This window comes from Fictibacillus sp. FJAT-27399, from assembly GCF_001510655.1.
GTDB lineage: Bacteria > Bacillota > Bacilli > Bacillales > Fictibacillaceae > Fictibacillus_C > Fictibacillus_C marinisediminis.
This window is the reverse complement of the sequence record NZ_LMVC01000008.1, coordinates 1-55,957: the sequence shown is the minus strand read 5'-3', so window position 1 is coordinate 55,957 and position 55,957 is coordinate 1. Positions and strand designations below refer to the sequence as shown.

Genomic DNA, 55,957 nt, shown 5'->3' with positions numbered 1-55,957 from the left:
AAAATAGGAATCCTCATTTTCCCCACTCCCTATTTATCCTTAACGATTTGTTGGTTTGTAATTTCCAGAGCTCTTTCCATCCCTTTTTGCAGTGTGCTTTTCGTAGGAAAAAGGCTTAAATCAATGCCAAGACTAACAATGGTCTGGGCGATTTCCGGCCTGATTCCGACCAGAATACAAGTGGAGCCCAGCAGCCTGACTGCATCAGCAGCCTGGATAATATGGTGAGCAACCATTGTATCGACAACGGGAACACCTGTAATATCAATAAGAACGACTTGAGAACGGTATTGAATCACTCCCTCGAGCAGGTTCTCCATAATCAACTTTGCGCGTTCTGTATCGATGGTTCCAATCAGCGGCATAACACTAATATGCTGAAATACCGGAATAAGCGGTGCTGATAATTCAAGCAACGCTGACTTTTGAATAGAAACGGTACGTTCCCATATCTGAGAAGAATTTTGAACTACTGAATTTAAAATAGGATCCATCCAGCGGTCTACTTCCCTGTATATATCTATTGCTGTATCCTTTTGAATATCTTCCTCAATAATAATCTCCAGAACAATCCTTCGAAACGTCTGAAGACCTTGTGTTAAATATTCAAGCGGCATGTTCGTCCGCAATACTTTATCGAAAAAACGTTCCAATGTTCCATCAGCTGAAATATCGCCCTGGCTGATATGATGAATCAGCAATGATAAAAATTCCTTGTTCAGCTGATTGTACATGTGGGGTGTCATAACGCTTGTCTCATTTTTGAAAGCATTAAGCTCCCTGGACCAAAGCTCATCTATTTCGTTGCGTTTACTTAAGATAATATTGATGATGGCCGCGTTCATTCTATACCCCCTTACGATCGGTACACTATATTTATTATTCCATTTCTCACTCATTCTTGCAATCTTTTGCTATATAGTTCGCCGGCAATTCCCAAAAGCTGTGCTTATTTACATTAGTAAAGATTTTCCAATTAAAAAAAACTGCCATTCCCAGGGAGAAACGGCAGTTTGTTTAAAAGTCTATAAGACCGAGACTGATTTGTAACGCTTCATCAACGCGACGCATCATCTCATCATCAAGATGCGTGATTTTGTCGGTCAGCCTTTGTTTATCAATCGTACGTATTTGCTCCAGCAAGATAACAGAATCCCGTTCGAATCCATATTTCTTCGCATTGATCTCAACATGCGTCGGCAGTTTTGCCTTTTGGATTTGAGCGGTTATGGCTGCGACAATAACAGTAGGACTAAATCGGTTACCGATATCATTTTGAATAATCAAAACCGGTCTGATTCCCCCTTGTTCCGATCCAACTACAGGGGAAAGGTCTGCAAAGTAAACGTCTCCGCGTTTTACGATCAAAGGGCTACACCCCGCTAACTAAGCGGTCTAAGGTAATTTCAGCTTCCTCCTCTAAAAGAAAGGCTTCTGATGCAATGTTCAAATTGATTTTTGCCATTTCCATATAACCCTGTCTCATAGATTCACGAATGTGACGTTTCTTCTTCTCGCGGATATACATCTTAGTCGCCTGATGTATAAATTCGCTGCGGTCCAAATTCTCATTCTTAATCATCCGGTCTACCTCATTGATAATCTGTTGAGGAAGACTAATTACGATCCTCTTTGTGTTAGCCAATTCGGACACACCTACACCTCCAGAGCAAAGCTTATCTACGATTTGCTACGATCATTCTTAACCAAATATAATCTTATCACTTAAGATAAGGGTTTGCAAAACGATTTCAAAGTAAATATTCTTCAAGATTTTTAATAGTCCTGCTAATATTCTGCTAAAAATTTAAAATTACATTCATTTTTTCTAAAATTCGACCTTACTTTTTGTAAACACGGGGGACACGAGATGTAATTAAACACGGAATTTCGTAGTTTATCGTACCGATTTGAGCGGCAAGATCATCAATAGAGATCTTTTCGTCCCCCTGGCAGCCGATTAACGTAACAAGATCACCGACCTTCATCTCATGGGGAAGGCGAATCATGCATTGGTCCATGCAGATCCTTCCTGCGAACGGAACTTTCCTGCCCCCAGCCAGTGCATGACCTTTTTCAGCATAGCGTCTCATCCAGCCGTCGGCATAGCCGATCGGAAGCGTGCCGATCCACTCTTCCTCCTTGGCGGTATAGGTGGCGCCATAGCTTACCGTATCTCCCCGTTGAACTTTTTTTACATGAACAAGCCGGGTATGCAGAGAAAAGGCTTCTTTTAACGGAATAGGAAGTACGCTTTTCACTTCCTCTGAAGGAGCGAGTCCATACATCGAGATTCCGATTCTTGCAATATTAAAGACTCTGTCAGGGAACCTTAGAGAGGCCGCACTGTTTCCGCAATGGATAAAGAGCGGTGCTGCACCCGTTTCACGGATCCATTCCAAGCTTCGCGCAAACCTTTCAAATTGTTTGTCCACCAGATCAGATTCCAGTTCATCCGCCGTGGCAAAGTGGGTAAACACGCCCTCCAGGCAAAATTGGGGAACTTCCTCTATTTTCAAGGCCAGATTCTTCGTTTCCTCTGCTTCTCTCGTTCCAATCCGTCCCATACCTGTGTCAATTTTAAGGTGGAGGTTGACCCTCTTCTCTCCTTGAAGATAAACTGAAGCCTCATCGACCCAGTTTGCTTGAAAAACGGTAAGTGAAATATCGTTTTCCGCTGCAAGTGCCGCATCTTCCGGCCTGGTCCGGCCCAGTACAAGAATGGGTGCCTGTATGCCTTGTTTTCGAAGAGACAGTGCTTCATCCAATAATGCAACTGCAAGATAGGTTGCCCCTGCTTCAAGTGCCGTTTTTGCGACAGGCAGCGCTCCGTGTCCGTATCCATCCGCTTTCACTACGGCCATAATTTCCGTTCGGTCTGGAAGCAGGCCGCGGAATGAGCGAATATTCTCTTTGATGCTGGACAAATCAACCTCTGCCCAAGTGTCTCTGTAAAACTCCCGAGTATCCAAACTTATCCGTCCCATCTATCTATATCTTCTTCTTATAGAAATTCGTCTATTCGTTATTCTACAACATTCATCCTATTTCCGTAAGGGCAAATACAGAATAAAAAAGGCTGATTCACAAAATGCGAAATCAGCCAAATCCTTTTAACTTTATTATTTTGAGCCTTGAGCGGAAACCGAACGCGCAATGGCCATCAGTTCTTCCTGATCAAGCGAATTGGATGCAAGGAAAAAATCCACTCCCTTATACGTCCATGATATCGACTTATCATTCATCGCTCCAACGGTGTAGCCCAGATCAACGGGTTCTCCGCCAGGCATGGTCAGCCTTTCTGGTTTTCCGGCAGTTGTCTGAACGGCTTCATTTTTTCTTTCAATCAATGTAAATGTTTTTTTATTATTTTCATCCGAGAAACTGAGAACAACTTGTTTGCCGTCATGCACGCTAACTTCCTTTTCATTGGTCAATTCGATATTCCCAGGGCCGCTGTACTTCGGATACAATACTTCCATCGCCTTTTGGTCACTTTTCTGGCTCATCGCCGGCAGTTCCAGCTGTGCTCCTGTCATGTTAGTCTCCATGTCAAAAGCGCCCTTATCAAATTTAGCATCGAACTTCACATTGGAGAATTGCAGCTTCACCAGTTCCTTTGCATCCTTATCCATAACTCTTACTGTTTTCGGAGCCAGATCTTTATTCAGCGTTATCTCCTGCTGATACAGGTTTTTATTTTGATAGTTGGTTTTCGTATGGAAAACATACGAATTCTCCTTCGCTTTAAATCCTCGGTCCGTATCATTCAGTATGTCTGCTGCCAGAGACTCGAACAAATAGACCTGACTATTATTTTCCGGCCAGTCGCTTTGGAATCTGAAGCTTTTATTCAGAGCAGGCGTTAAAACAAAAACACCTTCTTTATTCCTTAGGATCATCTGGCTTTGATCCTTCTTGGCGTTTTTTAGATTCACACGATAAAAGTTTGGTTTCTTATGCCACACTTCCAGCTGATACTGAATTGGTTTCTCGCCCGTATTCAGTGTCATGACGGCATCTGCTTTGTATCCCGTCATTTCCTCCATCTTCTTATCCAGCGACGTTACTACATCTTCCTGGCTTTTCGCTCCGCAGCCCGCCAATCCGAATATGAATAGAAACGCCATCAAGGTTATTGACAGTGTCTTCTTCATGTTCTTATCCCCTTTGCCCTTTATTTTACAAAGGAAGGGCACCCTGTATTTACGCTCTCAACCACGCAAACAGGATGTCCTTCCTGACCGCATTACAATATATGTGGGCAAATGGGACAATATGCAGACTAGCATGACGAGCTCTGAAAATCGAAGCTTATTCCGGAGCAGTTTCCAGCACGACTTGTGCCACAGCAAATTCTTTGGAATGTGAAATGGAAAGATGGGCGATCTTATCCGTTCCGCCGAATATGACAGGCTTCCCGTTATCATTTTTCGCAATCTCGATATCCTGCCACGACAGATGCTTCCCGATTCCCGTTCCCACTGCCTTTGCATAGGCTTCCTTGGCAGCAAAGCGCCCCGCCAGAAATTCAGCCTGCCTTCTTCCCTTTAAAACGCCATACGCCTCAAGCTCTTTTTTAGTGAGGATCCGATTGGGAAAACGAACTTGCTTCTGGCAGACCTCTTCTATCCTTGCAATCTCCACAATGTCAATTCCCGTGCCAATAATCATCATTGCTTCCTTTCTACGGCTTTCGTATTTCTTATTTGTATTGCCGTTGTGCTAAGATAAATATACTACATACAGGTGGTGATGCTGGTTGTTTGTAAGGGAGGAAAATTTCAAGACTTTTATCAGGCTTTACCCTGTCATTTCAATCCTGACAGCTCTTCATTTGATCGTTTTTCTCCTGCTTAATATTGGACCGCAGGCGGACTTTCTTTATTATTATTTTGCCGGCTCTAACTATTACATCTCCCAGGGAGAATATTGGAGGCTCGCCACACCGATCATTACACACGTCAGCCTTACGCACGTGCTCTTCAATTCATTTTCACTCGTTATTTTCGGGCCTGCCCTTGAGAGAATTCTTGGCAAAGGCAAATTTCTGATCGGATATTTTGGTGCCGGCATTATTGCAGATATCGCAACCTATTTTATTCTCCCCATTAACTTTGCCCATATCGGAGCATCAGGTGCTATTTTCGGGCTGTTCGGCATCTATCTTTATTTGATGTATGCACGCAAAGAATATTTAGTAGGGGCAGGCAACAAACAGATATTGCTTGTCGTTCTGGTCTTCAGTTTAATCACCACGTTTACCAGCGAAGGAATTAATATTTACGGCCATTTATTCGGCCTCATTGCCGGCGCTGCCCTGGCACCCGTCTTAATGGCGTTTGTGCCAAGGCAAAAATTCCGGTAAAACAGCGAAAAGGGGCTGTCCAAGTAGTCTGTAAGCTGTTGATTTCCGTTCCAGGCTGCTCGCTTTTACCGGCGCGAGCTCCTACTTTCGCGGGGCGTGCGGTGAGCCTTACCGGCGTGAACGCCTACTTTTTGGTGCAAGCACCGGCGGGAGTCTCACCTGTCACGCTAGTCCCGCAGGACAAGGAAGGCTCCGGCAGCTTTTTATCGCACGAAGAAAATGTGAAGTTCATTTTCGAGGAGTCTCGCATCTTCCACTTCAATTAACTTTTCATTGAAGATTTTTCAAGCCAAAAAGGGGCTGCCTGAAGGTCAATTTTCGACTTTCTGGACAGCCCCTTTTTATAGGTGCTTTTTCATGGCCTCCTGCAGCGTCGATAAAAAGGAGAATTCCTCATCTGCATTCAGCGCGTTCATTTGTTTCGCATGTTCAGGCTTTACTCCGACGATGACTGCTTCAATCCCGCCTATATAGGATAAGGCAGTGAACAATCTTTCCATCTGCTGCAGCCCTTCACGTGTAATAGAGCCTGCACCGGTAAAATCGAACAGCATCGTATCCAGGTCATGCTTATACGCGCTTTTCAGCGTATTTGTCTGACAGTAGGAATGATTGCTGCAAGCTCCTGAAGTATAACAAAACACTGCAGCTTCATTTAGTAATTTCCATTAGTTGGATATTAAGGGGAAACTATGTGAGTACTGCGGCATAAAAAAAGAGAGGAGATCCTCTCTTTACGTATAAATACACTTTTTTAATTGGTCAGCGACATGATCGCGGTCATCATCATTAAAATAAACACCGTCACTACAAGTATCCTGATTTTCGTATTAATATCCATAAAAACCCACCTATCAGCACCCTTATTTATACTTCTACTATATTTCTTTCGATTCAACTGCCGAATTTATGATGATTTCAGAAGAAAACACCCTCCAAAGAAGGTGTTATTTAATAAACGTATAGTTCTTCTCCAGCCTTTTCATCCGCTGTTCTTTTCTCTTTTTCTTTTTCATGCGGACGATCACCATGCAGGAGACAAGCAGTAGAAACAGGCTGTAGAAGAAGACTGCCGTCTTTGTGGTTAACTGCAGCGGCGTTATTTCTTTTACCTTTTCTGCCGTGCTTGAAGCCATTTTGCTGGCTGCTTTTTTGGGGCTTGGATGAAACAGCTGAACTGCGGCCAGCTCATTTCCTTTGCTGTCCTGCACCGTTAATTCCCCGTTTGAAGAAACATTCTTTGTATAATTCTCCCCCATAGGGAGTGTAAATTCAAGGTCCCTTTTCAAGGCATGTTCTTTTCCGGCAGAATCCTCAATCATGGTTCCTTTGGAAAGTTTCTGCCTCTGAAAATGGTTAAACCCGTATTCGAAAAGTGAAATGGTATCTCTGTAAGACGCCTTAGCCGTCGGAGCTTTTAAGAGCACCGCAATAAAATCCATTCCATTTCTGGACACCGAGGTGACAAGCGTATGTTTCGCCTGACTGACATAGCCGTTTTTGACCCCTGTCGTGCCCGGGTAGTCCCAAAGCAGACGATGATGATTCACAAGGGTTGTATCCCAGCCCTTTACGTGCCAAGGGAGATCTTTTATACTCACAATTCTTTGGAACTCCTTATTTTTCATGGCGACTTGAGTGATCTTGGCCATATCTTCTGCTGTTGTATAATGATCAGGATTAAATAATCCGTTCGGCGTCACAAAATGGGTATGCGTGGCTCCTGCCTTTTTCGCAAATTCATTCATTTTATCGGCAAATGAAGGCACATCTCCTGCAAGATATTCCGCAATTGCTACAGCTGCGTCATTTCCGGAGTTCACGATCATTCCCTCAACAAGCTTCTTTAAAGGAAGCTGTTCTCCCTCAGATAAATAGACCCTTGTTCCATCTGTCAGGGTCGCATTTTTACTAATGGTTACCATTTCATCCATTTTACCGGACTCGATGGCAAGGATTGCCGTTACAATTTTAGTGATACTTGCAGGATACATCTTCTTGCTGCCCTTTTTATTATAAAGAACGTTCCCGGTTTTCTGATCAATCAGGATGGCACTCTGGCTTTTTACTTTCGGTGCTTCGCTTGTGCTGGCGTGCGCCGGTACCGTTGGTGCCAGAATTCCAGATAATAAACATAAGGACATGATGGTTTGAAAAATTTTCTTCATTCGCCGCTGACAACTCCCGTCTACATACTCCCTATAACATTTCGAACGAAATATCCTACTATTAATGGTAAGTTGGTTGGTTTTTAATTAAAATTTTTTTCCAATAGTTTTGGATTCGACAAAAGTAGTCAAATCTTTTTTTCTATCGGATTTTTGCGGCAAATGTTTATATTTATTTTTATGGGAGTGTGTATTTATTTAAACGGGTGTTTTTTTCTGCGGCTTTTTAAAAGGTCTCCTGTCCACCCTTTCATCCTGAGCCATATGTAGATACTGATGATAGATAAACCGATGAGACCGAGTGCCCAAGCATAACCCGTTTTCCAATCGAGCTCGGGCATGTTCTTGAAATTCATACCCCAGATTGAGCCGAGCATCATACCCGGAGTGAAGATAACGGTCATAACCGTGAGTGTCTTCATAATTTCGTTTCCTCGATGTGAAGAAAGAACTTCTTCAAGGTTGATCATTGTATCTATATCTTGTTTGTAATGGCTGATCAGATTCAGTGTACGTTCGATCCTGACGCACGTCCTCCTGTATTCTCTCGTTTCTGTAATGTCATCTAAAAATGCTTCTTCCGCTGCCAGCTTAATTTCCTCAACTGGTATGGTCAGGTCTGTCCAAATTAATAATTCCTGGCGCAGATCATAAATGCGTTCCAGCAGGTTTTGATTATTATTTTTCTTCATATCATGCTGAAGGGTTTTCAGCCTGTGCTCGAACTCATCGATTCCGTCGAGATAGTTGTTCAGCACTTCGCCAAGCAGGATAAAAAAGCCTTCTGCCGCTGTTTCGCATCGATGCATCTGTTCAAGCATGCCTTTTTTCTCTGTCCGGATCAGCTTCGTAACATCCAGCCCTACTGTAACAAAATAATTTTTTGTTACGTAGAAATGAAAGAAATCATTGTTATATTCATCTTCTCCCAGATCATCTTTTTCATAGATAAGGCAGCCGTTCAGGACGGGATTGCCGTCGTGCTCTATTCGTAAATAATTGCTTGTTTCTTCTTTTATATTGTTGATCCAGTGAGAACTATCCGGCAGCTCGTGAACCATGTTCTTGAGGTATTGTGCCTTTTGTCCTGCTGACTCTATTTCATACCATTTCCACTTCGCTAAAAATTGATGGTTCACAAGATCTCTTCCTTTCCTGACCGCTGCTACATCTCAAAATCTCCGGCTCCTTTTTTCCTCGCCCAGGCCAAACAATGCTGCACAAGCATTTGGCGCAACTGGCCCTCCCCGGACATGGTACATAAATGGGTGATGAGAGCCCTCGGCTTTTCAGTTAAGGAAACGGGATCCTTCTTGTTGAGCCGGACAACCGCATAACCATGAAGAACTCCCTCTTCTTCCGCAGCAAACACCCCGACATCTTCACGTTCCAACGCGGAGACCCATTGTTCTTTTGACCATTCATCCATTAAATTATCCGGATTTCCTACTAATTCTTTCATATTTTGAAAATCAGCAGCCGTGCCCTTTCGAATAGATCTGCTCATTTTTCTCCTCCCTAACATTTTTTCTAAACAGAGACCGGTTCAGCCATTTCAATTAAAACAGGCCGGTCTTCCGGAAAAGAGAGAATTAACCGGCCAATTTCTTCTGCCGTTTTCCAGGAGATTTCATGGATCAGCTGGTCGGGGTCCTGTATAGCCGGAACACCCGAAAGAATAGTTGCCTCAAAGTAATGTACATCAACTTCAATGCCATATGTTATGCACTTTTTAATGAAAAGACGGCTGCCCACTTTTACCCGATAACCTGTTTCCTCCCAAAATTCCCGGGCACAGCATTCTTGAAACGTTTCCCCGGGTTCAACCTGCCCTGATGGAACGCTCCATCTCTTTTCTTCCCCAATCTGACCCTGCAGCACCATGACGATTTTGTTTTCTTCGTTTCTGCAAATTCCCGCCGCTCCATACCAGACTGCGTCCATCCTTTATCATTTCTCCTTTATTAGAGCTTCATGTGAGGAGTATGTGCAACTTCCAGCACATATCCGTCAGGATCTCTGAAGTCTACCGTATAATATCCCTTTGAATAGCGGGGTACTTCAACAGGGCCCCTGATCATCTCTGCACCGGCTTCCTGCAGATAGCTGCCGACACGATCAACCACATCGCGTGAGACTGCCTGAAAGCAAATGTGCCTTGGCCCTGCAGAATCAGTCCGCGGAACGTCGGCCTCCTTTAAATAGATCTCGATATGTCCAGAGCTGAACATGCCTTTCCCGATCTCTTTCCACCCAATCAAAGCAAACAGCGTTTCATAAAATTTCAGAGATTCTTCCATCGAGTTCACCCAGAATTCAATATGGTTGATTCCAGGGATCCATTCTCTTTCTTTCACGTATCTCCATCCTTTCCAAAGCATGTTCATTCATTAGATAACCTCTTCTTCCGAATAAGAAAAAATCCTGCAGTATCACCACCGCAGGATTGAACATTATGTGTATTTGATTTAAGAAATCTTTCGGCTTTCAACGATTTTACGATTCGTATGGTCCCAAGTAAACAAGGTTTTGCTGTCTTGCTGCAAGAGAGAAAGCGAGCGGCTCGTACATTCCACCACTTGCGAGTTTGGAATTGCATGTGTGAACTGTTCACCGGTATGCAGATTAACATACACAATCTTTTCCGTTTTCCCTGTGGCAAGATCCAATTCATACACCATGATCTCATCCTCTACATGATAGAGTGTTCTCGGCGATATACTCAGCGGATATTCTCTTACCACTTTCTCATTACTGTTCAAGACAATGATTTTCTTTGGATCGCCGTTTAGAATGGGAGCCGCTGAAATGTAAACCTCATCCTTAATGCAAAGGATATCGGTAGGTGCCATATTCTTTCCCAGGTTCACCCTTTTTTTCTTATTGTCTTTAATGACGTAGAGGACAGCTTGATCTTCCTCTACAATATAACAAGAAACATAAATGGCTCCTTGGTTCTTCTCGACTTCCCACAGGTAACCGTTCACTTTCCATTCTTTTATAAGCTTCGGCTGTTCCTTTGAGAAAATAAGAAGCGAGCCTTTAGACCCATCACCTTCACAAGCGATGACAACACTGTCATCAAACTCATAAAAATTCGGTCGGCCGTTGACTTTATGTGAGATGAGCCTGCCATTTTCATGGTCAAAGATATAGATGGTGTGCCGTTTGTTTTTTGTATCCTGGGCTTTGGCAAACCAGTAATTTTTTTTATTATCCATGAACACATCAGTATATGGAGTAGAGTCATCAAGTTCGCTGGCTGAAGGCTTTCCGGCTGAACCTGGATCATTTGAGACATATAGCAGCTCCTGGATGTCCGATTCTTGCGCTGATAATGTATACATTTTCGCCATTATGTTCTCCTCCATTTCTTTATGGCCGGTTATAACTTTCTTACCATCCGGACAAGTCTTTGAAATTATTTTAATTGTGTAATTCTAGCAAAAACTGATTATTTTCTGTTATATTTATCTTAACAGACTATTCTGTAGGTATGTATTGGGAAAAGTAGTAGTATTGGTACTTGATGAGTAGGGGGTTAGTATGACAATTTTCCCAAGTTCGGAAAGGGGGATTTTATGGTCGGTCAGAGAATAAGATATTATAGAAAAACCAAAGGCCTAACCCAGGAAGAACTGGCTCAGGGAATCTGTTCTGTTTCCTACTTGAGTAAGATTGAGAAAGGGGATGCGAAGTCCAGCGAGGAAGTCATTAATCTCCTATGTGAACGTTTAGGTATTTCGCCCGAGGAAGTCGACAGCAACGAGATCCTCGAACTGCTCAATGAGTGGAATATGATGATGGTGAATCGTCGGTTTGAGGAAGCGGATGATTTTTTTGAGAAAGTTCAGGAAAAAATGCAAATCGTAAATGAGCCTGAGCTTATTTTGAGATATGAGTTGTTTTTGGCGAGGTATTATATTGTTACGGCAAACCCAAACATAAATGCAGCCAGCAATCTTTTATTAAAAGTTAATAATCTAAAAGAGCAACTTACGCCTGAACTTATATTCTATTTTAATATTGTATCGGGCAGCCTTAATATTAATCAAAATAATCATAAACTTTCAATACAATTTTTCAAAAAAGCTGAAGACATTTACAATACAACAAACAGTAATATTAACGAGAGTGATGTTGCAGTATTATACTATTTAACCGCTCTTGCCTATGGTTACTTGATGCGTATAAGCGCAGTCAATTCTTATGCCTTTAAAGCGATAGGAATTTTTGATAAAGAATATAATTATAGTAGAAGTGCGGATTGTCAAATATTGCTAGCTATTAGCTACAGAAGAGTTCAAAATTACGATCAAGCAGAATATCACCTTAATCAAGCTTTAAAATATTCTAGATCGTTTCATGATAATTTCACCTCAGGTGTTATTTATCATAACCTCGGCTATGTTTTTTCTTGTAAAAAAGAACATCTTAAAGCTGTAGAATTTTTTAAAAAAAGTCTTTTTTATAAAGAGAAAGATGGGGACCCTGAACGTATAGCTGGAACCAGTTATATGCTGGCTCAAGAATTTTTTGAACTTCAGGATTTTGAACAGGCCCGACAGTGGATAAAAAAAAGCTTTGATAACTTGGGTAATAATACGACTAGTGATTTTTATTACCATTTGCAAATATTAAATTATAGAGTTGAAGGTTCGGAATATACCTGGTCAGAGTTTGAAACATTTGTTAGTAAAGAAGCTATACCTCATTTTGAAAAAAGAAATATGTGGGAATATGTTTCGCTTTATTCTGAACTGCTTGCTGATTCATATTTTGATCAAAGCCAATATAAAAAGGCAAGTTTGTTCTATAGAATATCAAATAATAGTAGAAAAAAGATATTTTAATGGAGGAATTTTTCATGAAAAGAGTTATTACTGGTTTTTTGATACTAACATTTATGTTGGCTTTAGCTTTCCCTATTTTTAAAAACAGCGCATTTGATGAGCTTCCTAAAACAATCGTGAAGCTTACTGCCTTTGATGAACTTCCTAAAACCTTTAAGCTTACTGCCTTTGATGAACTTCCTAAAACAAGCCCTAAACTTGTAGCTTTTGATGAGTTACCTGACTTGGGTTCTAGCAGTTGCTGAGTATATATTTTGAGCCGCTTAGGCTCTTTTTTTATCTCCCAATATAAACTTTCGTACCAACCGGAAGAATTTTGGACAATTCGAGCACATCTCTGTTAAACATTCTGATGCATCCTTTTGATACCCTTTTTCCGATGGATGACGGGTTGTTGGTCCCATGAATCCCATAGTGGGGCGCTGAGAGGCCCATCCACATGGCTCCATAGGGACCGCCTGGATTAGGCTGTTTATTAATAATTCGATACGTACCCACTGGGGTCGGGCTCAGCATTTTACCCACTGCTATAGGATATCGCTTGACTGTCCTTCCGTTTTGCATTAAAGCAAGTCTCTTGCGGCCAACCGATATTAAAATTTCATACGCCAATTTAGCCACCTCCACTCTTACAGTATGTAAGTGGAGGTGGTTCTGTTATCTGGCCTTTTCCTTTATCGCCTGTGAATGGAGATGGCAGCCTTCCTCATGCTGCGGCTGCATCATTCCCGTTGCCATTAAAAAGCTTTCCGCAGTTGTCAGTCCAATATGTTTGAATGTCTGCTTGATGGCCTTTTGCTTCTCCAGATGATCTGCTGGCAGCTGCTCAAAAAAAGTAATAAGGCTCCCCTGCTCATTAATCAGCACATCACATCTTCTCGCATTCTCAATGGTTGCTTCAATCTTTCTTCGGTGCCTGACAATACCTTCATTACTTAACAGCCGTACAATATCATCCTCAGTGAAATTCATTACCTCTTTGATATCAAACTGACAGAATGCTTCTCTGAAATTCTCACGTTTGTGCAGGATCGTCCTCCAGCTGAGGCCCGCCTGGAACATCTCTAAAGTTAGACACTCAAATAATTTAGTGTCGTCTTTAACCTGTTTCCCCCACTCCTCATCGTGATATGCCATCAGCAGTTCACTGTCACGGCTCCACTTGCATCTCACTGTCTCTTCCATTTCTTTAACCTCCTTGGTGCCAGGCACCGCCAATTACATACTTGTGTAAAACCTGTGCCTGGCACTTCTAAATAGCATCTCTAAAATAAAAACCTGGCCAGTGTGGTCAGGTTTTTTAGCTTACTTTGTTTGTCGGATGTCTTTGAACGGATAGATGACCACTTCGGAGCGGCCTTCCACTGAGCTGATGTTAATGAGGCCCAGGCCGTTTCTTGAATCCATACTGTTCAATCGGTTGTCACCCATTACGAAGATTTTTCCTTTAGGAATTTTAATCGGCCCGAAGTCTTCTGTTAAATAAACACCGAGGCTTCGCGCCTGCTTTTTGTTTTTAGATAAATAGGGTTCTTTTATCGGCTTGCCGTTTACCAAAAGCTTGTCACTGTGAACTTGGATGGTGTCACCTTCCACTCCAATTACACGTTTAACATACCGTTTGTCCGTGCCTTTGATAATCACGATATCCCCTATTTTCGGTTCAGATACCGAATAGATAATTTTATTTACATATAATTTATCATGGTTATGCAAGGTTGGAGACATGGATGCTCCTTCTACCATGTATGGTGCGAAGAAAAAGGTTTTAATAATATATACAAGGACGAGAGCAAATACGATAGACTTGATCCAGCTGAAGAGTTCATTCCCTTTTTTAGCTTTTTGCTCCATAATGTTCACACCTTTCTTGGTCAGGTGAACTAGTCACCCATTTTCTCTTTTTATTGTACCGTATGTATATCTCTGCGGTCACGAAAATTATTGGCTGTCCCGCTCCGGGCTGTCAAGTATACGGTTTGGCGCGTATTTTGCGAGAATCGGCGCGTATTCCGGGCAGATTGGCGCGTAAACCAGCTTAAGCCGCGCGTATTTCGCTAATTACGAAGATTTCTCTATCGGATCAAGAGCTTTACCTCGGGTATTTTAGCCCGCTGTCTTTTATTGTAGCAAAAACAGCAACCGCCAAAACACTTTTGAAAAAATTTACAAAGTTATTTAAAAGTGTTACTTGATAATTTTTTATAATGCCAGGAAACACTCATTAAAAAAGCCAGAGGTACCTTGACCTCCAGCCATTCTCCACCTATTGTTCTTCCACAAACTCTATCATTTCACCTGATGGCCCTTCATAAAAAACAGTACGCCAGCCGTTTTCCAAAACATATGGTCCTTCTGACGGAACAATTCCTTCCTGCTGAAGTCTGCCAGCCAAATATTCTAAATCGTCCGTTTGATAAGCAACATGGGTTGCTTCACCTACCGTACCCGTTTGTGCAATCAGTTCGATCTTCATGCTTCCGCTCTCTAAGAACAAGAGCTCCTCCCCCATCCAGCGGGTACGAAACAGTTCCTTCATGTTTAATCCTTTTATATAAAATTCCGCTGCCGCATCCAAGTCTTTCACTGCAATCCCGTAATGATGGACCCTCATGTTTTCCATCCTTATAGGATCAGGTTCATGTCACCGAACTCATGCCAAAAGTACTTTTGGGTGATCGCCTCTTCGTATGATACTTTTAAAAGTTCTGGAGAAACAAAAGCTGACAGCAGATCGAGGTGGCTTGCTTCGGGCTCATGCAGACCTGTGATCAATCCGTCTGCGATTTGAAGTTTGGTTTCAGCGGTAATATATAAATTCGTCCACCCGCTAGCCGCCTTTAAGCGGCCATCGTGATCGGCGCCTGACTCAAGGGCACGGACGACTGTCGTTCCAACCGCAATCACTTTATTGCCGTTCTTCTTCGCTTGGTGAACCGCCTGCACAGTTTCTTCAGGTATCGTGTATTCTTCCATATTTTCGCGCGGCTCTACATGCCATTTATCATCCATTAAATAACTTAAGCCCGTATGCAGCTGGATATAGGCAATCTTTACTCCTTTTTTCTGAAGGCGGAAAAGCAGTTCCCAGCTAAATGCCCGCCCGGCTGACGGCATTTCAACAGAGCCTGGAGAGGTCGCAAAAACAGTCTGATAGTAATCAAGTTCCCACGGTGTCTTAATATATTCATAACGTACAGGCTGTCCGATCTGATAGATTTGATCATACAGTGCCGAGCAGCAGAGATTAAACTCAAGTACAGCAAATGGATTGGCTGTTTCCGTTGTTAAGATAGAAGCGGTTAAGAGTGGGGAAAACATGATTTTGTCCCCTGCTTTCACGGTATTGGAAAGGATCAAGGCCTCCCAGATCCCTTCACTTTTCCGGTGAGCCAGCCTGACTTCTACCACGGTTCCATCCTCAAGCTGTCCCTGCAGCACCGCAGGAATCGTTCTGCTTGCGTTCAACACGAGAACATCTCCCGCTTTCAAAAAGTGGTCCAGCTGATAAAACTGCGTATGAGAAGTATGGCCGTTTACTCTGTCAATGACCATCATTTTTACATAATCTCTGCGCAATCCTCTCCGTTCAGGAGGCATGCTGGCATTTAACTCTTCTGGAAGGAAAAAGGAAATGGCTTCTGCACTCATCAGCTTTCTCTCTCTTCCATCGTAAATTCCTGCGCACTGAACCGTTTACCGTTCTCTTCAGAAGAATCTTCGGAAGCAAGGTATCCGAAGACATGAACAAGATCATTCGGATCAGCCAGTTCATAATCACAATCCGGTACAGCAAGGGCATGCATTTCGGTATCCATTTCCCCAGGGTCCACCATGTTCACCCTTACACCAGTCTCTGCCACTTCGTCTGCCCACGTTTCAGTCAGCCCTTCAAGTGCAAACTTCGAAATTCCATATGCTCCCCAGCCTGCGTAACCTACGTTTCCAGCCTCGGACGTTACATTGATGATGCTTCCTTTGTTCCGCTGCAGCATGGCCGGCAGTACTCTGCGTGTCACCAGGAACGGTCCGATGGAATTGACGCGGATCACCTCAGCAAAATCCTCTTCCGGATAATCCAGCAAATAAGGCATCGGGCTTGGTCCGAGCATGGAGGCATTGTTAATGAGTACATCAATATGTCCGAAATAGTCTTCTGTCAGCGCAACGAAACGTTCCACATCTCTCGCCTGGGAGGCATCCGCTGTTACCGCCAGAACGTCAGCACCATATGCTTCTGTTTCCTCCTTTACGTTGAGCAGTTCACCTTCTGTTCGGGCACAGATCGCTAGGTTAAATCCTTCCTTTGCAAAGTAAAGAGCGAGTGCCTTTCCTAATCCTCTTGAGGCTCCGGTAATCATCACTACTTTCTTCATTTTTTATTCCTCCTTATTTTTATACTTTTTATACATTTTTGTTTAGTAAGTATCTTTATTATAATTGTATGAAATTTCAAACGTCAATGTCTTTCGCCCGATAATTTTCGACAAATGAAAAAAACCCCTTGCAGCAAGAGGTTTTTGGCTGGTTATTTTAAATAAAAAGAAGCTCCGTTTATGATCTCTATATCGTTTCTTTTCTTTATGTCCTCCATCAGCTGAAACAGCGCGTCATCCTTTCGCTTGGCTTCAATCATGCAATCGACCTGCCCCACGCTTCCTTTTATGCCCTGAAGGAAACGGAAGAACATTTCAGGATCCACAAAATCAGCATGATGCCGGTATTCTTTCTCGCTTTTCGGACTGGAAATATGAATCTTCAGCGGAAGGGGCGAATATTCCCATGACTGAACGACACGATCCCAGTTCTCTTCCCAATGGATGTTCTGATGATGGGCCAAGTGATGATGGTAATCAAAAACGAGCGGTATACCCAGCTTCTCACACAGATAAAGGGTATCATCCATCGTAAATGAGGAATCATCATTTTCAAGCATCATCATTTGCTGAATATGATGCGGAACATACATCCAGTTATGTATGAAACGTTCAAGTGCGACATCGGTTTCTTTGTAATTGCCTCCAACATGCATGACACATCGGTGGACAGGATCAATCTCCATCCCTCGTAAGATCTTATAATGAAGATTCAGCGTTTGTATGGAATTCTTAAGTATCTCATCTTTGGTCGAATTGATCAGTACAAAATGATCCGGATGGAAGTCCAGTCTCATCTGATGTTTTTTTGCAAAAGATCCGATTGCTTGCAGCGCCTCTTTTAGTGGAAGCATGTACTTCCAATCCAGCAGTTCTTTATGGTTGGCCAGTGGAATAAGCCTTGATGTCATCCGGTAAAATTGGATATCGTTGGCTGCATTGTGCATAAGTAGCCTTAGCGTGTTTTTCAGGTTGGAGTTTGCAATCCGCTCCAGTTTTCTTAACGCTGCTGCCCTGTCCTCAATCTGCGAAAAACGGGCATAAGTCATCGTTTGCGACGGAGAGGAATTTTGAAGCTTCATGCTCATCGCCACATACCCGAGACGTATAATGGTCATACCGTTCACCTCAATTCTACTAACAGTATTCCCAAAAAATATTTCTTCGATCATCTCCCAGGTTATAGACAAATATTTGAAATGGGTTTATATTCGGTTAGCAGCTCACTAACCAACACAGAGGGATTTGACTATGGAGAAAAAACGATATTATCTGTTGCTTGTTTTATTAAGTCTAGTTACGGTTATTTGGGGATTAAATGTCATTATGATCAAGTATCTGTCGGGTATTTTCCCTGTGGTACAGCTTTCTGCCTGGAGGATCTCCATGGCAGCTTTGGGTCTTATGCTCTTTACATACGGGAAGTGGAAACTCGGGATTAAACAGCTTTCTAAATCTGCCTGGTTCCTCATTTTCCTTGTAGGGTTTACGTCGATCTTTTTGCATCAGCTATTAATCTCCCAGGGCCTGCGCTATACTACTGGCTCTGCCGGGTCGCTCATTTTGGGGCTTAATCCTCTTACAACCGCTCTTCTTGCTATGCTGTTTCTCGGTGATAAGTTCGAACTCAAGCGGTTCATCGGGATCGGTATGGGGTTTATTGGCGTCATTCTTGTCGTTGGCCATCCAGGGGCAACAGGTACAGATGCGATAAAAGGAAACCTATTCGTATTCCTATCCATGCTCGCCTACGTGGCGGGAGGCTTGCTGATCAAACAGGCGGTCAAACAAGCCAGTGTTTATCAGGTTACAGCATTCAGCCATTTGTTTGGTGCCGTGCTGCTGATGATCATGTGGGCCGTTCATCCTGTTCAGCCTGCCGTCTATCACGTTCACTGGTTCTCATTTGGTGTCATGGCCTTCTCAGGATGTATCGCAACGGCTCTATGTACATCATGGTGGAACATGGCCATCTCAGAAATTGGTCCAAGTAAAACCACCCTGTTCTTAAACGTCATGCCGATCAGCTCCCTATTTTTCGCTTCACTCTTTTTGAATGAAAAGATTCACTGGTACCACTCGCTTGCCCTTCTCCTGATCGTGGCAGGCATTTACCTCGGTCTTGCGCGAAAAAAAGAAAGTACTCGTTCCAAGAAAGTGAACATGAATAAAGCAATCTAGCACTAAAAGGCTCCAGACCCGGTCTGGAGCCTTTTTTATGTTACTTTAGGTAAATATCCCCCGTATCCGTTTTTACAGAAACGCTGAATCCTCCCTGACCCGCTTTTCCTTTAGCCTTGTGATCGCTTTTTTCTTCATAGTTCACTTTCCAGTCCGGGGAAACTTCAACATCGCCAGTGTCAGAGGATGCACGCAGCTTAAAATCAGATGGAGACTGATCCATTTGCAGTTCAACATTTCCTGTATCCGATTCAATGTGAACATCCTTGCTGGCACTTTCCATCGAAAGGTCTTGAATATCTCCGGTAGAGGTCCTGATCATCACCATCGCATTCTTTGAAATGCGGCCGGCTTGTATATCACCTGTGTCAGTTGATAGATCTATAGATGTTCCACGATAGTCATTGAACGACAAATCTCCGGTGTCGCTCTCTGCATTCAGCTTGCTTACTGTAAATTTTCCTGAAGCATCAATGTCACCTGTATCCGTCTCGATGTTTGCACTATCGGACTTCAAATCTTTAATACTTACATCTCCTGTGTCAGCTGAAATATTAAAATGGCCATAATTTTTATCAGGCACATACACCGTCAGCTTTGGACTCCAGTGAAAACCCATGTTAAAGAACTTATTTTTCCCGATAACCTCTACATCCAGCACGCCGCCATTCTGCTCAGCCTGAATGGTGTAGTCTTTCTTGTCGCCCTTTTGGCCTTCAAGAACCACTCTGGTTTCCGGTCCGTTAGATTTCTTCACGGTAATATCAGCCGTATCTGAGGTGAGCTTTACCGATTTAAGTGAATCGCTGCTGAAGGTTTTTTCAGTATAAAGCACGGTTTCTTTGCTTTTGTTGAAGGAAGAGAAAACAGAATGGCTGGTTGAAGCATAAATGCTGTAGGTTCCAATCAACCCAGCTGCCAAACCGATTGCTGCAATGACCGTAATTTTTTTCAACACTGAATTCATCCCTACCGCCCCTTAATAATATTGACATTGAATTGCAGATACTTAATAAGAACTTTCACAAACCATCGTGTCAGGACAATGGATGCTACTCCTAACAAAACCCCTGCACTAAGCAAGGTTACGATGGAGAACAACCCCATCAGCCAATTCGCAGAACTTCCTAGTTGCTCCCATCCAAATAAGACGGCGATTGGGGACAGCAGCAGTCCGATGGATATGGCATAAATGGAAAGAAGTACACCCACAACCGCAAAGAACGGCCCCAATATAAAGATAAGATTAAAGAAACCAAGACTGACGGTAGATAGAAACGCTTTTAATACGGATTCAAACGATGGCTTAGATTTTGCTTCCTTCACACGAAATTCTGCTCTCACTTCTTTCGCAATCGCTTTTGGCTGGCCGAGTGAAACAGCAATTTCCTCTTCTGTTTTTCCTTCTTCCAAGCCCAACCTGAAATGCTCCTCATAGTCATATAAAATGTCCTGGCGGTCTGCTTCAGGCAATTCCTTCAATTGATCCTTCAGCTGTGACAAAAATTCATTTTGCACCATCCGCTAACCCCTCCTCAATAATTTGATTAACCCCTTCATAAAACATCTTCCATTCGCCTACCAAGGACTCCATATAACGGTTTCCTTCTACTGTCAGCGTGTAATATTTACGTGGAGGACCGCCTGAAGATTCCTTTAAATAGGTGGAAAAGTAACCTTCTTTCGTCAGTCTCCTAAGAAGGGGATAGACCGTTCCTTCGGCAATATGAAATTTCTCAGAGATCATCTGTACGAGTTCATATCCATATTTGTCGCTATTGGCAGTAAGCACTAAAACACATAACTCTAATATTCCTTTTTTAAACTGGGCATTCATTTGTTTCCCGCCGCCTTCCAATCTGTCTCCATCTTTTTCTGTTTTCTATCCATGGAAGATAATTGGCTTATTTTCCAATTACTTGCTTTACTCACTATAGAGTATCATCCACTACTGTACATTGCAAGGTACTAAACAAAAAAATAATCAGGACTGTTTTTCAGCCTGATTATTTATCCGTTTTATTTTAATACCCGTTTAGCTCCTGCATAAGCGGCTTTCCAGTACTTTGTTTTAAGAGACTGGATCCTTACTCCTTTGGAGGTTGCCCCTACAAATTCACTGTTTCCAAGGTATATGCCTGAAAAGGATACTTTTTTGCCATCTGTTTTAAAGAAAACAATGTCTCCTTGTTTTAAATTTTCTTTTTTTACTGCTGTACCTGTTTTATACTGCTCAGCAGAAGTCCTTGGCAAATTCATGTTAACTGCAGAATGCTTATAAACATATTGAGTATACCCAGACGCATCAAAGCCTTTTGGTGTCGTACCTCCCCATTTATAAGGAGTTCCCACAAAGTGTTTTGCTGTTGCGGTTACCTCCTGATCATAGGAAGGCGAAGCATTGGCAATATGGGTTCCTCCCAATAAAATTCCTATAGCCGTTCCCAACGATACAAGTGACATTACTACTCGTTTCATCATCATTTACCCCCTGAAATGGATTGGAAGACGAAGCCATGTTTTCTTTTCCTCGTTCCAACCTATTAGTCGCCTTGCCGATCAAAAGGTTACATATATTGGAAAAATTATTTAACGTTCATAAAATTAACAACAGCCACATGATCAATTGGCTGTTCAAGGTCATAGGGTCCAACAGCTTCAAGGTCGGTATTGGTCACCGAAACAGACTGGCTTCCATAGTTCTTAGCCGTCACTAAGATGGCATCCATCATTTTTCTTGTTTCCTCATCATTTTTCAAATCATTTCCATCCACCCGGATCGCGGTCATTGTTCCCGACCTGGACGCTGTAAGCTTAATACCATCGGGAACTGCCGGCATAAGTTTCTGATCCTTATAACCCTTGCTCAGCTGCTCCAATGCTCCCTGCAGGCTTCCGGCAGAATCTGCAAAGCTCGTCGCATTGCTTTCCACCAGAAACTCATCACCTGATGGAGAAGTATAGAGATAGCTGGCTCCTCCAATGCTCCTATTAATGTCCATATCCTCTTTTGGTCCAAGATTGGAAAATTCATAGCCTGGCTTATCGTCTGTCATAAATTTCACGTTGGAGTATTCCTTGTTGTACGCAAAGGTATAGTTTAAAATTTTTGGAAGCAGTGCTTCTTCTGCAGAAGAAACCGAACCTGGGGGCAGATCCACTACTACCGATCCCTCTTTTTCAGTAAGCTTCGCCTTGTTCAGAAAGGTCGGCTGAAGCCCCACTCTCTCTGGGTTAAAGCTTCCTAGCACATTCTCCACCTTATCCACGTATGTTCCCTTCCCATTTACGAGGAAAGATACCGGCACAACGAACTGCGCCTGTTCGTCACTATAGGCTACCGTCACCACCGATTTTCCTGAAGACAGCTGCTGATTGAGAGCTTTCATTGTCATCGGAGGATGGTATTTTCCGCTTTCAACAGCAGCCGTAATGGAAACGGTTGGAGGTGCAACAACCTTAACCTTGCTTCGCTGTACAGGAGTATCAGCACTTGTTTCAGGCTTTGCTGGGCCTGATGGCTTCACCCGTTCCTGAGGAGCCGCAGGTTTCTTTTGTTCTTCCAAACGGGCTGTTTTCACTGACTGCTTCGGCTGGGCCGCCGGACTGGGTTCTTTGACCTGATCTTTTGCTTTTCCGGCCATTTTGTTATCCATGGAATTCTCATGCAATGATGGCGCCGAGACTTCTTTTTTAAACAAGGTGCCTGGCACCAGGATCATGATGATGGCCAGCAAGCAGGCGGCAGCGAGCCCCGGCATAATCCAGGTTCTTGTGATCTTCTTACTATGCTTGGATTCTTCCAGTCTTCCTTCTATCTCGTGAAATATTAATTCACGGGAGCGCTTGTCTTTAACAGGGGGCATCTTTTCAAGCTGCTTTTGTATTTCTTCTTCCGTCCATTTAGACGATTCCATCTTTCCGTTCCTCCTCCTGGCCTGACGTCTGATCCAAAAGACCTTTTAGTCCCTTGATCGCCCGGTGTTGTGTTGTTTTCACTTTGCTTTCTGTCCAACCGAGCACTGCAGCAGTTTCCGTGATGGAGAGCGATTGGATATAGCGGAGGATTAGCACTTGCTGCTGCTGTATGGTACATTTTTTTAACGCGTGATATAACTCTTTGACCGATTCCTTCTGGGTGACAAATTCATCCGGCAGGGGCTGGAGATCAGCAAGCTGGTTCTCGTTCTCCGATAAAGTAAAAAACAGGAGTTTCTTCTTCCGGCGGTTCTGCTTGCGGATCCAGTCAATGGTGACATGCCTTGCTATTGAATAAAGCCATGTCTTTTCAGAGCTTTTACCTTCAAATGTTTCATAGGCTTTGAGAACTTTTATATACACTTCCTGTACAATATCTTCTGCCGCCTCCCTGTTTCTGACCATGTAGAAAACAAACTGAAACAAGGAATGATGGTATTCCTCATATAGCCGGTCAAACGAGTCTTTCACTGCGTTGCCCCCCTATCTATCTATTTTTTTAGTCGTTGTTTTGAAGTAAAAGGTTTCAAAAAAACCCAAACTTAAGTGTACTCCAATTTTTGTAAATTACAATGCATAACCAGTCGCTATTAATATAGAAATATCGGGGTATCTTGACATGCTCTCCGTTCTGGTCTATCCTCGCGGGTTGACCCTGCCTCCATTCGACAAAATCTTTTATATCCCGGGAAATTATTCTCTTTTTCTCCACAAAAAAAAATCGGGATTCTACTCCCGATTCTTTGGTGTGGTTAAGCAGCCAATAAAAAACCCCTCAATCATTTCCCACGTTTTTTTATACTGTTCTTCTTCTCCAAGCAGAGAGTAATGAAGAACGTTGCCGTCCCTGAGCGCCCAAAAAATTTGAGAAATAAACTCAGAATCGACGTGTTCGTTGAACTCTCCGGTCTCTTGTCCTTCTTTAATAATGTCTTTTATAAACCCAGTAAATTGCAGGTACCTTTCTTCCATCAGTTTCTTTAGATCTTCCTGACGGGCGCTGTACAGCCAGAATTCCGTATATAACCTCATGGATTTCCTGCGCTCATCAATTAACGGCTGATTCTGGAACCTTTCAAATAAAAAACGCAGTTTATCTGTTGCACTTGATCGCTTATGATATTCACTCTCTACCTCTGAGAAGAAATCCTTCGTTTGCCCCTGAAGGAGCTGAAGATAAATTTCTTCCTTGCTGTTAAAGTAATTGTAGATGGCGCCCTTGCTCAAATTGGATTCTCTCACTATATCATCAATAATGGTCGCTTCGTACCCTTTTTCGCCAAAACAGCGAAGGGCACTCTCCAGAATCCTGTTCTTCTTCTCTTCTTTGTATTCTTCTGAAACCTTTGGCATGCTCTTTCCCCCAATGTTTTGATCTCGTGGTTGTATGCACACCTTTTTCTGCATGAAAATTACGAAACCCTTTATTTATGTTTGTACTGCTTTTGTTTCTGTTTCGCTGCTGGAGGGTGTACGTACCGCTTTGGACATATGGACTTGCTCGATCATCACTGTAAAACCTTCTTTAGAAAGGGCATCACAAACCTGCTTATTGCTCTTTGAAAAGTTTACGGTCATGCGGCGGCAGGCAGGTTCAGCAGGACTATAAACGGAACGAAGCATAAATTGAATAACATCATACGCTTTCTCATATCCTGGTTTTGCTTCACACTGATAAAGTGCGATGCCCTCAATCTTTCCTTCCGCATTTTTCGTACGTTTGAACACAGCATAGCCAACCGTTTCCTGGCCACATTTTACAATGAGCGATTCACTGTCTTTAAGGCTCTGATACTGTGTCTGCCATGGTGTCATATGCTGATAAAATTCAATATCCCTTACATCCTGCGGAATTCCGTGAATCAAGTCATAATCACCTTCAAAGTAAAAGGCGCCCTCAGAGAGAGGCTCATTATTTACGAGGAAAGTAAGTTCATCAAATATGCTGTAACCCATGCTCTCATACAACTTGATGGCTCTTGTATTTTCAGAAATCGCTTCAAGAAGCAGCAGTTCTACTCCTTCTTCTTCATAAATATCCATACAAGCGGTTATCATCTCTTTGCCTATACCCTTGCCCCGGTATTCAGGTATGATGCCCGTTCCGCCATTCCAGGAAATCTTTTGGCCATTTACAGTTCTGAATCCGTTGATGACAAAGCCAATCGGTTTTTCCTGATCAAAAGCGACCACTGATTTTTCAGGAGAGAGATCTTCATTGGCCAGTTTTTTAATCAGCGAATCGACAGTTAACGTGATATCTGTAAAATAATGCTTGAAACCTTCATTAAATAAATCAGCAGCCTCTTGAAAATTGAGTGTATTCAACCTTTTAATGGAAACCATAATCTTATACCTCCAATAAAAATGACTAGTCGTTTTATTTTATTTTTACATAACTTCCCATCCTCTTCAACTATTATCCTTCGACAAATAGACCGATGAACAAACAAAAAGAAGCTAAAGCATTCCAGCTTTAGCTCCAACCTAAACTTTTTATACTGTTGCCTTACCGCGTGCCACTTGTTAATAGATTCTACCGCTGTCTCCTCCAGGCAAGTTTCTTTCATAATAGCGGGAGTTCAGCGTATTGTTGTTCCGGAATGTGTCGTACACATGCTCCCGGCGCTCAGCATCAGCATCCACCATAACTAAAATTTTCCCATTTTCTACGTAGTTCCGGTATTCTTCTGCTTCCTCTTCAGGAATACCCATACCAACCAATGCACCCACAAGTCCACCTGCACCTGCACCGATGGCTGCTCCGCCAAGGGTAGCTGCGATCGGACCGGCAGCCACAATCGGACCAATCCCAGGAATAGCCAGTGCACCAATACCTGCGAGCAAGCCTCCTACACCGCCTAGCACACCGCCGGTCGCAGCACCCGCTGCTGCTCCTTCACCAGCTTTTGTTCCTGTTTCGTCTTCAATGTGTCTCCGTTCTTCTTTATCCTGGGCGATTACTGAGATATCCCCTTCATCATAGCCTCTTTCCCGTAAAGAATTAATCGCTGATACGGCTTCTTCTTCTGTCGAAAAAACACCAATGACTTTTTTCTGATCCATCGTAATCCCTCCAAAGTTTTAATAAAGTTCTATTAAAGCATGTACCCCTGTTCAATGCATCTAAAACATTACTGCTCCTCCAACAGTTTTTTGAGATGCTCGTAATACTCGTTTAACTCTTTTTCCTTTGAATGAAGGAAACTTTTTTTATCCCCTTGGGTTTCGAGAGCATCCTGCCCAACGGCCACAATGTCATTAAAAACTTCAGAAGTTTGTTCGCCAACTTCAACGTCTTCCTTTAACAGCTGGCAAAGTTCGGTTATTTTTTGCAGACGATCTTTGTTATATTCCTTCTCTTCAAGCTGCTGCCCTAATAGTGAATACAGTATATTTACGCGTTCGGCTGTTTGTGTTTTTAACATTTTTTGGCACCTTCCTTTTTGTCTGTTACGCATGTCTTATTTAATTTACCCGTCTGACAAAATACTAACCTTGCGTTTATCAAAAGCTAAGAGCTCCGTCACCTGATGAAGTGACGAAGCTCTTATTAAAGGAAAAACCTAACCTATACCGAAGTACATAAAGAAAAGATGATTAGGAGGCTGATTTTTATGCAACCAGGTATTCTACAGGATAACAAACTAAAAACATTTGATGAATTTTGGGTATTCTATTTAACTCAGCATTCCAAGAAAAGCACAAGGGCCTGGCATTTTCTTGGAACCTCCTTTGTATTTATCTTCTTGGCACTTGGTGCTTCGGTCAATGCCTGGTTTTTACTGGCGGCCCCCGTTACAGCCTATGGGCTTGCGTGGTATAGTCATTTCTTTATCGAAGGCAACAAGCCGGCTACATTCGGGCATCCCCTTTGGTCATTACGCGCAGACTTTAAGATGTTTTTCTTTATCCTGGCAGGAAGGCTCGATCAAGAATTGAAAAGGTTGTCCCTTTAGCACCCTGTTTCTCTAAAGCAGGGTGTTTCGTTTTCTCATTCCTCCTGATTCTGTCGATCATTTCCGGGGAAATTCGATCTCCTGCGCCATCTTTCCCCATCATGGCAATCCACTACCCTGCATGATTTGCTGTCTTTTGCAGAAAGAGGCTGATCTGATTCTGATGGTGCTTGTCATGCTCTGACAATCCTTCAATATAAGCGGCGAGCGTCAGTGTCTTGTTTTTATAGTAAAAAGACTGAATCCACCATTCTTCCGGAATCATTTGTAGCTGCTGGACCAGATTGGCCCTTGTTTCAATCGCTTCCTGCAGCAGTTGGAATTTGGAAACACCAAATTTGGCATAGCGAGAGGCATCCTGATTCATCCTTTCCGAATCCACCTCGTTCTCCGGGAAGGCTTGATGTTCCAGAAAATAAGGAAGACGGTGGTGGATCACGAACAAGTCCCATGCTTTAAAATGAGAAACCACTTCACCTATTGACCATTTCCCGCTTGAAATAGGCTCAAGCCACAATTCCTCTTTCACCGTCCTTAGTTCCTCAAGCCAGTCCACTTGTTCAGCAAATGACTTCAAAAGACTCATCGTACGCCTACTTTATCCCTTACTTCATAGTTTTCGAGCAGTTCAAGGACCAGCATGAGCCGTTCTTTCACCTCGTTCAGATTACCCATCCGGATCTGCTGTTCCCTGCTCAGTGTATTGCTGGCTGTCTTTTGATAATGAACATGGGCCATTGATAATAGCTTCAGCATCCGCTCAATTTCCAGGGCTAACCCCATCTCTTCTGATTGTTCCACATATCCCTCTCTGAATCCTTGGCTGTTTGCCGACAGCTGATCTTTATATAAATGAAACTGATGTCTCTTGTACCTTGGTGCATTCCTATAAAGAGGAAAAGTAACTTCATAGTTATGTATATGATTAGCAGCAAGGCTGACCCCACTGTAGATAATAGGGACCGGATCAATCAGCTTAGCCCGTTGGCCATTTATGATGAGGTTCTCTGGCGACGTATCCTGATTGGATAGTGTAACCCCGAATTTTTCGATCTGTCTTAAATTTAGAAGTTCTTCTACTTTTTGTTTTAAGAGATTCTTACGAAAAGGAAGATTAGATCTCAACAGATTATCAAGCTCCTGCTGATATTCCGCCTTTTCATGAATCAGATATTGAATAGGGTCTTCCTCCAGTTCACCCGACGCTTCTGTTCCATTCCATTTTAAATACCCAAAGCCTTGGCGCTCTAAAGGAAGACTGTCCATCTTTTTATAAAATAAGCCTAACTGAAACCCGTAGTATACATCTGCTGTTTTGTTGCTGCTGAAAGGTTAAGAGTTTCTCCCATGTAACTTTCAATCGTGTAAGTCAGTTCCCGGGATACATGATAATGGTAGAATTCCGGGCAGATTCCCTTTACTGCCCTGTTGGCTGTTCTGTAATACCACTCTGCCCCATCATATTCAGCCAGTAAGCTCTCTTCATGATATTCCACCATTCGATCATAGGCGACAGGCTTAGGTATCCGTATTACATAATCCCCTTCAGAAAGAACGGCACGATAAGCGGCGTGCCAGGCACCCTCACCCAGAAAGTAATAATCCGAAGAATCTTTTAACGCAGGAAGGCCGCTATGCCGCAGAATTCGGTTGACCTTTTCAAGCATGATCTCACCTCGTCCAAATTTTCAAAAAACTTACAGTTCCCTAATTATATAACAAATTCCACCATTGTCACGACAATTGTCCAAACCCTTCCCGTGTTTCTACATACTCTATATGGCAAGTAACTTTTAATTGTTGGAAGAAAGGAGATCTACACATTGTCTGGAATTAGAAATCAGCGTCAAGGATTTGGTTATGGATACGGGTATGGCGGTGGTGCCCCTGGCTACGGATATGGCCCAGTTGGTGGATTCGGAGGCGGATATGGCGGTGTTGGTGGATTCGGAGGCGGATTCGGAGGCGGATATGGCTACGGTTATCCTGGCTTCGGCGGCTGCGGTTATGGCGGCGGACGCGGATTTGCCATCATTGTTGTCCTGTTTATCCTCTTGATCATCATCGGCTGCAGCACATCGTGCTTTGGCGGCGGGCACTTTCTTGGTGGCTTCGGCGAAAGTAGCGTTAAAGGCTGCTGCTAACCCTCTGGAGACAAGATCTGTATCTTGTCTCTTTTTTTTTGGCGTCAAAAAAGCAGCGCACATTTCGTACGCTGCTTTAATCAATATTTCTATTCTTTTTTTGAATCCATAAATGGCCACCAGTTTGCTTTTCCGAACGTTCTCACCATAACCGGGACAAACAGCGGCAAAATGACAAACGCATAAAGCAATAGACCACTTAAAATAATCGTCGCGATTTGCAGCAGCGACAATACCCCTGAAGGATACATCGCCGCGAATGTTCCTCCGAGAATGACAACCGCTGAGATAATGACGGTCCCCATATTCTTCATGGAGGAAAGCATCGCTTCTTTTACGGACAGTGACTTGTATTCGTTAAACCGGTCCATAAGGAAGATACTATAATCTACTCCCAGCGCTACCAAGATAACAAAGGCAAAAAACGGTACCGCCCAGTTGATGCCGGAATAACCGAGTACATTGACAAAAATGGTTTCTGTAAAAGCCATCGCTGTATAATACGTTAAGACCAGGGAAGCGATAATATAAAGCGGCATAATAAGGGATCGCAGCATGATGATGAGAATAATCGCAATTCCTACTAACATTAAAACAACCGTTCTTGAATAATCAGAAGCCGAGATATCATTCAGATCAGAGTAGATGCTTGTTACTCCGCTGATCCCAACCTGTGCATTCTCAAGGTTGGTACCGGCTGTTGCACGCTTAACCGCTTGCTTGATTTCATCCACCTGTCCGAGCGCTTGCTGTGAATAAGGGTTTTCTTTAAAAATGACATCAAGCGTTGTCAGTTTGCGGTCACCCGGCATATAGTTATCGAACACCTGCTGAAAATCCTTGTTGTTCAGTACATCTTCAGGCAGGAACCAGCCCGCCATCTCCGGGTCAGGTGATGAAGACAGAGAGTGAAGGTAATCGTTGGCAGAATCGATTCCGCCTGAAACCTTTTTAATGCCTGCCGCGCTTTGCCCAAGCCCGTCAGAAAGCTCTGAAAGCTGGCGGTCCATCTGTGAAAAACCGCTCTTCAGCTGCTCCTGTCCACCGGCGATTTTAGCTAAACCGCCCTGTACTTCTGGCAGCTTTCCGATAACTTGCTTCTGTCCGTCTGCAGCCTTATTGATTCCTGTTTCTAACTGGCCAAGCCCCGCTGAAATCGAGCCGAGTCCGTCAGCCAGCTGTTTTTGGCCGCCGACTACTTTACTCAAGCCGTCATTGGCTTTCCCCATGTTGGTTTTTACCTTATTCAAATTTCCATTCAACTGGTCCAGACCCGCTGCCAGCTGGCCTAGGCCGTCTTGAAGCTGAGTAAACGTGCCTTTGATGGCCTGGTAATCAGAATCGCTGTTAATGTCTTTGCTTTTATCTGTACTCGTGTATTTTTTTTCTAAATGAGTGAAGCTTCCCTTTAGTTGGGCAAGACTTTTTGAGGTGGTACTCAGCTGCTTTGCCGTTTTGGCATAGCCGCCTTGCAGCTGTCCCAGACCGCTTTCCATTTCTTTATAGCCGGAAAGAAGCTTCTGATTACTTTGGTATAGCAGGTCTGCACTCGACTTCGCTTGCTGCACGCCCTTTTTCAGGTCTCCTGCGCCTTTGGAGCCGTCACGCATTCCTTTTTCGATCTGGGAAAGCGCGCCGGACAGGTCACCGATTCCTGTTTTAAGTTTGTTGGTGCCTGTCACCAGCTCACTGATTCCGTCTGTCGTCTGCTTCATCTTGGGCTGGGAATTGCTAAGCTGCGTGCTTGCTTCGGCTAATCCTCCGCTGATTTTTTTCAATCCGTTGTTGCCTTTTTCTAATCCATTATCCAGAGAATCTGCCTGATTAGCAACCTGGAGATCTTTCAGCTCCTCGCCGACCGGCCGTGTGGCACTGCGCACCCGGTCCACACCTTTAATCTGTCCGACTTCACGGCTGATTTTCTCAATGGTTGCCAAATACTCCGAGCGGTCCATCGGCTCATCATTCTTTACGACAACTTTGGCAGGAAGGGATTCTCCTGGACCAAAGCTGTCAGAGATAACATTAAACGCTTTTACCGAGTTATATTTATCGCCGATCTCATCCAAAGAGTTAAAGGACAAATCTCCATCATAAGTTGCAAGAAAAGGAGTGACGATGGCGGCTACGATAAGAAGCGTAACGAGCGGGCGTTTAAAGGAGAACGACCCTGCAGCTCCCCAAATCCTGCTTTGTTTATGCTCCATTGCCGCTTTTGATGGCCAGAACAGCTTGGTGCCGAGCACCGCCATGAAAAACGGAACGAGCGTCAATAATGCCAGAAGCAGCACCGCGACTCCAATTGCAACAGCTGCAGCAGACTGATAGAGTTTAAAAGCTGAGAAACCGATGGCTGCAAAGCCGATCATCACAGCAAGTCCGCTGAAAAATACGGTTCTTCCCGCCGTTTTGTACGTGGTGATAATGGCATCCAGTAAACTCTCATTCCGGCCCATCTCTTCTTTAAAGCGGCTGAGAAGCAGGATGCAATAATCTGTTCCGATACCGAACAAGACCGCGACAAGAAAGATCTGTGTAAACGTGGACAGAGGGAAGTTCCATTTATCCACTAAAAAAGCTACGATCGACTGTGCCGCAACATAGCTGATTCCAACGGTAACAAGCGGGACTAGCGGTGCAATAAACGAGCGGAAAACAACGAACAGAACGGCAAGAATGAAGACGACCGTTATGTATTCGGTTTTTTTGAGCCCTTCCTGAGAACTTGCGACCACATCCTCGTCAATCATCCAGCTGCTTGTGTAATAATGCGGTACTTTTACGTCTTTTAATTCATTGTAGAGTGATTTTGAAATGTCAGCCGGCTCCTTGTCGCCTGTTTTTACCGTGACTAAGGAAAGGATGGTCTTTCCATCCTTTGACGCAAGCTGGTCTTTCAGCTCTTTTTCTTTGAAATGTGATAACACTTCGCTGATCCCAAGGTCGTTCTTATCCTGTTCCAGTTTCGCTACAGCGCTTTTGACCTCGTTTTTTTCGTTTTCAGTCAGTTTTTTACTGCTGTGAAACACAAGGGCAACCTGCGATTCATCCGCCGATTTTTCTTTTTTATCCAAATCATTCAGCATTTTTTGGGCATAGCTCGACGAATATCCGTCTGGAACATTAATCTGCCCCTTTTCCCTCACCAGGTCTGTCATATTAGGTGCGAGCAGCGCCAGCACAACGACAAGTGCCAGCCAGACTGCTGCAATGATCCACTTTCCTTTTAACACCGCTCTCATTCTTTCTCTCCTCCCCTACTCCTCATTCAGTACAGATGCCAGTTTCTCGTACAGGTTCAAGAACGATTCAATCTCTTCTCCACTGAACACCTTTAGAAAAGGAGCAACCACCTCAAAAACTTTCTCATCTGCCCATTGAAAGACCTTTAACCCTTCTTCTGTCAAAGACAAGTACACAATTCTTCTATCCTTTTGGTCTCTTATCCGATCGATATATCCTTTCTCTGCCAGCCGCGTAACAATAGCTGTAATGGCGCTCTTATGTACACAAAACGCCTCTGCCAGCTCAGTCGTCGTGCAGGATCCGAATCTTTTAATATAGCTCAGCGTCATGTGCTGGTCATTCGTCAGCACATCCTGAAGCTGCTCCTTGATCAGGGCACCGAACCTTTTATTCACTGTAAAGGAAGCCGCTTCATACCGGCCAAGTATGCTTTGCCATTTCCCAACATCCATTGTATTCACCCATTTTCCTACTTAGACTATAACTAGTTCAAGAATTGAACTGTTCACGATGATAACTGTATGACAAAATGGCGGTTCCGGTCAAGATTGAATTTTCCGGAAATTTAAAAAAGCCGCCCTGTCAGACAGGACGGCCTTTCATACGTCTTATGCAATCTTTTGTGCTTCTTCAAATTCTGATTCGATCTCAGCAGATGGTTTTGCTGTCATCATGCTGACCGCTACAATAACGACTGAGCAAACGATAAAGCCTGGAATAATTTCGTACACTGCTTCAAATGCTTTAATTTGCTCCCAGATAATAACGGTCAGTGTACCCGAAAGCATGCCATAAAAGGCTCCCCATTTCGTCATTCTTTTCCAGTATAAACTTAGAAGAACGACCGGTCCAAACGCCGCTCCAAATCCTGCCCACGCATAGCCAACAAGGTTAAGGATAGTTTTATTCGGATTAAGAGCAAGAACTAAAGCGATCACTGAAATCGCCAATACAGAAAGGCGTCCGACCAATACAAGTTCTTTGTCTGAAGCGGATCGCTTAAAGAACGCTTTATAAAAGTCTTCTGTCATAGCACTCGATGTGACAAGCAGCTGTGATGAAATCGTACTCATAACCGCTGCTAAAATAGCGGCTAGCAGGAATCCCGTAATCAGCGGATGAAACAGCACTTCCGATAGCACGATAAATACGGTTTCAGCCTTTTTCTCACCGAGCCCTCCGCCGTTAAGATTGAAATATGCAATACCAACCAGACCTGTAAACATTGCTCCAACAATGGAGAAAATCATCCAGCCCATTCCGATTCTTCGCGCATTTTTCATCTGCTTGACAGAAGAAATGGCCATAAAACGGACGATGATATGAGGCTGTCCAAAATAACCAAGTCCCCACGCTAAGAGAGAAACGATTCCGATCAAGCTTGTCCCCTTAAAGGCGTCGAGCAATTTCGGATCGATGGATTGAATTTCTGTAAAAGTTGGCCCTGTCCCGCCGAGTTGAAAGATTGTTACGACCGGCACGAGGATTAACGCAATAAACATGATCGTCCCTTGAACAAAATCAGTCCAGCTGACGGCAAGAAAACCGCCAAACAGCGTATACAGAACCACGACACTGGCGGTCAGCCAAATTCCCCATGTGTAATCGAGATTGAAAGCCGTCTTAAATAGTTCGCCGCCTGAAACCATTCCAGATGAAGTATAAAACGTAAAGAAAATCAAAATAACAATTGCTGATGTAATTCTTAGAATTCGGGATGTATCCTTGAATCGATTTTCAAAGTAATCCGGAATAGTAATAGAATTATTTGCTATTTCCGTATACGTACGAAGGCGTGGTGCAACAAAAAGCCAGTTTAAATAGGCACCCGCTGTCAGACCAACAACGATCCACCCCGCACTTAAACCGGAAACATACATTGCTCCCGGCAGACCCATGAGCAGCCAGCCGCTCATATCAGATGCCCCCGCACTCAGTGCTGTGACTGCAGGCCCCAAATCTCTGCCTCCCAGCATATAATCAGTCAAGTTCGCTGTTCTTCGGTAAGCAAACCAGCCGATCAGCAGCATCCCGGCCATATAAATGCCGATGGACACTATTACCCCATATTCCATTGTTTCTCCCCCTTTTTCCCTTTCGATACTTCTCCCTTTGTTAACGCTTTCAGATTGAACATAAAAAATGCTGCTCCCCGGCTATCTTACCAATGGAAAAGTAACTGAAAAGTAGCTCTATTTAAAAATTTATCACAGCAATTTTTTTTAAACAATGCTTTTATTTAGAAACTACTTGTGCTTAATGCTTGTCCGAGAAAACAAAATAGAGGCCGGCAAACATCAGAACGAGCCCGATCATCCTTTTATACGTAAAATGGACAGGTTCATTGCCAAACCATCCAAAATGGTCAATGACAACACTCATGATCAGCTGGCCAATGATGACTGCCGTAATGGCACTTGTTACTCCAATCTTCGGAACAGCCATGATAACAATAAATACATAGATGGCCCCCAGCACACCCCCGATAAGGTTCCATTTTGGAACGTTCCACACTGTACTGAGACTGCCGTTCCCCCAAATCAGCATAAAAATAAGGAGCATCACGGTTCCCGTAAAAAAGGAAACGAAAGCACCTTCGATTGAACCAATCTTCTTTCCAAGCGTTCCGTTTACAGCCGCCTGCATGCTTTGCCCCATTCCGGAAAACAAAGCAAGCAACAGCACGATGACTTTTGCCATTGCGTTCTCCCCTTGCTCGTTGTTTTTTCAACTATGTACTTTTACTCAACAAAAAACACCACACAGTTGGTGGTGTTTAATTATTAATCTGGCTTGAAAATATAGTCTACAAGATCTTGAAACACATTGACATTGTCAGTCAGCAGGAACACCGGAAGAAGTAAAATGGCGAAAAGCACTAGAAGATTAGATCCTATTACGCGAACAACTATCTTTTTTAAAGTATTCATTGTTCTCACTTCCTTTTCAATGATTATAACGCCTGTTGCCTGAGTAGTCAAAAAATTTCGTGAAGTTTTTTAAATGGATAACTGTAGTTTATTGTGCTGCCATGGTTTCTAGAAGCAAAATTCTTAACTGTAATTCGGTACATTCCCTTTTTGTTTTTTCAAAACTATATAGGAATCGATCAATAAGCTTTTGCCCAATAGACAAGCTCTTCCGCTTCTTTTCCGCAGCAAACACACGTTTTCGAAATAACCTCCTGCTCAAATGGCATACAGCGGGAGGTCGCGCCTGTCTCTTCTTTTATTTGATCCTCACACTTACGGTCTCCGCACCACATGGCTTTAATGAAACCAGGATTAGATTCCAGCACCGCTTTGAATTCGTCCATGCTGAGGGCGATGTTCGTTTTCTCTTCGCGGTGTGCCTTTGCTTTTTGCAGCAGACCTTTTTGGATTTCTTCCAGCAGAAGCGGAATACGTGTTTCCAGTTCATCAAGAGAAAGGAAGATTTTTTCTCCTGTATCCCTGCGGACCGCAACGGCCTGATTCTTTTCGATATCTTTCGGGCCAATCTCAATGCGAAGCGGTACACCTTTCATCTCATGCTCGCTGAATTTCCATCCCGGTGACTTATCGGATGCATCAATCCCCGCACGGACCGTTTTGTTCAGCTGGTCTTTAAGCTCATACGCTTTGTCGAGCACCCCTTCTTTATGCTGAGCAATCGGGATGACCATCACTTGGACTGGAGCGATTTTTGGTGGAAGAACAAGCCCTCGGTTGTCTCCGTGCACCATGATCAATGCACCGATCAGGCGAGTCGTGATTCCCCAGGACGTTTGGTGTACGTGCTGAAGTTTCCCTTGCTTGTCGGTGTATTGAATGCCAAATGCTTCAGCAAATCCGCTTCCCAGGTGATGTGATGTTCCTGTCTGCAATGCTTTTCCGTCATGCATCAAGCTTTCAATCGTCAGTGTGAACTTCGCTCCGGCAAACTTTTCTTTGTCTGTTTTCCGGCCACGAAGGACAGGCACCGCTAAATACTCTTCACATATATCCGCATAAACTTCAAGCATCCTTCGGGTTTCCTCTCCCGCTTCCTCATCGGTCGCATGGCACGTGTGGCCTTCCTGCCAAAGGAATTCAAGAGAGCGAAGGAAAGGACGCGTGGTCTTCTCCCAGCGAACAACATTGCCCCACTGGTTATACAGCTTTGGAAGGTCGCGATATGAATGAATGATGTTCGCATAATGCTCGCAGAAAAGCACTTCAGAAGTCGGACGGACACAGAGGCGCTCCGCAAGCTTCTCCTCTCCCCCGTGTGTAACCCATGCCACTTCAGGAGCAAATCCTTCGATATGATCTTTCTCTTTTTGAAGGAGGCTCTCTGGTATAAACAATGGAAGATAGACATTCTCATGACCGGTATCCTTAATCTGGCGGTCAAGTTCTTTTTGGATATGTTCCCAGATCGCATATCCGTATGGACGGATGATCATGGATCCTCTTACACTTGCATAATCGACGAGATCCGCTTTACGTGCGACGTCAGTGTACCATTGTGCAAAATCATCTTCCATGGCAGTAATTTCTTCAACCAGCTTTTTTTCTTTTCGCATCATTATCTCTTCCTTTCTATTGTAAAAACCGTGAAAAGGAACGCAAAAAAACCCGATCCTTTAAAAGGGACCGGGGTATTGGTGGTACCACCCTTATTTACAGACGAATTCACTCTGTACACTCATTTTGGTAACGGCACTTTCCGCAGACATCTTATGAACGATGCCGAACTCCAAGGCAGGTTCGAATGCTGTCTCCCGGAAACCTTTCAGCTGTAAGTTTCCTCTCTTTGGAAAGACGAAGTTTTTTTCTGAAGGAAAAAAACCACTACATTCTACTAATCCTTTTCAACGCTTCTTCTATATTGGATTAAGAAATAATATATTCATTTTTCTGGAAAAAGTCAAGAACCGTTTGCAGAGAATATAGAACTGCATCAATTACTAAGAAACAAGGTTATACTGTAAACAGGTAAGGCTGCTGAACAGGTTTCAGCTCAAGCCTTTTTGGAAAAAACAACTTACAAGACTATGTGCAGAAAGGATAACGCCATTGAGAAAAGGATTGGAAGTCTTTTTACGTCTCGGTCTGACGTTACAAGTATTGAAAACAGCAATCGCCGCAGCCCTTGGCTGGATGGTTTCCTCCCATCTCTCTCAAAATGACTATCCGTTCTTTGCTCCGTTGGCAGCTGTGCTGACGATGCAGGTCACTATTGCTGGATCGATGGAAAAGGCGATCTATAGAGTGTGCGGGGTCATTGGCGGAGTCATTATCAGCATGCTGATTGGGCACTGGCTAAAATTGAACGCGGGATCTATCCTTCTAGTCGTATTGGTCGGCATGGCAGTAACAACGGCCTTCCGGATGCCGGCTCAGGTGGTCTCTCAGGTGTCTGTAAGTTCCATTCTTGTCCTCGCGTTTGGACAGGGTTATGCGCTCAGCCGTATTGTGGAAACGATCATCGGTTCAGCCATCGCAGTACTGACAAATGCTCTGCTCGTCCCTCCCAACACGATACCTGCTGCAGAAGAGCTGCTCTTAAAGTTATCGAATAAGGCATCCATAACCTTAAAAGATCTTGTTCTCCTTTGGGACAGGACGCTCTCTCACCGCCGAGAGATCCAGCAGGAGGTCAAAGAACTGACAGAGCAGAACGAGAAAGGCATTGAAGCTGTTGTTCTCGCCAGTCAAAATCTCCGGTTCACCCCTTTCTTTACGAAGCGGCGCATACGGCTGGAGCACCTTGAAACCGGAATGAAGCATCTGAATCACATTACACTGCAGATTCGCGGCATTGCCCGCGGGATTCGGGATCTTTCCACTAATCTTGATGATCATGCCGCCTCTGAAGAAATCACGCAGTTAAATTTGGCCATTGAACATACGTCAGACTGTATTGCTCATTATGGAATGACGGTCATTGATCCATCCGCCGAAAATTTGTTAAAACTCATCTCAAGTGTAAAAGAAGCACAGGAAATTCAGTCTCATTGTCTTTTCATTCTAAAACGCTACGAGTCATTGACGATCCTGCGGGATGTAGGTGCCATACTTACCGATTTAAACCGAATTTTAAAGGAGACTGGCGGACAAACCGTCGTAAGTACAGGGAGAGTGTTTTAAAATCAAAAAGCAGTGAGATCTCCGTAAAGGAATCCACTGCTTTTTGTTCTTTTTACTTTATTGTGATGCCCGATTTTAATTGATGATAGTGGTTGAGCACGGTTTCAGACAGGATGGACCCTGCTTCAATTCCGGTAAACTGCTCTATAGCTCGTTCGATACCTTTTTCATATATCGCTTCCTGAATAGCGACTGCTTCTGGATCCTCTTTATAATCATAGAGAAGAGCTGAAGCAATGACTCTTGTTAACGAAACTGGGACATCTCCAGTCAGCTGAAGATATTGAACGGCTGGGCTCACAAGACGGTCTGCCGGTCCAAGTTTACGGATCGGAGAACGTCCAACTCTCGTCACCTCGTCCGTGATATAAGGATTCACAAAACGATTTACAATTTTTTTGATATATTTCTGATGTTCATCAGGGTCAAAGGCATATTTGCTGACGAGCATACGTCCTGTTTCCTGCAGCGTTTGTTGAATCAGTTCCTGCAGTTCTTTGATTTTCATCGCTTCATCAATGGTTCGCATGCCAGCTTGATACCCGATGTATGCAGCTGCTGCATGTCCAGTGTTCACCGTGAACAGCTTTCGCTCAATATACGGTTTCAAATCCTCTACATAGGTGATTCCTTCGACTTCAGGTCTGCTCCCGATGATTTTCGTCTCATCTACTGCCCACTCATAGAAAGGTTCTACCTTAACCATCAGTTTATCTTCATTGGACTGATTGGGAACGATGCGATCAACCGCTGCATCCGGAAATCCAAAGCGGGAATCAAACAGCTGCTTCTCGCTTTCTTCCAATTTCTCGTAAACTTTTTCTTTTAAAAGTGTACTTCCGCCGATCATGTTTTCACAGGCGATGATATTTAAAGGAGCGTTAGTTGCTGCTATTCTTTTACGAAGTCCTTCAGCAATGGAGCCAGCGATAAACGGAAGAATGTTTGGTCCAACTGCTGCTGTTACCAGGTCCGCATTTGCGATGAGCTCAATTACCTGATCAGGATCTGTTCCGCTGTTAACCGCTGATACATTCCTGATCTGAAGTTCTTCCTGGCTTTTATCCGCAAGAACTACAGTATACTGATTCTTTTCATTCAATAAGTCTACGATTTCCTGGTTTACATCTACAAATACTGTTCGATAGCCTGATTGAAACAATAAGTTGCCAATAAATCCTCTGCCAATGTTACCCGCTCCAAAATGTACAGCCAGCATATTAGTTTACTCCTTCAAAGTAGTCTAGAATCTCTTCTTTTGAACCGGCATTTACGATCCCCAGTACATTTTCTTCTTCAGAACAAACAATGGCGATTTGTGAAAGAATCTCCAAATGCTCGTCGCCTTTTCCGGCAATTCCAATCAGCAGTTTCACTTCATTTCCAGGTCCAAATTCCACTCCGCCCGGCACTTGGATAATAGCAATCCCTGACTCCTTGACCGCTTGCTTTGCATCCTCCGTACCATGCGGGATGGCCACAAAATTCCCCATATACGTAGAGGTCAGCTGCTCCCTCTCCAGCATTTTTTCAATGTATTGCGGTTCAACATATCCATTTTCCACTAACAGGTTTCCGGTTAATCGGATCGCATTTTCCTTGCTCTCCACTTCCGCATTTAATAGGATGTTTTCTTTCGTTAACACTGATGACATATTATCCTCTCCTTAATTCTGTTAGTTTTTCTTTATAAAACTGATCAAACTTTTCCGCCAGATAGGCTGATAGTTTCTGTTCATCCTTTGATTCGAACAGCGCAATGCTTTGTTCGTTTTCAATAATAATGGAACTGATAAAGCTGAGTACCTCTAATCCCTGGCTAGAATACTCGCTGGGCGCAAGCAGAAGCAGTATATTGTCAGCTTCAATGACAGTCTGATCCATGGCGGGCACCCTGATGGCATCTTCCAGCCCATAAATGGTAAAGGAAGGTTTAACGACCTCATCACTGCGTGCATGGTAAAGCACAAGCTCGGTATTCGGTATCCCAAGTCCGCCCAGTTTTTCACGTTCAAACAGTGCAGCAGCAACCTGTTCGCTGCTATGCAGGGCACCTGCTGCAGCCAGAGCTTCACAGGCTTCCTTTAGGATGAGCTCAACGCCTTTCCGGCCATGGACAGGGGTCAGTTTAAATCCTTGTAAGAGGTCCACGATGGCATCGGTATACTTCTTGATGCTCTCCAGCCCTTCCAAAAACTGTTTTGGATCTTTTTCCCCCGTGCTGGTTTCGAGCAAAGCAGAACGCTTCTCTTCTGAATGTGCTCCGGCTGTCTCTGCGATGTATTGCTTAACCTTCTGCAGTTCCTCCTCGTTAGGGATGGGGCTGAGGACAATATACGGAGAATGATAATCCGGCAGATGTATCGTAGAAATGACAAGATCATACTCTTCCGTGTCCATCTTATTCAATTCAAAGAGTGATACATTTTTCAGTTCCTTAATTTCAGGTATTTCCCGTTTCAGTCGAGTCGCAAGCATTTTGGACGTCCCAATACCCGTAGAACAGATCACTAAAGCTTTCAATCGTTCAGCATGGCGCCCGTTCATCAAAGCGGAACCAAAATGCATGACAAGATAGGCCACTTCCTCATCTGGAACATGCAAATCTGGAAAAATAGCTGCGGCCCCTTCCTGTACGATGTGAAAGAGATCTTCATAATCTTTTTTAATCTTGGGCATGAGCGGGTTAGAGATCCCCATGTTTTGCTTGATCCGGTACAGCGCCGGTTTTAAATGCGTAACTAGCCCCTGAAAGAGCGATGCGTTCCCTAAAAGTTCAATACCGGTCTTTTCACCGACAAACATCATCAGGCTTTTCGCTTTTAAAGCCGTTTGAAAACTCGACTCCTCCAACAAGTATCCTTTGTCCTGCCTAAGCTTGGCACCTTGCAGATGCATCGTAATATAGCCTACCTCTGCTTCAGGTATGTCGGCATGAATGACATTCTTCAGCTTTTCAATAATTTTTTCAGCTGCCTTATATTCCGGTGCAGTCTTTAACGTCTCCAGAAAAGCCTCGTCCATATTGATGTTTTCTCCCTGCAGAATTCGTTCGATGGCCAGTGTCAGATGGACGACCAGGCCGATATAGGCACTGTCTGCAATGGGATAGGGAAGCTCTTCATTCACTTCTTCGATCGCTTTCTCTACCGTCAATAGCCGGTTCTTTTCAACGAGTCCCAATAACCGCTCAGAAATGGAATCAGCCGTATGAAGAGATTTTTTCTGGATATTTTCTTTTACGAGTGATAAGAATTCAGTTTCGTTAAGATTTTGCGCAATGATTTGGCTCATCGCTCTTCTTTTTGCTTTTTCGTCCCCTGTAATTTCTACTCCGTATCCTCTTTTTCTAACGAGGGTCAGATCAAATTCAAGCAGACGGCTTTCTAATTTTGTTAAATCATTGCTGATCGTAGCGATGGTCACGTTTAAATCATGAGCCAGTGAGACAAGCTTAACCGGTTCCTTCGCTTCCAGAAGGGAACAAAAAATCATGGTCTGCCGCTCTTCAGGCGTGTACTCGTTATACGATAAATGAAACAGCGCCAGCTTCAGTTCTTCCATTCTCTGTTCGTCCCCGATGATCTGTATACCTACTCCTGATTTTTTGATCAGCTCCAGTTCATACTCTTTTAGCGTATTTTCAAGTTCTTTTAGATCACGGTGGATCGTCCGGGTACTCACATCAATTTCATCCGCAAGATCCTTGACCGTCATCTCTTCTTTTTTAGATAATAAGATTTCAATTATCAGTCGTTCTCTTGCCGATATATACATGTTTTTCACTCCACGTTAATGACAATATTTAATTTGCATACCCTTAATTAAATAATAAAGCCACGCCGTTCCTTAATACAACGAAATGAAAAGCCGATTTCGTCATCATCATTGTTGCCATGATTTAAAAAGTATAGAAAAAGTCCGATTCCTGGGAACCGGACTTTTCGATCAGTGCAGGCTTTTGGCTGCTTTTAACTTCTCAAGCAGTTCTTCATATTTCGGTGAGTTTAAAAAGTTCTCAACTGAAATATGTTTTGCGCCCGGTAGTTTAGCTTTTGCACGATCGGTTAAATCTTTGTGGGTGATGACCAAGTCTGCATCAGCGGGCAGATTGGTAATCGAAGTATTGGACACGGAAACATCCAGCCCTGCTTTTTGAACTTTATTTTTGAGTATAGAAGCTCCCATTGCACTCGAACCCATACCCGCATCACAGGCAAAGATAATTTTCGAAACGTCTTCATACTCGTTTTCTGCGATTGGCATACCTTTAGGCTCGGCAGGTGCTGTTGTACCTTTGCTTTCTACTAACTCATTCAGCAGTTTTTCATATTTAGGACTGTTCAAGAAATTTTCTACTGAAATGTGTTCGGCATTCGGCAGTTTTGCTTTCGCCCGGTCTGTTAAATCTTTATGCGTAATGACGATATCTGCATCAGCGGGAATATTCGTAATCGATGTATTAGACACCGATACATCCAGTCCCGCTTTTCGTGCTTTGTTTTTTAAGATTGATGCGCCCATTGCACTTGAACCCATACCTGCATCACAAGCGAAAATAATCTTTTGAACGTCGGCACGGCTTTTTTCTACAGCGATGTGGTGCCTGGCACCACCAGACGTTTGTTGCACTTGCGTTTCTTTCGGTTGGACAAGTGATGAAGCACGGCTTTCTTTTCCTTTAAGTGCAGATGTTTTTTCTGTCGCTTTTGTCAAATCATCTTCATCTGTTTGTTTGGAAGATTTTAAGATGACAGAAGAAATCAAGAAGGATACGGCTGCCGCAGCCAGAACTCCAGCTATGACCCCAAGGTAGTGTCCTCTCGGTGTCATGGCAATAAGAGCAAAGATACTTCCTGGTGACGGAGCGGCTACCAATCCTGCGTCAAACAGCAAGAAAGTGAATACACCGGAAGCACCGCCTCCGATTACCGCTAAAAGAAGTAACGGTCTCATCAGAATATACGGGAAGTAGATCTCATGAATCCCGCCAAGGAAATGGATAATGGCAGCCCCTGGTGCCGATTGTTTCGACATTCCTTTTCCAAAAAGGATGTAAGCCAATAGGACACCCAGCCCTGGTCCCGGATTGGATTCCAACAAGAACAGAATGGATTTTCCTGCTTTGGTGGCTTGCTCAATTCCCAGCGGGCTTAAGATCCCATGGTTAATGGCATTGTTTAAGAATAACACTTTTGCTGGTTCGATAAAGATGCTGGCCAGCGGCAGCAAGTGTGCGTCTACAATAGCCTGTACTCCTGCAGCAAGCGTTTTGTTTAACGTTAATACAACCGGTCCAATTCCTTTGTAGGCAATGATCGTTAAAATTCCGGCAATAATCCCGGCGGAAAAGTTATTCACGAGCATCTCGAAGCCGGATTTCACTTTTCCTTCAATCATCTTGTCAAACTTCTTAATGGCATACCCGCCAAGAGGCCCCATAATCATGGCACCTAGAAGCATTGGAATGTCTGCTCCGACAATAACCCCCATCGTTGCCGTGGCACCAACGACACCGCCTCGCAGGTCATAAACGATGCGTCCGCCTGAAAATCCGATAAGCAGCGGCAGCAAGTAAGTGATCATCGGGCTAACCAGTTTTGCCATATCTTCATTTGGAAGCCATCCTGTAGGAATGAATAATGCCGTGATGATTCCCCAGGCGATGAACGCCCCTATGTTTGGCATGATCATACCGCTCAAATAGCTGCCAAACCGCTGTATTTTTACTTTAGCGCCTGTCTTTGTCTGTTCAGAACTTGCCATATCAATCGAAACCCCTTTCCTATTTGGTACTATTCGTACAATCTATAGGTCTTATGCTCTAATAATAAAGCGTTTACACACCATTTTTCAATTCAAAGAAAAGGGCATTTTGTCACCATACTTGTTGTCATGTTTAAAACATAAAAAAAGCTGCCATCCATAAATACCATCTGGAAAGCCTTCTTCAAAATCTAAAATTTCTTTACGTAGCTTGTCCTCGTCCTTTTTCTTCATTAGACTCACCTCCTGGAACAATTACCTTTGGCTCATTTTCGTGATTATTTATGCCTCTTGTTCTATAAACTCGCGGAGCTTAAACACACCTTCAAATAACATCTCAGCACTATTCTGATCAAATAATATCTATATATATTGGTGCTGGTTAAAATTACAAAGGATTTGACCAACAGCAATTCATCCTGAGGCAGCGAATGATTATAGGGAAAATCTACATAAAGGAGTTGGTGTAGGAGTGTACGCTGCAGGAGTAATTGACGAAGCAAAAATCCCTTCATTTAAGACTCATGAACAGGCAAAGTTATGGTTTAAAGAAAAGTATGGCGATGCTTTTCAGCTCTCAAATGTTGAGCCGATCGATGGCCAGCAATGCTATTCCTATGTGCTGATCTTAGATGTGCACACTTACATACGTGGACAGGCTGATTTAAAAGAGCATGGAATAATGAAAGATGCACTGAAATATTTAAGTAGCCATCAATCTATTTATATTACGGATGATGGAAGCGTTCACTTCGTTAATTAAATGATAATTGTGAACGATTCATATGTATTTAGATGTTATTTTATATTAATTTTAAGTAAGCCACTTTAAATTTTCACCGACGGGTTTAATTTGAAGACACCATTTATAAAAAAAAAGAATCGAGAATTGTGGATAACCACAAATAAGTACATAGGATTAAGTTGTCTGATTTAGTTGATGTAAAAATAACTTGAAATAATTACTACAAAAAAAGGGGCTGTCCTGAAAGTCGAAAATTTACCTTCAGCAGCTCCTTTTTGGCTTGAAAATCTTCAATGAAAAGTTGATTGAAGTGGAAGGTGCAAGACTCCTCGAAAATGAACTTCACATTTTCTTCGTGTGATAAAAAGCTGCCGGAGCCTTCCTTGTCCTGCGGGACTAGCGTGACAGGTGAGACTCCCGCAGGCGCTAGCGCCCAAAAAGTAGGCGTTCACGCCGGTAAGGCTCACCGCACGCCCCGCGGAAAGCGAGCACCCTGGAACGGAAATCAACAGCTTACAGACTTCTTGGACAGCCCCTTTTTGATTTGGACAGCCAGGGTACAACTTAGTTTTAAAAAGACATTTCTGTTGTAAGATAAAAGAGTTCTTTACTGATACTTGTCAAACTTTTTTGTTGTGCTAAACACTTGATCAAGGACATAGCCTGCTTCATAGTGGAATGCTATAAGAGCGAAATATCCATATAATATTTCACTAAGTGCTCCATAATGAAAAAACCCCTGGAAGTTAAATTCCAAGGGAGAAAAGCACTTTATTATTCAGTAAAGGACTTCTTTATCTAGTAAAATGCTATTTTAGCGTAAAACACCAGTAAATTTCCACTGGCTTTTACTTAATACTTATTCTACTGTTACACTTTTCGCAAGATTACGCGGCTTATCAACATCACAGTCACGGTGAAGTGCTGCATAGTAAGCAATCAATTGAAGCGGTACAACAGATACGAGCGGAGTAAGGTACTCATGTACTTCAGGAAGTACGATGCGGTCGCCTTCGTCCTTCGTCGCTTCTGTACTGATCACGCAAGTTTCTGCTCCACGGGCTGCTACTTCTTTTACATTTCCGCGGATGCTCAAGTTCACGTGTTCTTGTGTAGCTAGAGCGATAACTGGCGTTCCTTCTTCAATCAAAGCAATCGTACCATGCTTAAGTTCTCCTCCTGCAAAGCCTTCTGCTTGGATATAAGAGATTTCTTTAAGCTTTAGAGAACCTTCCAAACAAACAAAGTAATCAACCGCACGGCCGATAAAGAAAGCATTGCGTGTTACTGATAGGTATTCCTGTGCTACACGATCCATGGTTTCTTTTTGGTCTGTCAATGTTTCCATTGCGTTTGCCACAATCGCAAGCTCTTGAAGCGGATTGAAATCAAGCTCGATGCCTTTTGCACGAGCAGAATCAACGGCAAGAATAGCAAGGACAGCAATTTGCGCTGTATAAGCTTTTGTTGATGCTACTGCGATTTCAGGTCCTGCATATAGGTGAAGTGTATGGTCAGCTTCCCTTGAAAGGGTAGAGCCAGGAACGTTAGTAATCGTCAACGCTTTATGGCCAAGCTTTTTCACTTCTACCAATACCGCACGGCTGTCGGCTGTCTCTCCTGATTGAGAGATAAAGATGAACAATGGCTTCTGAGAAAGAAGCGGCATGTTATAAACGAATTCACTGGCAATATGAACCTCTACAGGGATATTGGCAATGTTTTCGATCAGCTGTTTACCTACAAGTCCTGCATTGTAGCTTGTTCCGCAAGCCACGATGTAAATGCGGTCTGCACCTTTCATCGCGCTGCGAATATCGTCATCAAGCTTAAGATTGCCTTCCTCGTTTTGATACTGCTTGATGATGTTACGCATAACAAATGGCTGCTCATCAATTTCTTTCAGCATATAGTGAGGGTACGTTCCCTTTTCGATATCACTTGCATCCAATTCAGCTGTGTATGGATCACGTGCTACTTCTTTGCCGTCCAGTGTTTTGATGGTATAGGAGTCACGTGTTACGATAACGATCTCCTCATCCATCAGTTCAACGTATTGGTCTGTTTGAGAAATCATGGCCATAGCATCACTTGCTACAACGTTAAATCCTTCTCCTACGCCGACCAATAGCGGGCTTTTATTTTTACCAACATAGATGGTGTCTGAATCTTGGTTATCGACTAACGCAATCGCGTAAGAGCCTTTAATAACAGAAAGCGCGTGGCGGAATGCTTCTTCCACGTTCTCCCCTTCGCTGACAAACTTTTCAATAAGCTGTACAACAACTTCTGTATCTGTATCACTTACGAATTCAACATTCGGTAAGTATTCTCTTTTAATATTCTCATAGTTCTCAATAACACCGTTATGCACAAGCGTAAATCGCTCTGCAGTACTTTGGTGTGGGTGAGAGTTCACCTTGCTTGGCGCTCCGTGTGTTGCCCAGCGGGTATGTCCGATTCCCATTGATGTTTCAACGCCTGAGTCAACGATATCACGCAATACAGCGATTCTTCCTTTTTCTTTGAAGACTTGAACGCCGTCATTATCAACTACAGCAATACCTGCTGAGTCATAACCGCGGTACTCTAATTTTTCCAGTCCGCGAAGCAAGATTTCTTTAGCATCCTTATTCCCTACATAACCTACAATTCCGCACATTTAATATATCCTCCCTTGGGTCAGGTATAGCCCAAAATATGGGCTGGCACCCGCCTCTGTAACAGGGGGACTGTGAGCGGGGCTCACAGCCCCACCTATGTTTGATTTATTTTGTTAGCCACTGCTTTTAATTTTGTACAGGAAGTCGCCTTGCCTGTTTTATTTAAAAGCTTACGAAAGTGACTGGTTCCGAGAGGCATCCGCCGAAAAATCGATGAACCTCTTCCTCGTCAACTATTTTCTTCCGTCCGAAAATAGTTCAGGCGCTTAGGTTAATAAATTGGCCGCTCTATCCACCTTCCCGTTTCGAAGTAAATTCAAACCTAATGATATCTTGTTTCGATTTAAGCGTCAATTGGTTGCTAAGCAGCTTAATAAATATTTAATAAAATATGCATAAGCGAACCCGCTGGTGATACGCTTATGCATAGGTTTCGTGCCTATCTTGATGAATGAGGGTGCATTTGACTAAACAAGTTCCGCCTTGACCACATCAGCTATCTGATCAGCATAGATTTGGCATTGTTCCTTCGTAGGTGCTTCGACCATGACACGCACCAACGGCTCAGTTCCCGATGGACGGACAAGTACACGCCCGTTTCCGTTCATTTCTGCTTCGACCTTCTCGATCGCAGATAGGATCGTTGTATTGCCTTCAAGCTTTGTTTTATCTACAACTCTAACGTTGATTAAAAGCTGAGGGAACTTATTCATTTCATCCGCAAGCTCAGATAATGGCTTTTTCGTCTGCTGGACGATGCTTGCTAATTGAATAGCCGATAACATGCCATCACCCGTCGTGGTATGGTCAAGGAAAATGATATGTCCTGATTGCTCTCCGCCCAGGTTATATCCGCTCTTTCTCATTTCTTCCATCACATATCGGTCGCCGACAGCAGTCTGAACCGATTTTACTTCTCTGTCTTCAAGTCCTTTATAGAATCCAAGGTTGCTCATCACAGTGGAGACGATGGTATCGTTCTTCAGTCTTCCCTGTTCTTTTAAGTAGACGGCGCAAATAAACATGATTTGGTCGCCATCCACGATGTTCCCCTTTTCATCAATCGCAATCAGACGGTCTCCGTCCCCATCAAAGGCCAGACCCATGTCTGCTCCTTTTTCCTTGACCAGTTCAGCCAGTTTTTCAGGGTGTGTGGAACCTACACCATCGTTAATATTTAGACCATTTGGGCTTGTTCCCATCGTTGAGATATCGGCTTCCAGGTCAGCAAACAGATGCGGAGCCAAAGAAGATGTTGCACCGTGAGCGCAGTCGAGTGCGATATGCATACCGGAAAAATCGCCAGGGACGGTTTGTTTTAAATATTGAAGGTACTTTTGTCCGCCTTCGAAATAGTCGCCTACTGAGCCGATATCGCCGCCTGAAGGGCGCGGAAGCTCGTCTTTCTCCTGATCGAGGAGAGCTTCAATCTCTGCTTCCTGCTCATCCAAAAGCTTAAAGCCATCCGCTCCGAAAAACTTAATTCCGTTGTCAGCGACTGGGTTATGGGAAGCAGAGATCATGACACCTGCCTGAGCGCCAAGTGCCTTTGTCAAGAAAGCAACGCCAGGTGTCGAGATGACACCTAAACGCAATACTTCAGCTCCCGTAGATAAAAGGCCAGCCACCAATGCTCCTTCAAGCATATGACCAGAAATTCGTGTATCTCTGCCGATCAGTACTTTTGGTTTTTGGGTTTCCTTTGTTAATACATATCCCCCAAATCGGCCAAGTTTAAAAGCTAATTCTGGTGTAAGCTCTGTATTGGCAACTCCTCTTACCCCGTCTGTTCCAAAGTATTTTCCCATGATTTAATTCTCTCCTTCAGTAATTGATTCGGTACGATCCGATTGTCCCTCTGCCTTTGATTGAGAAAAGGTTGGGTTATTGTCCGGCTTGCTGCCGGCAGTGCCGTTATTCTCGTTATTGCTGTTCTTATCCCCGCTCTGCGATGTGGTTTGGTCAGTCTGGTTATCAGAGCCAGTCTGGGTTGCTGTGGTTTCGATTTTAATTTTCGCCGTCGTAAACTCCTTTTTCATTTGAAGGTTCTTGGAGTTTGAGGCTTTTATCGAAATCGTATGCTCGCCTGGTTTCAGCTTGCTGACATCAACATATGCCCTAATATCTGAAGCCACCAATGCATCAACTGTTTTTTTGCTGCCTGTAATGGTCACATCCATCTTTCCGCTCGCAGGAGATAAGAAAGACGCCTGCTGTTCAGGAATCTCTCCCCTCATTTCAATAGGGATATCCTTAAAGGTCTTTGTTTTCACGTCATTCTCTACATCCACTTTTACTTGGACTTGTTTGGGATTTACAGCTTCTGTGCCTTTTGGAAGAGGCACATCAACGTCTATCGTTGAATCTTCTTTAATCTTGTCTAAATCTATGTCTACGCCGCTTACTTCACTGATTTTATCAAGGGCGGATGAAGGACCTGTTAACGTCACTTCTTTCGGATCCACAGTTATACCTGCAAGGGTAAGTCCGTCAGGAAGGTTGCCTTTTTCATTCAGGCTCAGCGGTACCGTTTTACTTGGTTTTGTAATAGGGACCGTAACATTGACAGACTTTGGATCAATCAGTACATCGAGCAGATTGCCTTGACTGTCGTAAGCCCGCAGCGGCACCCTTGATTCTACCTTATCCTTGGCATTCGAAACATCCACAGATGCCCGGATACTTGCAATATCACTGATGTAATCCTCTGGACCTGTTACATACACACTCTTCGGCGAGTAGCTAAGTTTTCCGGCTTCATAACCCTCCGGCAGCTTATTCTTGTTCTTGATATCCACAGAAATCGGGATCTGCTTCGTTTGTTTTCGGTGAAGCGTTACTTCCACTTCCTGAGGTGATGGAACGGCTCTTAACCCTTCCGGAACATTCCTGATTTTCACAGGAACTTTTTTTGTACCTGGACCCATCTTTGTAAGATCGATATAGACTTCCATTCGACGGTCTACTTTTAATGCTTTCGTCAGCAGATTGGAAGAACCCGTCAGCTTGACGTCCACCGATCGGGGCAAGTCTGTAAGTACGTATTTATTTTCATCAAAAAAAGGCGTAATGGCAACCCCGCTTACTGTTTCACTCGTCTTGGAGACGGAGGTGAACAGGGATTGCCGGTCAGATTGCTGCTGGTTTTCCATGGATAGGACGGTATAAAGCATTAATGCCAAAAGAAAAGCGATAATTTTTACAAACCAATTGCTCTTAAGGAGTTTGTCCATTTTTCTTCCCCCTCCAATTCCAGCGTGATGAGGAAGCATTTCTGCCAGATACCATTAATTCCGCATTCAATAAAGCTCTCAGTGTTTCCTCATTCAGGTTGCGATGGATTTCTCCGTTCTTCGTAATCGAGATGCCACCGGTTTCTTCTGAGACAATGACAGTAATCGCATCTGTCACTTCACTTACACCGATAGCCGCTCTGTGCCTTGTACCCAGTTCTTTGGAAACAAAAGGGCTTTCGGTCAACGGAAGATAACAGCCTGCCGCAACGATCTCATTCTGCCGCAAAATAACCGCTCCGTCGTGCAGGGGCGTGTTGGGCACAAAAATATTGGTCAGCAGCTCTGATGACAATTTCGAATGAATAGGAATCCCTGTTTCCACATAATCGGTAAGACCGGTTTCTCTTTCAAACGATATGATGGCCCCAATTCGGCGCTTGGCCATATAACTGGTTGACTTAACGATCGCATCAATGGAGTTTCCCATCTCCTCTTCGTCAGCTAAACCAGATCGGGAAAACAGTTTTCCCCTGCCGAGCTGCTCCAGCGCTCTCCTTAATTCAGGCTGGAAAATAATAATAATGGCCAATAATCCATATGTAATGGCTTTATCCATCAGCCAGCCCATTGTCCGCAGTTCAAAGAAACTGCTCGCAAGCCATACAGCTACAATGACCACAATTCCTTTTAAAAGCTGTACCGCCTTGGTTCCTCTTATCAGCATTATTAATTTATAAAAAACATAGGTAACCAGCAAAATATCAACGATCTGGCTGATATAGCTACCTAAACTAAAACTTCCAACAGGCAACATGACATCACTCCACTTCAGGGAACTACTCTTTCTATGTTAATGTAGTGCAACAATGATCATAATTATTCGGTATCCCTTATTATAGCATATCCCATCCGCTGCCATAAAAGTTGGAGACTGGCTGGCCAGGTGTCTTTGGCTGCGTTATAAAGTCCCGAAAAAGTAAAAAGCCAGCCATAAACAGGCGGCTTTTTAGATCTTCATATTAGTTCGATACTAAATATTATTTTTGTTCCTCTCCTGTGAAGAACATTTTAAGTTTATACCAGACCCATTCAACCACTTGATGGATTTCCTGGCTGTCACCGGTTATCTGGCCCGCGGAAGCCATATATTTTTTCCCTTTGATGACGACGACATTGCCGTCAACCTTTCCTTCCACCCTCACATCGCCATTTTCTACGACCAGGTCACCTTTGACCGTTTTTCCTTTAGGAACGATAACTGTATGCGTGGATGGCTTGATCTGAACGTTATCCGAGCCGGAGACTACTGATAGTTCATTCCCCGTACTCCAATTGGCCATGACTGAACCGAACATTATGATTAAGAATACTGCAGCCGCAGTCAGGACTGGATAACGCCTGATCCATTGAGCCGGCATCCTTTTCTTTTTCACGGCAGGAAGCTTCTTCATTACATTCTCTGTAAAATGGTCGGGAGCAACAACAGGCGCTGATTCTTTCATGTCGGAAATGATTTCCTTCAGGGCATAATAGTGCTCTCTGCAGGCTTCGCAATTTTCCAGATGTATGTTCAGCTCTTTCTGCTCCAGCTCCGTTATATCCCTATCCAGGGCTTTATCAATCAGGCTCATATATTTTTCTGTATCACATGACATTATGTTCACCTCGATTTTGCAACCTTTTTATACACCTTTTTTAACGCTTCTCTTCCCCGATGTATCCGTGTTTTGACAGTCGGAACGGGCAAATCCATAACAGAGCTGATCTCTTCAAGCGATAGATCTTCGACATACTTTAGCAGGATCGCTGTCCTGTACTTTTCCGGAAGTTTCATGATTTCCTGCTGGAGATGATCCCGCTTTTCCTTTTCCTCCACTTCCTCTTCCGGAAGTGGATCCGCTCCTGCCACCTGGCTGTAAAGCGTTGCTCCTTCCGTTCCTGGAATTTCAGCATCCATAGAGTAATCCGGTTTCTTTTTCCGCAGTTTATCAATACACAAGTTTGTGGCGATGCGATACAGCCACGTTGAAAACTTATAGCTTCCACTGTATTTATCAATGTTTACGTAAGCGCGGACAAATGCTTCCTGAGCAAGGTCCTCCGCCTCATGGCTGTCTCCGACCATTCTGTAGCACAGCCGGTATATTTTATCTTTGTAAATTTCAACAAGACCTTCAAAAGCCTCCTGGTTCCCTGCTTTCACTTGGGTAACCAGATTATTAATTAATGAATCCATTTCAATTTTCCACCACCAGTTGCGGTTCGTATTTTTCTACGTTTAGTATTCAAAAAAGTTTCATATTCCATAAAAAATTGAGCAATTTTTATTTTAGCATGAAAACAGACAGGGATTGAGAAATGTTTTGTACAAAATTTAGAAAATGAGTTTTAATTTGGATAATTGAGGGAATAGTGGAATTAAAGATTTTTTTTAAGGAGCGTGTACACATGGACCGCAATATCCTGCTAAGAGAAATTGAAGTTTCACGGAAAAAAATGAATGAAATGTCTAAAATTATGCCTTTAATCGCTGAAGAAATTGTTGAAATCAGCCAACACATAGATGCTCTATTAAATGAATTCCAAAAAGCAAACGTAAAAAACAGCTACTCGTAATCGAGAGCTGTTTTTTTGATTTATAATTATAATAATTTTTCGCCAAATAGTGATCCCATTAGCGCCACAGCGACTGTCGCTGTCTTGTTTCTTTCGTCAAGAATTGGATTGACCTCTACAAATTCTGCTGAAGTAATAATCTGAGACTCGGCCAGCATTTCCATCGCCAAATGGCTTTCTCTGTAACTGATTCCACCAAGAACCGGCGTACCTACACCCGGTGCGTCAAGCGGATCCAATCCATCAAGGTCAAGGCTTAAATGAACACCGTCCGTTTTTTTAGAAAGGTATTCAATCGTTTCCTCCATTACCTTGGTCATTCCGATCCGATCAATTTCATGCATTGTGTATACTTTAATACCGCGTTCTTTGATTAATTCTTTTTCTCCTTCATCCAATGAACGGGCACCGATAATAACAATATTTTCAGGCTTAACTTTTTGCTCATATCCTCCAATGCCGGTTAAGGATTCATGCCCGATTCCCAAACTTGCTGCAAGGGGCATACCATGAATGTTTCCGCTTGGTGAAGTATCAGCGGTATTCAAGTCTCCATGAGCATCATACCAGATGACGCCAAGATTTTCGTAGTGCTTGGCAATTCCTGCAAGAGAGCCGATCGCGATACTGTGGTCTCCTCCAAAGACAAGAGGAAACCGGTTTTCCTGAATGACATTAGAAACCGTGTCTGCCAGCTTTTCACTTGCAGTTGAAACTTCTTGAAGGTTCTTAAGATTGGTGTCTATTTTTTCTTCTATTGTCCCAGGCCGGGCAATCTCTATGTCCCCGAAATCCTGGACATTATAATTTATATCTTCTAAACGTTCCACAATTCCTGCATATCGAATGGCGCTTGGCCCCATGTCAACGCCGCGCCTTGTCTGCCCTAAATCCATCGGTACTCCGATGATCGTAATATCCTTCTTCATTCTGTACGGCCTCCCCTTATGCTGTGTTTCAAAAAATTCTATAAATTCATTGTAGCCTGTCTATTCGTGTTGGTTCAACTGGACAGAAATATGCATAGATATACCGATACGTAAGCGCTTTCGAGGAGGTTGATGGATAATTATTAGGACAAAAGCACCGTCCTCTTTATTGGATCAGGAATCCTTGAAGGTTTGAAAGACATAAAAAAGCCCTTAGACATTCGTCTAAGGACAGTACTTATTATGTATGGTGGAGCCTAGCGGGATCGAACCGCTGACCTCCTGCGTGCAAGGCAGGCGCTCTCCCAGCTGAGCTAAGGCCCCATAATGGAGCGGGTGATGAGAATCGAACTCACGACCAGAGCTTGGAAGGCTCTTGTTTTACCACTAAACTACACCCGCATATTATACTTTGTAACCATTGCTATCATCTTTTATTCAGAAGTTCAAATGGTGAGCCATGAAGGACTCGAACCTTCGACCCTCTGATTAAAAGTCAGATGCTCTACCGACTGAGCTAATGGCTCGTGTTGTAACATAATCTGTCGGAAATAAAGATGGTGGAGGGGGACGGATTCGAACCGCCGAACCCAAAGGAGCGGATTTACAGTCCGCCGCGTTTAGCCACTTCGCTACCCCTCCACATAAAAAAAGGCTTCAGACATTACTTATAAAAAAATGGTGCCGGCTAGAGGACTTGAACCCCCAACCTACTGATTACAAGTCAGTTGCTCTACCAATTGAGCTAAACCGGCCTGCCGTTGGGATAAATAATGGTGGAGGATGACGGGTTCGAACCGCCGACCCCCTGCTTGTAAGGCAGGTGCTCTCCCAGCTGAGCTAATCCTCCATATTAATGAATGTTATTTTCTTAACGAAAAAAATTGGTGACCCGTACGGGATTCGAACCCGTGTTACCGCCGTGAAAGGGCGGTGTCTTAACCGCTTGACCAACGGGCCGACTGGAGCTTCCAACCGGGCTCGAACCGGTGACCTCTTCCTTACCATGGAAGCACTCTACCTACTGAGCTATGGAAGCATGGCTCCACAGGTAGGACTCGAACCTACGACCGATCGGTTAACAGCCGATAGCTCTACCACTGAGCTACTGTGGAATAATAATAAAACCACATACGAGTATGTATGAAATGATAGCCTGGCAACGTCCTACTCTTACAGGGGGAAGCCCCCAACTACCATCGGCGCTGAAGAGCTTAACTTCCGTGTTCGGTATGGGAACGGGTGTGACCTCNCTTACAGGGGGAAGCCCCCAACTACCATCGGCGCTGAAGAGCTTAACTTCCGTGTTCGGTATGGGAACGGGTGTGACCTCTTCGCTATCGCCACCAGACTGTCTTTCAAAGGATGTCCTATTTTCTCAAGGACAAGTTACATTTTACAATGTATTTGCTCTTTTGACAAGAACTTTTTTAGAAAAAATGAGGTATATTCCCTCAAAACTAGATAACTTCTTCATCCAAACTTTCACTGATGCTAACGTCCAGCTCCATGGACCATATCCTCGAGGTCGTTTCAATCCCTCCTACGAACACCAAAAACGTGTTCTCGTCAGGATCTCCAACGCTTGTCGGATATAAACGGTTCATACCGCTTTT

At 43.6% G+C, this 55,957-nt stretch carries 61 protein-coding genes, 9 tRNA genes, 1 rRNA gene, 1 pseudogene and 1 other annotated feature (1 of these 73 cut by a window edge); of the genes and pseudogenes, 10 read left to right on the top strand and 62 right to left on the bottom strand.

The window, feature by feature from the left end; genetic code table 11:
• From AR335_RS21810 to acpS, 7 genes are all read right to left on the bottom strand, one after another.
• Window positions 1-17: the start of an STAS domain-containing protein gene (locus tag AR335_RS21810; RefSeq protein WP_007200230.1), read on the bottom strand. 340 nt of this gene lie to the left of the window's left edge; 17 of the gene's 357 nt are visible here — the first part of the coding sequence; the start codon lies at window positions 15-17; its stop codon lies off the left edge, out of view.
• A 12-nt stretch (window positions 18-29) separates the two neighbouring features.
• Window positions 30-845, bottom strand: coding sequence for an STAS domain-containing protein (locus AR335_RS21805; protein ID WP_062240154.1), 816 nt, complete (start codon window positions 843-845; stop codon window positions 30-32).
• 172 nt (window positions 846-1,017) lie between these two features.
• Window positions 1,018-1,368 (bottom strand): type II toxin-antitoxin system endoribonuclease NdoA, encoded by a 351-nt coding sequence (gene ndoA / locus AR335_RS21800; RefSeq protein WP_007200228.1) that lies wholly within the window; start codon window positions 1,366-1,368, stop codon window positions 1,018-1,020.
• A gap of 4 nt (window positions 1,369-1,372) precedes the next feature.
• A complete protein-coding gene (locus AR335_RS21795) occupies window positions 1,373-1,654 on the bottom strand; it encodes a CopG family ribbon-helix-helix protein (protein WP_053356092.1) in 282 nt (93 codons plus the stop codon).
• A gap of 187 nt (window positions 1,655-1,841) precedes the next feature.
• Entirely contained in the window at window positions 1,842-2,987 is a 1,146-nt protein-coding gene (alr, locus tag AR335_RS21790) for an alanine racemase (RefSeq protein WP_062240152.1), read from the bottom strand.
• A 135-nt stretch (window positions 2,988-3,122) separates the two neighbouring features.
• On the bottom strand, window positions 3,123-4,157 hold the full coding sequence (locus AR335_RS21785; protein WP_062240149.1) for a LolA family protein: 1,035 nt from the start codon (window positions 4,155-4,157) through the stop codon (window positions 3,123-3,125).
• 157 nt (window positions 4,158-4,314) lie between these two features.
• Window positions 4,315-4,674, bottom strand: coding sequence for a holo-ACP synthase (gene acpS / locus AR335_RS21780; RefSeq protein ID WP_053356095.1), 360 nt, complete (start codon window positions 4,672-4,674; stop codon window positions 4,315-4,317).
• Window positions 4,675-4,762: 88 nt separating this feature from the next.
• Between acpS and AR335_RS21775 the strand changes: the two genes are divergently transcribed.
• Window positions 4,763-5,368 carry a rhomboid family intramembrane serine protease gene (locus AR335_RS21775; protein ID WP_062240146.1) on the top strand — a complete coding sequence of 202 codons (606 nt, stop codon included), beginning with the start codon at window positions 4,763-4,765 and terminating at the stop codon, window positions 5,366-5,368.
• 38 nt (window positions 5,369-5,406) lie between these two features.
• Window positions 5,407-5,634 (top strand): hypothetical protein, encoded by a 228-nt coding sequence (locus AR335_RS24585; RefSeq protein WP_156419046.1) that lies wholly within the window; start codon window positions 5,407-5,409, stop codon window positions 5,632-5,634.
• A gap of 75 nt (window positions 5,635-5,709) precedes the next feature.
• On the opposite strand, the gene AR335_RS21770 is transcribed toward AR335_RS24585, so the two are convergent.
• From AR335_RS21770 to AR335_RS21740, 7 genes are all read right to left on the bottom strand, one after another.
• The gene (locus AR335_RS21770) at window positions 5,710-6,012 is read right to left on the bottom strand and encodes an STAS domain-containing protein (RefSeq protein WP_062240144.1); all 303 of its coding nucleotides are present in this window, start codon (window positions 6,010-6,012) and stop codon (window positions 5,710-5,712) included.
• A gap of 303 nt (window positions 6,013-6,315) precedes the next feature.
• Window positions 6,316-7,536 (bottom strand): D-alanyl-D-alanine carboxypeptidase family protein, encoded by a 1,221-nt coding sequence (locus tag AR335_RS21765; protein ID WP_062240140.1) that lies wholly within the window; start codon window positions 7,534-7,536, stop codon window positions 6,316-6,318.
• A gap of 194 nt (window positions 7,537-7,730) precedes the next feature.
• Complete coding sequence (locus AR335_RS21760) at window positions 7,731-8,675, bottom strand: magnesium transporter CorA family protein (RefSeq protein WP_062240137.1); 945 nt, start codon at window positions 8,673-8,675, stop codon at window positions 7,731-7,733.
• A gap of 26 nt (window positions 8,676-8,701) precedes the next feature.
• Entirely contained in the window at window positions 8,702-9,043 is a 342-nt protein-coding gene (locus tag AR335_RS21755; protein WP_053356100.1) for a hypothetical protein, read from the bottom strand.
• 23 nt (window positions 9,044-9,066) lie between these two features.
• Window positions 9,067-9,480, bottom strand: coding sequence for an NUDIX hydrolase (locus tag AR335_RS21750; RefSeq protein WP_062240134.1), 414 nt, complete (start codon window positions 9,478-9,480; stop codon window positions 9,067-9,069).
• 20 nt (window positions 9,481-9,500) lie between these two features.
• Window positions 9,501-9,923, bottom strand: a complete 423-nt coding sequence (locus AR335_RS21745; RefSeq protein ID WP_234293383.1) for a VOC family protein — start codon at window positions 9,921-9,923, stop codon at window positions 9,501-9,503.
• 81 nt (window positions 9,924-10,004) lie between these two features.
• Window positions 10,005-10,892, bottom strand: coding sequence for a hypothetical protein (locus AR335_RS21740; protein ID WP_062240130.1), 888 nt, complete (start codon window positions 10,890-10,892; stop codon window positions 10,005-10,007).
• A 225-nt stretch (window positions 10,893-11,117) separates the two neighbouring features.
• Here AR335_RS21740 and AR335_RS21735 point away from each other — a divergent pair, with 225 nt between their 5' ends.
• Window positions 11,118-12,389 (top strand): tetratricopeptide repeat protein, encoded by a 1,272-nt coding sequence (locus AR335_RS21735; RefSeq protein WP_062240127.1) that lies wholly within the window; start codon window positions 11,118-11,120, stop codon window positions 12,387-12,389.
• 14 nt (window positions 12,390-12,403) lie between these two features.
• A complete protein-coding gene (locus AR335_RS21730; protein WP_062240124.1) occupies window positions 12,404-12,634 on the top strand; it encodes a hypothetical protein in 231 nt (76 codons plus the stop codon).
• Between the two features lie 31 nt (window positions 12,635-12,665).
• On the opposite strand, the gene AR335_RS21725 is transcribed toward AR335_RS21730, so the two are convergent.
• The 7 genes from AR335_RS21725 to uvsE form a co-directional block, all read right to left on the bottom strand.
• Entirely contained in the window at window positions 12,666-12,989 is a 324-nt protein-coding gene (locus tag AR335_RS21725) for a L,D-transpeptidase (RefSeq protein ID WP_369795872.1), read from the bottom strand.
• Between the two features lie 57 nt (window positions 12,990-13,046).
• Entirely contained in the window at window positions 13,047-13,574 is a 528-nt protein-coding gene (locus AR335_RS21720; protein ID WP_062240118.1) for a DNA-3-methyladenine glycosylase I, read from the bottom strand.
• A gap of 120 nt (window positions 13,575-13,694) precedes the next feature.
• Window positions 13,695-14,243, bottom strand: coding sequence for a signal peptidase I (gene lepB / locus AR335_RS21715; protein WP_082683654.1), 549 nt, complete (start codon window positions 14,241-14,243; stop codon window positions 13,695-13,697).
• Window positions 14,244-14,655: 412 nt separating this feature from the next.
• A complete protein-coding gene (locus AR335_RS21710) occupies window positions 14,656-15,003 on the bottom strand; it encodes a VOC family protein (protein WP_062240115.1) in 348 nt (115 codons plus the stop codon).
• 11 nt (window positions 15,004-15,014) lie between these two features.
• Window positions 15,015-16,040 carry an S-adenosylmethionine:tRNA ribosyltransferase-isomerase gene (locus AR335_RS21705; RefSeq protein WP_062240112.1) on the bottom strand — a complete coding sequence of 342 codons (1,026 nt, stop codon included), beginning with the start codon at window positions 16,038-16,040 and terminating at the stop codon, window positions 15,015-15,017.
• On the bottom strand, window positions 16,040-16,765 hold the full coding sequence (locus AR335_RS21700) for an SDR family NAD(P)-dependent oxidoreductase (RefSeq protein WP_062240109.1): 726 nt from the start codon (window positions 16,763-16,765) through the stop codon (window positions 16,040-16,042). The genes AR335_RS21705 and AR335_RS21700 overlap by 1 nt, the downstream gene beginning before the upstream one ends.
• Before the next feature lie 152 nt (window positions 16,766-16,917).
• Window positions 16,918-17,883, bottom strand: a complete 966-nt coding sequence (gene uvsE / locus AR335_RS21695) for a UV DNA damage repair endonuclease UvsE (protein ID WP_062240107.1) — start codon at window positions 17,881-17,883, stop codon at window positions 16,918-16,920.
• Between the two features lie 133 nt (window positions 17,884-18,016).
• On the opposite strand from uvsE, the gene AR335_RS21690 reads away from it, so the two are divergent.
• Window positions 18,017-18,946, top strand: a complete 930-nt coding sequence (locus tag AR335_RS21690; protein WP_062240104.1) for a DMT family transporter — start codon at window positions 18,017-18,019, stop codon at window positions 18,944-18,946.
• Window positions 18,947-18,986: 40 nt separating this feature from the next.
• On the opposite strand, the gene AR335_RS21685 is transcribed toward AR335_RS21690, so the two are convergent.
• From AR335_RS21685 to AR335_RS21640, 10 genes are all read right to left on the bottom strand, one after another.
• On the bottom strand, window positions 18,987-19,913 hold the full coding sequence (locus tag AR335_RS21685) for a DUF4097 family beta strand repeat-containing protein (protein WP_062240100.1): 927 nt from the start codon (window positions 19,911-19,913) through the stop codon (window positions 18,987-18,989).
• A gap of 2 nt (window positions 19,914-19,915) precedes the next feature.
• Entirely contained in the window at window positions 19,916-20,467 is a 552-nt protein-coding gene (locus AR335_RS21680; RefSeq protein WP_062240097.1) for an HAAS signaling domain-containing protein, read from the bottom strand.
• Complete coding sequence (locus AR335_RS21675; protein WP_062240171.1) at window positions 20,454-20,783, bottom strand: PadR family transcriptional regulator; 330 nt, start codon at window positions 20,781-20,783, stop codon at window positions 20,454-20,456. The genes AR335_RS21680 and AR335_RS21675 overlap by 14 nt, the downstream gene beginning before the upstream one ends.
• Window positions 20,784-20,965: 182 nt before the next feature.
• The gene (locus AR335_RS21670) at window positions 20,966-21,424 is read right to left on the bottom strand and encodes a C40 family peptidase (protein WP_234293381.1); all 459 of its coding nucleotides are present in this window, start codon (window positions 21,422-21,424) and stop codon (window positions 20,966-20,968) included.
• Window positions 21,425-21,531: 107 nt separating this feature from the next.
• Complete coding sequence (locus tag AR335_RS21665; RefSeq protein ID WP_062240091.1) at window positions 21,532-22,863, bottom strand: hypothetical protein; 1,332 nt, start codon at window positions 22,861-22,863, stop codon at window positions 21,532-21,534.
• Window positions 22,850-23,395 (bottom strand): RNA polymerase sigma factor SigX, encoded by a 546-nt coding sequence (sigX, locus tag AR335_RS21660; protein WP_062240085.1) that lies wholly within the window; start codon window positions 23,393-23,395, stop codon window positions 22,850-22,852. Before sigX ends, AR335_RS21665 begins: the two co-directional genes overlap by 14 nt.
• Before the next feature lie 258 nt (window positions 23,396-23,653).
• Window positions 23,654-24,277 (bottom strand): TetR/AcrR family transcriptional regulator, encoded by a 624-nt coding sequence (locus tag AR335_RS21655; protein WP_062240082.1) that lies wholly within the window; start codon window positions 24,275-24,277, stop codon window positions 23,654-23,656.
• 75 nt (window positions 24,278-24,352) lie between these two features.
• On the bottom strand, window positions 24,353-25,270 hold the full coding sequence (locus AR335_RS21650) for a GNAT family N-acetyltransferase (protein ID WP_062240079.1): 918 nt from the start codon (window positions 25,268-25,270) through the stop codon (window positions 24,353-24,355).
• A 180-nt stretch (window positions 25,271-25,450) separates the two neighbouring features.
• Window positions 25,451-25,990 (bottom strand): general stress protein, encoded by a 540-nt coding sequence (locus tag AR335_RS21645; RefSeq protein WP_053356120.1) that lies wholly within the window; start codon window positions 25,988-25,990, stop codon window positions 25,451-25,453.
• A 68-nt stretch (window positions 25,991-26,058) separates the two neighbouring features.
• Window positions 26,059-26,352 (bottom strand): hypothetical protein, encoded by a 294-nt coding sequence (locus AR335_RS21640; protein WP_062240075.1) that lies wholly within the window; start codon window positions 26,350-26,352, stop codon window positions 26,059-26,061.
• 189 nt (window positions 26,353-26,541) lie between these two features.
• Here AR335_RS21640 and AR335_RS21635 point away from each other — a divergent pair, with 189 nt between their 5' ends.
• Window positions 26,542-26,883 (top strand): DUF962 domain-containing protein, encoded by a 342-nt coding sequence (locus AR335_RS21635; protein WP_062240072.1) that lies wholly within the window; start codon window positions 26,542-26,544, stop codon window positions 26,881-26,883.
• A 112-nt stretch (window positions 26,884-26,995) separates the two neighbouring features.
• Here AR335_RS21635 and AR335_RS21630 read toward each other — a convergent pair whose 3' ends face one another.
• The 3 genes from AR335_RS21630 to AR335_RS21620 are packed head-to-tail and all read right to left on the bottom strand — an operon-like array spanning window position 26,996 to window position 28,550.
• Window positions 26,996-27,469 (bottom strand): DinB family protein, encoded by a 474-nt coding sequence (locus tag AR335_RS21630; protein WP_062240068.1) that lies wholly within the window; start codon window positions 27,467-27,469, stop codon window positions 26,996-26,998.
• Window positions 27,466-28,149 (bottom strand): hypothetical protein, encoded by a 684-nt coding sequence (locus AR335_RS21625; protein ID WP_062240065.1) that lies wholly within the window; start codon window positions 28,147-28,149, stop codon window positions 27,466-27,468. The genes AR335_RS21630 and AR335_RS21625 overlap by 4 nt, the downstream gene beginning before the upstream one ends.
• 17 nt (window positions 28,150-28,166) lie before the next feature.
• A complete protein-coding gene (locus AR335_RS21620; RefSeq protein WP_062240060.1) occupies window positions 28,167-28,550 on the bottom strand; it encodes a hypothetical protein in 384 nt (127 codons plus the stop codon).
• A 279-nt stretch (window positions 28,551-28,829) separates the two neighbouring features.
• On the opposite strand from AR335_RS21620, the pseudogene AR335_RS25055 reads away from it, so the two are divergent.
• Window positions 28,830-29,027, top strand: a pseudogene (locus AR335_RS25055) (YjcZ family sporulation protein); the annotation flags it as partial.
• Window positions 29,028-29,116: 89 nt separating this feature from the next.
• Here AR335_RS25055 and AR335_RS21610 read toward each other — a convergent pair.
• The 5 genes from AR335_RS21610 to proS all read right to left on the bottom strand — a co-directional run bounded on the left by AR335_RS21610 (window position 29,117) and on the right by proS (window position 36,819).
• Entirely contained in the window at window positions 29,117-32,269 is a 3,153-nt protein-coding gene (locus AR335_RS21610) for an MMPL family transporter (protein WP_062240057.1), read from the bottom strand.
• A 15-nt stretch (window positions 32,270-32,284) separates the two neighbouring features.
• Window positions 32,285-32,725 carry a MarR family winged helix-turn-helix transcriptional regulator gene (locus AR335_RS21605; protein WP_062240054.1) on the bottom strand — a complete coding sequence of 147 codons (441 nt, stop codon included), beginning with the start codon at window positions 32,723-32,725 and terminating at the stop codon, window positions 32,285-32,287.
• 156 nt (window positions 32,726-32,881) lie between these two features.
• On the bottom strand, window positions 32,882-34,348 hold the full coding sequence (gene putP / locus AR335_RS21600) for a sodium/proline symporter PutP (RefSeq protein WP_053356127.1): 1,467 nt from the start codon (window positions 34,346-34,348) through the stop codon (window positions 32,882-32,884).
• Window positions 34,349-34,529: 181 nt separating this feature from the next.
• Entirely contained in the window at window positions 34,530-34,973 is a 444-nt protein-coding gene (locus AR335_RS21595) for a DMT family transporter (RefSeq protein WP_053356128.1), read from the bottom strand.
• 409 nt (window positions 34,974-35,382) lie between these two features.
• Window positions 35,383-36,819, bottom strand: coding sequence for a proline--tRNA ligase (gene proS, locus AR335_RS21590; RefSeq protein WP_369795871.1), 1,437 nt, complete (start codon window positions 36,817-36,819; stop codon window positions 35,383-35,385).
• A 62-nt stretch (window positions 36,820-36,881) separates the two neighbouring features.
• Window positions 36,882-37,120 (bottom strand) — a binding site (T-box leader).
• A gap of 192 nt (window positions 37,121-37,312) precedes the next feature.
• On the opposite strand from proS, the gene AR335_RS21585 reads away from it, so the two are divergent.
• Window positions 37,313-38,386, top strand: a complete 1,074-nt coding sequence (locus AR335_RS21585) for an FUSC family protein (RefSeq protein ID WP_062240046.1) — start codon at window positions 37,313-37,315, stop codon at window positions 38,384-38,386.
• 52 nt (window positions 38,387-38,438) lie between these two features.
• On the opposite strand, the gene AR335_RS21580 is transcribed toward AR335_RS21585, so the two are convergent.
• From AR335_RS21580 to AR335_RS24580, 5 genes are all read right to left on the bottom strand, one after another.
• On the bottom strand, window positions 38,439-39,605 hold the full coding sequence (locus AR335_RS21580) for a mannitol-1-phosphate 5-dehydrogenase (protein WP_062240043.1): 1,167 nt from the start codon (window positions 39,603-39,605) through the stop codon (window positions 38,439-38,441).
• 1 nt (window position 39,606) lies between these two features.
• Window positions 39,607-40,041, bottom strand: a complete 435-nt coding sequence (locus AR335_RS21575; RefSeq protein ID WP_053356132.1) for a PTS sugar transporter subunit IIA — start codon at window positions 40,039-40,041, stop codon at window positions 39,607-39,609.
• 1 nt (window position 40,042) lies between these two features.
• Window positions 40,043-42,163 carry a BglG family transcription antiterminator gene (locus AR335_RS21570; RefSeq protein ID WP_062240040.1) on the bottom strand — a complete coding sequence of 707 codons (2,121 nt, stop codon included), beginning with the start codon at window positions 42,161-42,163 and terminating at the stop codon, window positions 40,043-40,045.
• A gap of 171 nt (window positions 42,164-42,334) precedes the next feature.
• Window positions 42,335-44,152 carry a PTS mannitol-specific transporter subunit IIBC gene (locus AR335_RS21565; RefSeq protein ID WP_062240031.1) on the bottom strand — a complete coding sequence of 606 codons (1,818 nt, stop codon included), beginning with the start codon at window positions 44,150-44,152 and terminating at the stop codon, window positions 42,335-42,337.
• An 87-nt stretch (window positions 44,153-44,239) separates the two neighbouring features.
• The gene (locus AR335_RS24580; RefSeq protein ID WP_156419133.1) at window positions 44,240-44,386 is read right to left on the bottom strand and encodes a hypothetical protein; all 147 of its coding nucleotides are present in this window, start codon (window positions 44,384-44,386) and stop codon (window positions 44,240-44,242) included.
• Window positions 44,387-44,624: 238 nt separating this feature from the next.
• Between AR335_RS24580 and AR335_RS21560 the strand changes: the two genes are divergently transcribed.
• Entirely contained in the window at window positions 44,625-44,915 is a 291-nt protein-coding gene (locus tag AR335_RS21560; RefSeq protein ID WP_053356135.1) for a hypothetical protein, read from the top strand.
• Window positions 44,916-45,187: 272 nt separating this feature from the next.
• Here the strand turns inward: AR335_RS21560 and AR335_RS24575 are convergent, their stop codons facing one another.
• The 7 genes from AR335_RS24575 to sigW form a co-directional block, all read right to left on the bottom strand.
• Window positions 45,188-45,406: a hypothetical protein gene (locus AR335_RS24575; RefSeq protein ID WP_156419132.1), complete on the bottom strand. Its 219-nt coding sequence runs from the start codon at window positions 45,404-45,406 to the stop codon at window positions 45,188-45,190.
• 350 nt (window positions 45,407-45,756) lie between these two features.
• Window positions 45,757-47,559 (bottom strand): glutamine--fructose-6-phosphate transaminase (isomerizing), encoded by a 1,803-nt coding sequence (glmS, locus tag AR335_RS21555; RefSeq protein WP_062240028.1) that lies wholly within the window; start codon window positions 47,557-47,559, stop codon window positions 45,757-45,759.
• A 468-nt stretch (window positions 47,560-48,027) separates the two neighbouring features.
• Entirely contained in the window at window positions 48,028-49,368 is a 1,341-nt protein-coding gene (glmM, locus tag AR335_RS21550; protein ID WP_062240027.1) for a phosphoglucosamine mutase, read from the bottom strand.
• A 3-nt stretch (window positions 49,369-49,371) separates the two neighbouring features.
• Window positions 49,372-50,793 (bottom strand): CdaR family protein, encoded by a 1,422-nt coding sequence (locus tag AR335_RS21545; protein WP_062240024.1) that lies wholly within the window; start codon window positions 50,791-50,793, stop codon window positions 49,372-49,374.
• The gene (cdaA, locus tag AR335_RS21540) at window positions 50,777-51,607 is read right to left on the bottom strand and encodes a diadenylate cyclase CdaA (protein ID WP_197275530.1); all 831 of its coding nucleotides are present in this window, start codon (window positions 51,605-51,607) and stop codon (window positions 50,777-50,779) included. Before cdaA ends, AR335_RS21545 begins: the two co-directional genes overlap by 17 nt.
• A 226-nt stretch (window positions 51,608-51,833) precedes the next feature.
• Window positions 51,834-52,451: an anti-sigma factor family protein gene (locus AR335_RS21535; protein WP_062240021.1), complete on the bottom strand. Its 618-nt coding sequence runs from the start codon at window positions 52,449-52,451 to the stop codon at window positions 51,834-51,836.
• 5 nt (window positions 52,452-52,456) lie between these two features.
• Window positions 52,457-53,032: an RNA polymerase sigma factor SigW gene (sigW, locus tag AR335_RS21530; protein ID WP_062240018.1), complete on the bottom strand. Its 576-nt coding sequence runs from the start codon at window positions 53,030-53,032 to the stop codon at window positions 52,457-52,459.
• A gap of 212 nt (window positions 53,033-53,244) precedes the next feature.
• On the opposite strand from sigW, the gene AR335_RS23365 reads away from it, so the two are divergent.
• Window positions 53,245-53,412 carry an aspartyl-phosphate phosphatase Spo0E family protein gene (locus AR335_RS23365; RefSeq protein WP_082683650.1) on the top strand — a complete coding sequence of 56 codons (168 nt, stop codon included), beginning with the start codon at window positions 53,245-53,247 and terminating at the stop codon, window positions 53,410-53,412.
• A gap of 26 nt (window positions 53,413-53,438) precedes the next feature.
• Here the strand turns inward: AR335_RS23365 and rocF are convergent, their stop codons facing one another.
• From rocF to rrf, 11 genes are all read right to left on the bottom strand, one after another.
• Window positions 53,439-54,341, bottom strand: a complete 903-nt coding sequence (rocF, locus tag AR335_RS21525) for an arginase (protein ID WP_053356158.1) — start codon at window positions 54,339-54,341, stop codon at window positions 53,439-53,441.
• 248 nt (window positions 54,342-54,589) lie between these two features.
• Window positions 54,590-54,665: transfer RNA gene (locus AR335_RS21520), tRNA-Ala, on the bottom strand.
• 4 nt (window positions 54,666-54,669) lie between these two features.
• Window positions 54,670-54,743 (bottom strand) — tRNA-Gly (locus AR335_RS21515).
• Between the two features lie 49 nt (window positions 54,744-54,792).
• Window positions 54,793-54,868 (bottom strand) — tRNA-Lys (locus AR335_RS21510).
• Window positions 54,869-54,899: 31 nt separating this feature from the next.
• Window positions 54,900-54,983: transfer RNA gene (locus AR335_RS21505), tRNA-Tyr, on the bottom strand.
• A 37-nt stretch (window positions 54,984-55,020) separates the two neighbouring features.
• A tRNA-Thr gene (locus AR335_RS21500) sits at window positions 55,021-55,096 on the bottom strand.
• Window positions 55,097-55,115: 19 nt separating this feature from the next.
• Window positions 55,116-55,191, bottom strand: a tRNA-Val gene (locus AR335_RS21495).
• 35 nt (window positions 55,192-55,226) lie between these two features.
• A tRNA-Glu gene (locus tag AR335_RS21490) sits at window positions 55,227-55,301 on the bottom strand.
• A 3-nt stretch (window positions 55,302-55,304) separates the two neighbouring features.
• Window positions 55,305-55,380 (bottom strand) — tRNA-Thr (locus AR335_RS21485).
• A 1-nt stretch (window position 55,381) separates the two neighbouring features.
• Window positions 55,382-55,456 (bottom strand) — tRNA-Asn (locus tag AR335_RS21480).
• 131 nt (window positions 55,457-55,587) lie between these two features.
• Window positions 55,588-55,682 (bottom strand): 5S ribosomal RNA (gene rrf / locus AR335_RS21475).
• Window positions 55,683-55,957: the final 275 nt, after the last annotated feature.

What these genes read in the sequence shown, in the direction of transcription:
- AR335_RS21805 (WP_062240154.1), bottom strand. Translation starts at nt 845, where the DNA reads ATGAACGCGGCCATCATCAATATTATCTTAAGTAAACGCAACGAAATA.
- alr (WP_062240152.1), bottom strand. Translation starts at nt 2,987, where the DNA reads ATGGGACGGATAAGTTTGGATACTCGGGAGTTTTACAGAGACACTTGG.
- AR335_RS21785 (WP_062240149.1), bottom strand. Translation starts at nt 4,157, where the DNA reads ATGAAGAAGACACTGTCAATAACCTTGATGGCGTTTCTATTCATATTC.
- acpS (WP_053356095.1), bottom strand. Translation starts at nt 4,674, where the DNA reads ATGATTATTGGCACGGGAATTGACATTGTGGAGATTGCAAGGATAGAA.
- AR335_RS21765 (WP_062240140.1), bottom strand. Translation starts at nt 7,536, where the DNA reads ATGAAGAAAATTTTTCAAACCATCATGTCCTTATGTTTATTATCTGGA.
- AR335_RS21755 (WP_053356100.1), bottom strand. Translation starts at nt 9,043, where the DNA reads ATGAGCAGATCTATTCGAAAGGGCACGGCTGCTGATTTTCAAAATATG.
- AR335_RS21750 (WP_062240134.1), bottom strand. Translation starts at nt 9,480, where the DNA reads ATGGACGCAGTCTGGTATGGAGCGGCGGGAATTTGCAGAAACGAAGAA.
- AR335_RS21745 (WP_234293383.1), bottom strand. Translation starts at nt 9,923, where the DNA reads ATGAACATGCTTTGGAAAGGATGGAGATACGTGAAAGAAAGAGAATGG.
- AR335_RS21740 (WP_062240130.1), bottom strand. Translation starts at nt 10,892, where the DNA reads ATGGCGAAAATGTATACATTATCAGCGCAAGAATCGGACATCCAGGAG.
- AR335_RS21735 (WP_062240127.1), top strand. Translation starts at nt 11,118, where the DNA reads ATGGTCGGTCAGAGAATAAGATATTATAGAAAAACCAAAGGCCTAACC.
- AR335_RS21730 (WP_062240124.1), top strand. Translation starts at nt 12,404, where the DNA reads ATGAAAAGAGTTATTACTGGTTTTTTGATACTAACATTTATGTTGGCT.
- AR335_RS21720 (WP_062240118.1), bottom strand. Translation starts at nt 13,574, where the DNA reads ATGGAAGAGACAGTGAGATGCAAGTGGAGCCGTGACAGTGAACTGCTG.
- lepB (WP_082683654.1), bottom strand. Translation starts at nt 14,243, where the DNA reads ATGGAGCAAAAAGCTAAAAAAGGGAATGAACTCTTCAGCTGGATCAAG.
- AR335_RS21710 (WP_062240115.1), bottom strand. Translation starts at nt 15,003, where the DNA reads ATGAGGGTCCATCATTACGGGATTGCAGTGAAAGACTTGGATGCGGCA.
- AR335_RS21705 (WP_062240112.1), bottom strand. Translation starts at nt 16,040, where the DNA reads ATGAGTGCAGAAGCCATTTCCTTTTTCCTTCCAGAAGAGTTAAATGCC.
- AR335_RS21700 (WP_062240109.1), bottom strand. Translation starts at nt 16,765, where the DNA reads ATGAAGAAAGTAGTGATGATTACCGGAGCCTCAAGAGGATTAGGAAAG.
- uvsE (WP_062240107.1), bottom strand. Translation starts at nt 17,883, where the DNA reads ATGACCATTATACGTCTCGGGTATGTGGCGATGAGCATGAAGCTTCAA.
- AR335_RS21690 (WP_062240104.1), top strand. Translation starts at nt 18,017, where the DNA reads ATGGAGAAAAAACGATATTATCTGTTGCTTGTTTTATTAAGTCTAGTT.
- AR335_RS21685 (WP_062240100.1), bottom strand. Translation starts at nt 19,913, where the DNA reads ATGAATTCAGTGTTGAAAAAAATTACGGTCATTGCAGCAATCGGTTTG.
- AR335_RS21680 (WP_062240097.1), bottom strand. Translation starts at nt 20,467, where the DNA reads ATGGTGCAAAATGAATTTTTGTCACAGCTGAAGGATCAATTGAAGGAA.
- AR335_RS21675 (WP_062240171.1), bottom strand. Translation starts at nt 20,783, where the DNA reads ATGAATGCCCAGTTTAAAAAAGGAATATTAGAGTTATGTGTTTTAGTG.
- AR335_RS21670 (WP_234293381.1), bottom strand. Translation starts at nt 21,424, where the DNA reads ATGAAACGAGTAGTAATGTCACTTGTATCGTTGGGAACGGCTATAGGA.
- AR335_RS21665 (WP_062240091.1), bottom strand. Translation starts at nt 22,863, where the DNA reads ATGGAATCGTCTAAATGGACGGAAGAAGAAATACAAAAGCAGCTTGAA.
- AR335_RS21655 (WP_062240082.1), bottom strand. Translation starts at nt 24,277, where the DNA reads ATGCCAAAGGTTTCAGAAGAATACAAAGAAGAGAAGAAGAACAGGATT.
- AR335_RS21650 (WP_062240079.1), bottom strand. Translation starts at nt 25,270, where the DNA reads ATGGTTTCCATTAAAAGGTTGAATACACTCAATTTTCAAGAGGCTGCT.
- AR335_RS21645 (WP_053356120.1), bottom strand. Translation starts at nt 25,990, where the DNA reads ATGGATCAGAAAAAAGTCATTGGTGTTTTTTCGACAGAAGAAGAAGCC.
- AR335_RS21640 (WP_062240075.1), bottom strand. Translation starts at nt 26,352, where the DNA reads ATGTTAAAAACACAAACAGCCGAACGCGTAAATATACTGTATTCACTA.
- AR335_RS21635 (WP_062240072.1), top strand. Translation starts at nt 26,542, where the DNA reads ATGCAACCAGGTATTCTACAGGATAACAAACTAAAAACATTTGATGAA.
- AR335_RS21630 (WP_062240068.1), bottom strand. Translation starts at nt 27,469, where the DNA reads ATGAGTCTTTTGAAGTCATTTGCTGAACAAGTGGACTGGCTTGAGGAA.
- AR335_RS21625 (WP_062240065.1), bottom strand. Translation starts at nt 28,149, where the DNA reads ATGGACAGTCTTCCTTTAGAGCGCCAAGGCTTTGGGTATTTAAAATGG.
- AR335_RS21620 (WP_062240060.1), bottom strand. Translation starts at nt 28,550, where the DNA reads ATGCTTGAAAAGGTCAACCGAATTCTGCGGCATAGCGGCCTTCCTGCG.
- AR335_RS21610 (WP_062240057.1), bottom strand. Translation starts at nt 32,269, where the DNA reads ATGAGAGCGGTGTTAAAAGGAAAGTGGATCATTGCAGCAGTCTGGCTG.
- AR335_RS21605 (WP_062240054.1), bottom strand. Translation starts at nt 32,725, where the DNA reads ATGGATGTTGGGAAATGGCAAAGCATACTTGGCCGGTATGAAGCGGCT.
- putP (WP_053356127.1), bottom strand. Translation starts at nt 34,348, where the DNA reads ATGGAATATGGGGTAATAGTGTCCATCGGCATTTATATGGCCGGGATG.
- AR335_RS21595 (WP_053356128.1), bottom strand. Translation starts at nt 34,973, where the DNA reads ATGGCAAAAGTCATCGTGCTGTTGCTTGCTTTGTTTTCCGGAATGGGG.
- proS (WP_369795871.1), bottom strand. Translation starts at nt 36,819, where the DNA reads ATGCGAAAAGAAAAAAAGCTGGTTGAAGAAATTACTGCCATGGAAGAT.
- AR335_RS21580 (WP_062240043.1), bottom strand. Translation starts at nt 39,605, where the DNA reads ATGCTGGCTGTACATTTTGGAGCGGGTAACATTGGCAGAGGATTTATT.
- AR335_RS21575 (WP_053356132.1), bottom strand. Translation starts at nt 40,041, where the DNA reads ATGTCATCAGTGTTAACGAAAGAAAACATCCTATTAAATGCGGAAGTG.
- AR335_RS21570 (WP_062240040.1), bottom strand. Translation starts at nt 42,163, where the DNA reads ATGTATATATCGGCAAGAGAACGACTGATAATTGAAATCTTATTATCT.
- AR335_RS21565 (WP_062240031.1), bottom strand. Translation starts at nt 44,152, where the DNA reads ATGGCAAGTTCTGAACAGACAAAGACAGGCGCTAAAGTAAAAATACAG.
- AR335_RS24580 (WP_156419133.1), bottom strand. Translation starts at nt 44,386, where the DNA reads ATGAAGAAAAAGGACGAGGACAAGCTACGTAAAGAAATTTTAGATTTT.
- glmS (WP_062240028.1), bottom strand. Translation starts at nt 47,559, where the DNA reads ATGTGCGGAATTGTAGGTTATGTAGGGAATAAGGATGCTAAAGAAATC.
- glmM (WP_062240027.1), bottom strand. Translation starts at nt 49,368, where the DNA reads ATGGGAAAATACTTTGGAACAGACGGGGTAAGAGGAGTTGCCAATACA.
- AR335_RS21545 (WP_062240024.1), bottom strand. Translation starts at nt 50,793, where the DNA reads ATGGACAAACTCCTTAAGAGCAATTGGTTTGTAAAAATTATCGCTTTT.
- AR335_RS21535 (WP_062240021.1), bottom strand. Translation starts at nt 52,451, where the DNA reads ATGTCATGTGATACAGAAAAATATATGAGCCTGATTGATAAAGCCCTG.
- sigW (WP_062240018.1), bottom strand. Translation starts at nt 53,032, where the DNA reads ATGGATTCATTAATTAATAATCTGGTTACCCAAGTGAAAGCAGGGAAC.
- AR335_RS23365 (WP_082683650.1), top strand. Translation starts at nt 53,245, where the DNA reads ATGGACCGCAATATCCTGCTAAGAGAAATTGAAGTTTCACGGAAAAAA.
- rocF (WP_053356158.1), bottom strand. Translation starts at nt 54,341, where the DNA reads ATGAAGAAGGATATTACGATCATCGGAGTACCGATGGATTTAGGGCAG.